The 57,215-nt window shown below is 60.2% G+C and carries 50 protein-coding genes and 4 pseudogenes (2 of these 54 cut by a window edge); 24 read left to right on the top strand and 30 right to left on the bottom strand.

Annotated features, from left to right (window positions below; translation table 11 throughout):
- The 4 genes in view from tssI to LRS56_15965 are tightly spaced (at most 15 nt apart) and all read left to right on the top strand, a layout consistent with a single transcriptional unit that may run on beyond the window.
- On the top strand, window positions 1-1,646 hold the 3' portion of the coding sequence (gene tssI, locus LRS56_15980) for a type VI secretion system tip protein TssI/VgrG (protein ID WDU60414.1). Its footprint begins 373 nt before the window's first position; 1,646 of the gene's 2,019 nt are visible here — the last part of the coding sequence; the start codon falls outside the window, past its left edge; the stop codon is at window positions 1,644-1,646.
- Complete coding sequence (locus LRS56_15975; GenBank protein ID WDU60413.1) at window positions 1,646-2,479, top strand: DUF4123 domain-containing protein; 834 nt, start codon at window positions 1,646-1,648, stop codon at window positions 2,477-2,479. Before tssI ends, LRS56_15975 begins: the two co-directional genes overlap by 1 nt.
- The gene (locus LRS56_15970; protein ID WDU60412.1) at window positions 2,476-3,246 is read left to right on the top strand and encodes a hypothetical protein; all 771 of its coding nucleotides are present in this window, start codon (window positions 2,476-2,478) and stop codon (window positions 3,244-3,246) included. The genes LRS56_15975 and LRS56_15970 overlap by 4 nt, the downstream gene beginning before the upstream one ends.
- Before the next feature lie 15 nt (window positions 3,247-3,261).
- Window positions 3,262-5,412 (top strand): lipase family protein, encoded by a 2,151-nt coding sequence (locus tag LRS56_15965; protein ID WDU60411.1) that lies wholly within the window; start codon window positions 3,262-3,264, stop codon window positions 5,410-5,412.
- A 9-nt stretch (window positions 5,413-5,421) separates the two neighbouring features.
- Here the strand turns inward: LRS56_15965 and codA are convergent, their stop codons facing one another.
- From codA to LRS56_15935, 6 genes are all read right to left on the bottom strand, one after another.
- Entirely contained in the window at window positions 5,422-6,657 is a 1,236-nt protein-coding gene (gene codA, locus LRS56_15960) for a cytosine deaminase (protein ID WDU60410.1), read from the bottom strand.
- A gap of 27 nt (window positions 6,658-6,684) precedes the next feature.
- Window positions 6,685-7,890, bottom strand: coding sequence for a PucR family transcriptional regulator ligand-binding domain-containing protein (locus tag LRS56_15955; GenBank protein ID WDU60409.1), 1,206 nt, complete (start codon window positions 7,888-7,890; stop codon window positions 6,685-6,687).
- A complete protein-coding gene (codB, locus tag LRS56_15950; protein ID WDU60408.1) occupies window positions 7,887-9,155 on the bottom strand; it encodes a cytosine permease in 1,269 nt (422 codons plus the stop codon). Before codB ends, LRS56_15955 begins: the two co-directional genes overlap by 4 nt.
- A 191-nt stretch (window positions 9,156-9,346) precedes the next feature.
- The gene (locus tag LRS56_15945; GenBank protein ID WDU60407.1) at window positions 9,347-9,970 is read right to left on the bottom strand and encodes an NUDIX hydrolase; all 624 of its coding nucleotides are present in this window, start codon (window positions 9,968-9,970) and stop codon (window positions 9,347-9,349) included.
- A 145-nt stretch (window positions 9,971-10,115) separates the two neighbouring features.
- A complete protein-coding gene (gene queD / locus LRS56_15940) occupies window positions 10,116-10,472 on the bottom strand; it encodes a 6-carboxytetrahydropterin synthase QueD (protein ID WDU60406.1) in 357 nt (118 codons plus the stop codon).
- Window positions 10,473-10,547: 75 nt separating this feature from the next.
- Complete coding sequence (locus tag LRS56_15935; protein ID WDU60405.1) at window positions 10,548-11,627, bottom strand: patatin-like phospholipase family protein; 1,080 nt, start codon at window positions 11,625-11,627, stop codon at window positions 10,548-10,550.
- A 159-nt stretch (window positions 11,628-11,786) separates the two neighbouring features.
- Between LRS56_15935 and LRS56_15930 the strand changes: the two genes are divergently transcribed.
- Genes LRS56_15930 through LRS56_15915 form a run of 4 tightly spaced genes read left to right on the top strand, consistent with a single transcriptional unit; the run spans window position 11,787 to window position 14,384 of the window.
- Complete coding sequence (locus LRS56_15930) at window positions 11,787-12,089, top strand: PepSY domain-containing protein (GenBank protein ID WDU60404.1); 303 nt, start codon at window positions 11,787-11,789, stop codon at window positions 12,087-12,089.
- Window positions 12,089-12,400 (top strand): PepSY domain-containing protein, encoded by a 312-nt coding sequence (locus LRS56_15925; protein WDU60403.1) that lies wholly within the window; start codon window positions 12,089-12,091, stop codon window positions 12,398-12,400. The genes LRS56_15930 and LRS56_15925 overlap by 1 nt, the downstream gene beginning before the upstream one ends.
- Window positions 12,400-13,068: a response regulator transcription factor gene (locus LRS56_15920; GenBank protein ID WDU60402.1), complete on the top strand. Its 669-nt coding sequence runs from the start codon at window positions 12,400-12,402 to the stop codon at window positions 13,066-13,068. The genes LRS56_15925 and LRS56_15920 overlap by 1 nt, the downstream gene beginning before the upstream one ends.
- Window positions 13,065-14,384 (top strand): sensor histidine kinase, encoded by a 1,320-nt coding sequence (locus tag LRS56_15915; protein WDU60401.1) that lies wholly within the window; start codon window positions 13,065-13,067, stop codon window positions 14,382-14,384. The genes LRS56_15920 and LRS56_15915 overlap by 4 nt, the downstream gene beginning before the upstream one ends.
- 125 nt (window positions 14,385-14,509) lie before the next feature.
- On the opposite strand, the pseudogene LRS56_15910 reads toward LRS56_15915, so the two are convergent.
- A pseudogene (locus tag LRS56_15910) lies at window positions 14,510-14,995 on the bottom strand (methyl-accepting chemotaxis protein).
- An 8-nt stretch (window positions 14,996-15,003) separates the two neighbouring features.
- Window positions 15,004-16,656 (bottom strand): methyl-accepting chemotaxis protein, encoded by a 1,653-nt coding sequence (locus tag LRS56_15905; GenBank protein WDU60400.1) that lies wholly within the window; start codon window positions 16,654-16,656, stop codon window positions 15,004-15,006.
- Window positions 16,657-16,899: 243 nt separating this feature from the next.
- Between LRS56_15905 and LRS56_15900 the strand changes: the two genes are divergently transcribed.
- From LRS56_15900 to LRS56_15890, 3 genes are all read left to right on the top strand, one after another.
- Window positions 16,900-18,219 carry a TRAP transporter large permease subunit gene (locus tag LRS56_15900; GenBank protein WDU65760.1) on the top strand — a complete coding sequence of 440 codons (1,320 nt, stop codon included), beginning with the start codon at window positions 16,900-16,902 and terminating at the stop codon, window positions 18,217-18,219.
- Between the two features lie 1,373 nt (window positions 18,220-19,592).
- Window positions 19,593-21,272, top strand: a complete 1,680-nt coding sequence (locus tag LRS56_15895; protein WDU60399.1) for a methyl-accepting chemotaxis protein — start codon at window positions 19,593-19,595, stop codon at window positions 21,270-21,272.
- Window positions 21,273-21,357: 85 nt separating this feature from the next.
- Window positions 21,358-21,810 (top strand): aminotransferase class I/II-fold pyridoxal phosphate-dependent enzyme, encoded by a 453-nt coding sequence (locus LRS56_15890; GenBank protein WDU60398.1) that lies wholly within the window; start codon window positions 21,358-21,360, stop codon window positions 21,808-21,810.
- Here LRS56_15890 and yegQ read toward each other — a convergent pair.
- A complete protein-coding gene (gene yegQ, locus LRS56_15885) occupies window positions 21,807-23,120 on the bottom strand; it encodes a tRNA 5-hydroxyuridine modification protein YegQ (GenBank protein ID WDU60397.1) in 1,314 nt (437 codons plus the stop codon). The genes LRS56_15890 and yegQ overlap by 4 nt on opposite strands.
- 161 nt (window positions 23,121-23,281) lie before the next feature.
- Here yegQ and LRS56_15880 point away from each other — a divergent pair, with 161 nt between their 5' ends.
- On the top strand, window positions 23,282-24,349 hold the full coding sequence (locus tag LRS56_15880) for an AI-2E family transporter (protein ID WDU60396.1): 1,068 nt from the start codon (window positions 23,282-23,284) through the stop codon (window positions 24,347-24,349).
- Window positions 24,350-24,352: 3 nt separating this feature from the next.
- On the opposite strand, the gene LRS56_15875 is transcribed toward LRS56_15880, so the two are convergent.
- The 3 genes from LRS56_15875 to LRS56_15865 all read right to left on the bottom strand — a co-directional run bounded on the left by LRS56_15875 (window position 24,353) and on the right by LRS56_15865 (window position 25,407).
- Window positions 24,353-24,535: a hypothetical protein gene (locus LRS56_15875; GenBank protein ID WDU60395.1), complete on the bottom strand. Its 183-nt coding sequence runs from the start codon at window positions 24,533-24,535 to the stop codon at window positions 24,353-24,355.
- Between the two features lie 91 nt (window positions 24,536-24,626).
- Window positions 24,627-24,821 carry a hypothetical protein gene (locus tag LRS56_15870; protein ID WDU60394.1) on the bottom strand — a complete coding sequence of 65 codons (195 nt, stop codon included), beginning with the start codon at window positions 24,819-24,821 and terminating at the stop codon, window positions 24,627-24,629.
- 232 nt (window positions 24,822-25,053) lie between these two features.
- Window positions 25,054-25,407, bottom strand: a complete 354-nt coding sequence (locus LRS56_15865) for a hypothetical protein (protein WDU60393.1) — start codon at window positions 25,405-25,407, stop codon at window positions 25,054-25,056.
- Window positions 25,408-25,563: 156 nt separating this feature from the next.
- Here LRS56_15865 and LRS56_15860 point away from each other — a divergent pair, with 156 nt between their 5' ends.
- Complete coding sequence (locus tag LRS56_15860; protein WDU60392.1) at window positions 25,564-26,382, top strand: shikimate 5-dehydrogenase; 819 nt, start codon at window positions 25,564-25,566, stop codon at window positions 26,380-26,382.
- 162 nt (window positions 26,383-26,544) lie between these two features.
- On the opposite strand, the gene LRS56_15855 is transcribed toward LRS56_15860, so the two are convergent.
- Both LRS56_15855 and LRS56_15850 read right to left on the bottom strand, forming a co-directional pair.
- Entirely contained in the window at window positions 26,545-27,057 is a 513-nt protein-coding gene (locus LRS56_15855) for a hypothetical protein (protein ID WDU60391.1), read from the bottom strand.
- A 298-nt stretch (window positions 27,058-27,355) separates the two neighbouring features.
- Entirely contained in the window at window positions 27,356-28,009 is a 654-nt protein-coding gene (locus LRS56_15850) for a DUF480 domain-containing protein (protein WDU60390.1), read from the bottom strand.
- Between the two features lie 116 nt (window positions 28,010-28,125).
- On the opposite strand from LRS56_15850, the gene LRS56_15845 reads away from it, so the two are divergent.
- Entirely contained in the window at window positions 28,126-28,635 is a 510-nt protein-coding gene (locus LRS56_15845; GenBank protein ID WDU60389.1) for a DUF1993 domain-containing protein, read from the top strand.
- 70 nt (window positions 28,636-28,705) lie between these two features.
- On the opposite strand, the gene sstT is transcribed toward LRS56_15845, so the two are convergent.
- A complete protein-coding gene (gene sstT, locus LRS56_15840; protein ID WDU60388.1) occupies window positions 28,706-29,926 on the bottom strand; it encodes a serine/threonine transporter SstT in 1,221 nt (406 codons plus the stop codon).
- 239 nt (window positions 29,927-30,165) lie between these two features.
- Here sstT and LRS56_15835 point away from each other — a divergent pair.
- Window positions 30,166-31,321 (top strand): annotated as a pseudogene (locus LRS56_15835) (MFS transporter).
- 94 nt (window positions 31,322-31,415) lie between these two features.
- On the opposite strand, the gene nhaR reads toward LRS56_15835, so the two are convergent.
- Entirely contained in the window at window positions 31,416-32,318 is a 903-nt protein-coding gene (gene nhaR / locus LRS56_15830; protein WDU60387.1) for a transcriptional activator NhaR, read from the bottom strand.
- A 134-nt stretch (window positions 32,319-32,452) separates the two neighbouring features.
- Between nhaR and LRS56_15825 the strand changes: the two genes are divergently transcribed.
- Entirely contained in the window at window positions 32,453-32,698 is a 246-nt protein-coding gene (locus LRS56_15825; protein WDU60386.1) for a hypothetical protein, read from the top strand.
- A 28-nt stretch (window positions 32,699-32,726) separates the two neighbouring features.
- Window positions 32,727-33,476 carry a TerC family protein gene (locus tag LRS56_15820; GenBank protein WDU60385.1) on the top strand — a complete coding sequence of 250 codons (750 nt, stop codon included), beginning with the start codon at window positions 32,727-32,729 and terminating at the stop codon, window positions 33,474-33,476.
- A 55-nt stretch (window positions 33,477-33,531) separates the two neighbouring features.
- On the opposite strand, the gene LRS56_15815 is transcribed toward LRS56_15820, so the two are convergent.
- Window positions 33,532-34,233, bottom strand: a complete 702-nt coding sequence (locus LRS56_15815; GenBank protein WDU60384.1) for a histidine phosphatase family protein — start codon at window positions 34,231-34,233, stop codon at window positions 33,532-33,534.
- Window positions 34,234-34,483: 250 nt separating this feature from the next.
- Between LRS56_15815 and LRS56_15810 the strand changes: the two genes are divergently transcribed.
- From LRS56_15810 to hemB, 3 genes are all read left to right on the top strand, one after another.
- Window positions 34,484-35,182 (top strand): glutathione S-transferase N-terminal domain-containing protein, encoded by a 699-nt coding sequence (locus tag LRS56_15810; protein WDU60383.1) that lies wholly within the window; start codon window positions 34,484-34,486, stop codon window positions 35,180-35,182.
- A gap of 3 nt (window positions 35,183-35,185) precedes the next feature.
- Window positions 35,186-36,028 (top strand): PhzF family phenazine biosynthesis protein, encoded by an 843-nt coding sequence (locus LRS56_15805; protein ID WDU60382.1) that lies wholly within the window; start codon window positions 35,186-35,188, stop codon window positions 36,026-36,028.
- A gap of 116 nt (window positions 36,029-36,144) precedes the next feature.
- On the top strand, window positions 36,145-37,119 hold the full coding sequence (gene hemB, locus LRS56_15800; protein ID WDU60381.1) for a porphobilinogen synthase: 975 nt from the start codon (window positions 36,145-36,147) through the stop codon (window positions 37,117-37,119).
- A gap of 41 nt (window positions 37,120-37,160) precedes the next feature.
- Here the strand turns inward: hemB and LRS56_15795 are convergent, their stop codons facing one another.
- The 3 genes from LRS56_15795 to LRS56_15785 all read right to left on the bottom strand — a co-directional run bounded on the left by LRS56_15795 (window position 37,161) and on the right by LRS56_15785 (window position 44,029).
- Window positions 37,161-38,690, bottom strand: a complete 1,530-nt coding sequence (locus tag LRS56_15795; protein WDU60380.1) for a hypothetical protein — start codon at window positions 38,688-38,690, stop codon at window positions 37,161-37,163.
- 171 nt (window positions 38,691-38,861) lie between these two features.
- Entirely contained in the window at window positions 38,862-39,293 is a 432-nt protein-coding gene (locus tag LRS56_15790) for a hypothetical protein (protein WDU60379.1), read from the bottom strand.
- Window positions 39,290-44,029: a DUF6531 domain-containing protein gene (locus tag LRS56_15785; protein ID WDU65759.1), complete on the bottom strand. Its 4,740-nt coding sequence runs from the start codon at window positions 44,027-44,029 to the stop codon at window positions 39,290-39,292. Before LRS56_15785 ends, LRS56_15790 begins: the two co-directional genes overlap by 4 nt.
- A gap of 276 nt (window positions 44,030-44,305) precedes the next feature.
- On the opposite strand from LRS56_15785, the gene LRS56_15780 reads away from it, so the two are divergent.
- The gene (locus LRS56_15780) at window positions 44,306-45,391 is read left to right on the top strand and encodes a DUF1615 domain-containing protein (protein ID WDU60378.1); all 1,086 of its coding nucleotides are present in this window, start codon (window positions 44,306-44,308) and stop codon (window positions 45,389-45,391) included.
- Window positions 45,392-45,469: 78 nt separating this feature from the next.
- Here LRS56_15780 and LRS56_15775 read toward each other — a convergent pair.
- Window positions 45,470-45,667 (bottom strand): annotated as a pseudogene (locus LRS56_15775) (hypothetical protein).
- A 165-nt stretch (window positions 45,668-45,832) separates the two neighbouring features.
- Here LRS56_15775 and LRS56_15770 point away from each other — a divergent pair.
- Window positions 45,833-46,249 (top strand): PaaI family thioesterase, encoded by a 417-nt coding sequence (locus LRS56_15770; GenBank protein WDU60377.1) that lies wholly within the window; start codon window positions 45,833-45,835, stop codon window positions 46,247-46,249.
- Between the two features lie 71 nt (window positions 46,250-46,320).
- Here LRS56_15770 and LRS56_15765 read toward each other — a convergent pair whose 3' ends face one another.
- The 3 genes from LRS56_15765 to LRS56_15755 are packed head-to-tail and all read right to left on the bottom strand — an operon-like array spanning window position 46,321 to window position 48,903.
- Window positions 46,321-47,502, bottom strand: a complete 1,182-nt coding sequence (locus LRS56_15765; protein WDU60376.1) for an acetyl-CoA C-acetyltransferase — start codon at window positions 47,500-47,502, stop codon at window positions 46,321-46,323.
- An 11-nt stretch (window positions 47,503-47,513) separates the two neighbouring features.
- Complete coding sequence (locus LRS56_15760) at window positions 47,514-48,173, bottom strand: CoA transferase subunit B (GenBank protein ID WDU60375.1); 660 nt, start codon at window positions 48,171-48,173, stop codon at window positions 47,514-47,516.
- Between the two features lie 31 nt (window positions 48,174-48,204).
- The gene (locus LRS56_15755) at window positions 48,205-48,903 is read right to left on the bottom strand and encodes a CoA transferase subunit A (GenBank protein ID WDU60374.1); all 699 of its coding nucleotides are present in this window, start codon (window positions 48,901-48,903) and stop codon (window positions 48,205-48,207) included.
- A 133-nt stretch (window positions 48,904-49,036) separates the two neighbouring features.
- On the opposite strand from LRS56_15755, the gene LRS56_15750 reads away from it, so the two are divergent.
- Window positions 49,037-49,939: a LysR substrate-binding domain-containing protein gene (locus LRS56_15750; protein ID WDU60373.1), complete on the top strand. Its 903-nt coding sequence runs from the start codon at window positions 49,037-49,039 to the stop codon at window positions 49,937-49,939.
- 120 nt (window positions 49,940-50,059) lie between these two features.
- Here LRS56_15750 and LRS56_15745 read toward each other — a convergent pair whose 3' ends face one another.
- The gene (locus tag LRS56_15745; GenBank protein ID WDU60372.1) at window positions 50,060-50,389 is read right to left on the bottom strand and encodes a hypothetical protein; all 330 of its coding nucleotides are present in this window, start codon (window positions 50,387-50,389) and stop codon (window positions 50,060-50,062) included.
- 335 nt (window positions 50,390-50,724) lie between these two features.
- Here LRS56_15745 and LRS56_15740 point away from each other — a divergent pair, with 335 nt between their 5' ends.
- Entirely contained in the window at window positions 50,725-51,039 is a 315-nt protein-coding gene (locus LRS56_15740; protein ID WDU60371.1) for a hypothetical protein, read from the top strand.
- A gap of 12 nt (window positions 51,040-51,051) precedes the next feature.
- Here LRS56_15740 and LRS56_15735 read toward each other — a convergent pair whose 3' ends face one another.
- The 5 genes and pseudogenes from LRS56_15735 to LRS56_15715 form a co-directional block, all read right to left on the bottom strand.
- A complete protein-coding gene (locus tag LRS56_15735) occupies window positions 51,052-51,897 on the bottom strand; it encodes an NAD-dependent protein deacetylase (GenBank protein ID WDU60370.1) in 846 nt (281 codons plus the stop codon).
- A gap of 8 nt (window positions 51,898-51,905) precedes the next feature.
- Window positions 51,906-52,346, bottom strand: a complete 441-nt coding sequence (locus LRS56_15730) for a CBS domain-containing protein (protein ID WDU60369.1) — start codon at window positions 52,344-52,346, stop codon at window positions 51,906-51,908.
- A 132-nt stretch (window positions 52,347-52,478) separates the two neighbouring features.
- Window positions 52,479-54,429 (bottom strand): annotated as a pseudogene (locus tag LRS56_15725) (DNA topoisomerase III).
- Window positions 54,430-54,608: 179 nt separating this feature from the next.
- The gene (locus LRS56_15720; GenBank protein WDU60368.1) at window positions 54,609-56,231 is read right to left on the bottom strand and encodes an MFS transporter; all 1,623 of its coding nucleotides are present in this window, start codon (window positions 56,229-56,231) and stop codon (window positions 54,609-54,611) included.
- A gap of 65 nt (window positions 56,232-56,296) precedes the next feature.
- Window positions 56,297-57,215 carry the 3' portion of a GMC family oxidoreductase N-terminal domain-containing protein gene (locus LRS56_15715; GenBank protein ID WDU60367.1) on the bottom strand. Its footprint extends 728 nt past the window's final position, so only the last 919 of its 1,647 coding nucleotides appear in the window; its start codon lies off the right edge, out of view; its stop codon occupies window positions 56,297-56,299.

Raw genomic sequence — 57,215 nt, 5'->3', positions numbered from 1 at the left:
ACGGTATTCTGGCCGATGCCTATGTGTTCGAACTGGGGCCGGTGGTGTATCCGCCGCGCAGGTTCTGCGTGCAGTACGCGGAAAGCGACCTGCAGTTCATTCAGCGGCTGTGCGAAGAGGAGGGCATTCACTATCACTTTCGCCACCGCGCAGACGCTCATCTGCTGGTATTCGGCGATGACCAGACCGTCTTTCATCGCTTGCCCGTGCAGCGTTACTGCCCAGCCGATGGACCACAGGCCGACACGCCGGTTATCCAGCGTTTCGATGTGCGACTGGCCACCCGCAGTCATAAAGTGGTGCACCGTGACCATGACTTCGAACACCCTTCGCTGCGCCTGCAAGCGAGCGCTGGCGCTGCCTCGGCGCAGCCCCTTGAGGACTATAGCTACCCCGGCGGGTTCAGCGGGCATGTCCAGGGCAAGCGTTTGGCGCAGCGTGGGTTGGAGCGCCATCAAAGCACCCAATACCGGGTAGTGGGCAAGAGTGATCAGCCGGCCCTGCGCAGTGGGCATTTTCTCGAGTTACGTGAGCATCCCGATCCGCCCTGCAACGACTTGTGGCTGATCAATTCGGTACGTCACGAGGGTTATCAGCCGCAGGTGCTGGAGGAGGCGACGCCTGAAGCTACGGTGTTCCAGGGGTATCGCAATCGCTTCACTGCAACCCCCTGGCGAGCGGTGTATCGACCGCCCCTCAAACATCCCAGACCGATTATCCATGGCAGCCAGACCGCAACAGTGACCGGGCCTGTCGGCGAGGAAGTCCACTGTGATGCGTATGGTCGGGTGAAGGTGCGTTTTCACTGGGACCGCCAGGACAAGGACGATGACAAAAGCAGTTGCTGGGTACGGGTAGCGTCCGGTTGGGCCGGCGACGGGTTTGGCGCGACGATGATCCCGCGGGTCGGCATGGAAGTGCTGGTGACCTTTCTGGAGGGCGACCCGGATCGGCCATTGATCAACGGTTGCCTGCCGAATGCGCAGCACCGGCCGCCCTATCCCTTGCCGCAGCACAAGACCCGGAGTGTGCTGCGCAGCCGCAGTTCCCTGGCGGGCGGCGGCGCCAACGAACTGCACCTGGAAGACCGTCGCGGCGAGGAGCTGATCTATCTGCGCGCCGAACGGGACCTGGAGCAGCAGGTTGGCCACGACAGCCGCCTGGAGGTGGCGGGGGAACGGCTTGAGATCATCCGGGGTTCAAGCACCGTTCACCTGGAAAGCGAGGAGCATCGCCACGTCACGGGTGATCGAAAAGTAGTGCTCAAGGCGAGCGACCACCTCGATGTGCAAGGCGATAGCCGAACTCACGTCGGCCGAACCCTGGTGCTGGAAGCAGGGCAGCAACTGCACGTCAAGGCCGGGGCCAGCCTGGTTATCGATGCGGGCACCCAGCTGAGCCTCAAGGCGGGCGGCGAGCATCTGGTGATCCAGGCCGGTGGGATCTTCAGCAGTCGCCCGATCATCCAGGGTGGCTCACCGTCCGTGACCCGGCTCGCCAGTGTCCTTGCGGGGGCCGGTTCGCCGAAAATCAGCGTAGTGCAAGGCGCGCTCCTGGACCTCGCCAGGCAACTGGGGGCGGATGTCTGCCCGGTGTGCGAACACTGTCGTGAAGGCTTATGCGATCTGCCAGGGAGGGCCGCTTGATGCCGAGCATGCCGGCCCAATGGATGGCCCGACAGCAACAGGCTGGACGCCGGCTGTGCTTGATCCTGGAGGGCTGCGACGACGCACGCCCGTTGCTGCTGGCGGTGCGCACCCTGGCGCAGTATCGCAACCTCTATGCCGAGGGCGTTCTGGCGCAATTGGCGACGGCAGGCCCGGTGGTCCTGCTGCTGGAGCAGGAGAGTGAACCGGCACTGCTCAACCTGCTGCAACGCCCGCAAACCAACTGGGGCTGGCTGGGCAGTTTGCCAGATGAGGACCTGGCGAACGTGACACGGCATTGGCGCGACCGGTTACTGGTAGGGCCGGAGGGTGATCACGTGCTCTACCGCTTCCACGACAACCGCACGCTGGCTCGCGCACTGGAGCATCTGGCTGTGGAGCACTGGCCGGTATTTCTCGGGCCCTTGATCAGTGTGTGCTACTGGCATGACGGCCGTTGGCAGTGCGGCGATAACCCTGCGCCCGGTGATTATCCGGTGCCCGATCCCGCCCCATGGCTGAACACGCCAAATCCAAATGCCACGGCCATTTTGCACGCCAATATCCTGCGCTACCTGTTGGCCGAACACAGTGAAGTACTGGCGGCATTGGTGGAATTCCATGAACCGAAAATCTGGCTGGCCCAAGTGCTGGAACAGGCGCGTGCCTGGCAGTGGAGCGGCTCTGAGCAGTTGGAGTTCCTCGTGGTACGACGTTTGGAAGAGGCCACGGGCAGCAGTGTGATTCGGTGGCCGCCGAGGGAGGGAGAAACACCGGGGGATCACTTTGAACGGGTGGTTGAGCAGTGGCGCGTGGAAGGGCAGAAACAATGAGCAGGATGAGGTGGGGCATATTGCTGGCGCTGGGTATGGCGGGGCTTTCGGGGTGTGTGGGGCAGCCGGTGGACAGTTTTACGTTGGAAGTGGATTTGCCTGCGCAATTCAAACTGAAAACGGCCGCCAATTACCGGCCGGCCACCGGGGAGACCTGCACGTTGCCGCCGCGGCGAGGCAAGAGGCCGGAGAGGAAGGTCTTTTTTACGGAATACAACCCAGTGGCCGGTCGGGTGAGTTATCAGCTGCCGCTCACTGAAACGGTGGAGGGCTGCCCATTGGTGTTGAGCGGCATTGAGTTTGATTTTTTTGGGAAGTGGGGAACGCGGAGTTGGGATGCCGGGGGAGATTTTGGCAGCATCGGTATCGCGGATCGTCTGGATACAGCCGCAATGCCCGCGTCGGGTGTTCTGGAGCTGTCTGGTCTTTGTCAGTGGTGGTTCCGGACGGCAGGTCCTCTTCATGCGATCAGGAAAATCCTGCAATGCCGTTCGTGGAACGCTACGCGCCAACTGGAAACGCTGGCAGGAGGCGCTGCACAACGCGATCAGTTGCCGGGGAAAACACTCAGGATGGTGCTGACGTTGAGTGACGAGGAACAACCCGCTTTTGACGATAACTGGATCGCTGTTCCCGGCGGCTGGAGGCGTTGTAGAGGGAGTAGTTTCGAAGATTTGTATGCTTACTGCGGCGGTAACACCACTGATTTTAAGCCTATAAAAATGCCTGATGGCCGCATCTGCGATATCTACCCATCGTGCAACTGACAAGGAGCAAGAGCCATGAGTCTGGACGCACGGAAGCAATCTTTTTTCAGTGACAGTAAACCTGCCTGCGCATTGCGCGGACATTGGGTGAGCTTTGGCCTGGTTGATGAGCTTGGGGCTGGAAAGCCCTATGGTGGTCTGCCCTACAGTATTTACGACAGTGCAGGGCAACAGTACAAAGGCCGATTGAATGGAGACGGTTTCGCCAAGTTGTCAGATATTTATTGCGGCCCTGTAGTACTTGTTTTTGAAGGCCTCTATTCAGGCCTGGAGCAGCCGTATCATCACTTGATGAAGCGCCGCACTTACAAGCTTCCTATCACCGAACTTCAATGTCGAGCCGAACAAACTCGGTTTGTAGCAGAGGATGGGCGCAGAATCGAGAATAACCCTGCTCAGCGGCAAGCCAATAGATTTTATCAAGTTGAAGTACGTGATTTGGTCCGGCAGACCGCCCACTTACCTCCGATGGCTCCTAGGGCTCATCAACCCAAACGTCATGCGTTAAAAATGATCGCCGATCTGGGATTCGGCCCGCCCCAACCAGCCTTGGCCGGGGTCGTGCTGTTCCCCAATAACCATACCGTTCTGGAGGTGCGGCCACTGCGAGCCTTGCGCCCCATGCTTTCTAATGAAGACAACTTTTGCGCCTTGAACCTCTATCAATTGGCATGGATGGCGGCGTTGAGCTATTGCGATTTTGGGCAGGAGCCGCGTAAGAAACCGGTGAGTGAAGTTTGCTTTCCGCTGAGTCCAAGTGTTGGCAATCTGTTTGCCGAACAGCTTTCCGGTTATCAGGAAGCCTGGCGAGTCGACCCCGCGCAAATACAGCGGTTTTATCCGGTTTATGAGGACGTACCTTACTCTCGCCGTTTTGAAATCCTGCCTTTCGATCCTGAGTCATACCCACAAAATCGCCCGGAACTGGAGGAGAAACAGGAGTACCCGGCGCGCTTGCATTTTTTTGATGACGAGCAGTTCGGCACTGACACCCAAGCCTTCATCACTCACCACGAAGAGATAATCTTGATCGCTGTGCGAGGTACATTCAGCAAAGCCGATGCACTACGGGATGCGAACGCCCACCAAGTGCCATTCGTTGACGGCGTTGGTAAGGCGCACGAGGGGTTCTATCAAGCCTATCGGGCGATGCGTGATTTTGTAATGCAATACCTTGATCAGTTTCACATCGGCCAGCGCATCGTAATATGTGGCCACAGCCTGGGTGGCGCCATCGCCTTGCTGCTGGCAGAAGGGCTGCGCCGTATCCCTGATCGCAACTACAACATCCTCCTCTACACCTACGGCGCGCCCCGCGCAGCCGACGCCGAGTTCACCACTGGCGCCGCCGCCCTAGTCCATCACCGTATCGTCAACCACAACGACCCGGTACCCAGTGTCCCGGCCCCGTGGATGAACACCACCGCCAAGCTCTGGATTCCAGGCGCGGTCACGCTATTTGCCGCTCCCGTACCGGGCGGACTGCTGTTCGCTGCAGGGCTGGTACGTATCGGCGCTAACCCCTACCAGCACCATGGTGAACAACAACACTTCATGCCGATCGTGCTGCCGGACGGCACGCACGCCTCAGTGTTGTGGAAACCGGGCTGCGAATCCATCGAGGAGGCCGGCTGTAATCGTGCCTTGCAACTCCACGGTGACATGCCCGAGCGTGACAATCTGCTGAAACAGCTGTTCCAGGCCAACCAGCACTTTATGACCGCCAGCTACATCCCGGCCGCCTGGGCGACGCTCCGGCGCTGGCAGCAAACCCTCGACAGTAATGGCCCGCTGGTGACGGACAGGGAGTTTGCATTGCTCGACCATGCCCTTGAGACCATGCGCCAACAGCTGCGAGACAAACGCCGTGAGCTGGCTCGTCGGCGCCCGGTCAATGACCGGGCCTATGAGTACCACGAGCCCTTGAACGTCGAGATCGACCGCTTGCATACCAGTCGTGAGCGGCTCGCCAGCCTGCGCTGGCGTCGGCTGGAGGCGCGTGAGGTGTATGGAAGCTACGCGCAAGTCGCGCACTTGCAGCCCAGCCTCAAGCGTTGGTTCAGCCACCGAGAAAACCGTGAGCCGGTGCAGGTCGCCAGCATCCCGGAACCCCTGCATACCGAGTGGGGAAGGGCGCAACCGCTGGATATTGACTCGATCGTCTGACCCAGCCTGTCACCTAAACTCCACGTGCGCAGGCTGACGTTTCATCAACACCTGGCCATTGCGGATCGAGTACAGCGCCGAGCCCTGGCTGCGCACTACCTCGTAGTCGCTGTCCGCCGAGAGGATCAGCAGGTTGGCCGGGCGCCCGGGCTCCAGGCCGTAACGCTCGCCCAGGGCCATGGCCTTGGCGCTGTTGTCGGTGACCAGGTCGAGGGCGCTTTGCAGGTTGCGGTAGCCGAGCATATGGCAGATGTGCAGCCCGGCTTCCAGTACGCGCAGGATGTTGCCGTTGCCCAGGGGGTACCAGGGATCGACGATGGAGTCCTGGCCGAAGCATACGTTCATGCCGGCTTCCAGCAATTCGTTGACGCGGGTGACGCCGCGGCGTTTCGGGAAGTTGTCGAAGCGGCCTTGCAGATGGATGCTTTCGGTGGGGCAGGAAACGAAGCTGATCCCGGAGTGCCCCAGCAGGCGGAAGAGTTTGGCGCAGTAGGCATTGTCGTAGGAGCCCATGGCCGTGGTGTGGCTGGCGGTGACACGGGCGCCCATGGCGCGGCTGCGGGCTTCTTCGGCCAGCACTTCAAGAAAGCGCGAGTGCGGGTCGTCGGTTTCGTCGCAGTGCACATCCACCAGGCAGCCGGTGCGTTCGGCCAGGTCCATCAGGAACTTCACCGAACTCACGCCTTGGTCGCGGGTGTATTCAAAGTGGGGGATGCCACCGATCACGTCGGCGCCCAGGCGGATGGCTTCTTCCATCAGCTCGCGGCCATTGCGGTAGGACTCAATGCCCTCCTGCGGAAAGGCGACGATTTGCAGGTCGATCAGGTGCGTGCTTTCTTCGCGCACTTCAAGCATCGCCTTGAGCGCCGTGAGGTCGGGGTCAGTGACGTCGACATGGGTGCGCACGTGCTGGATGCCATGGGCGGCGAGGGCCTGGATGGTCTTTTTGGCGCGGGTCTTGGTGTCTTCCTGAGTGATGGTGGCTTTGCGTTCGCCCCAGCATTCAATGCCTTCGAACAGGGTGCCGCTCATGTTCCAGCGCGGCTCGCCGGCGGTGAGCGTAGCGTCGAGGTGAATATGCGGTTCGACGAAGGGCGGGATCACCAGGTTGCCGGCGGCGTCGAGGTCGCCGGGAGCCAGCACGGGCGCTGTGGCTTGTGGGGTGATGCTGGCGATCCGGCCGTGTTCCAGGTGCAGATCATGCAGGCCTTCACGGTTGCGCAGGCGGGCGTTGATGATGTGCATGGGCAAGTTCCTCTTGGCTAAAAACAATCAGGCAGACAGCCGCCAGATCATCAGGGCAATACCAATGTCCAGGCGGTCATAAGCGTTATCCAGCGTCAGGCCGCACAAGGCTTCGATACGCTGGACGCGGTGCGTCAGGGTGTTGCGGTGTACGGCCAGGCGCTGGGCGGCGGCCACAAGGTTACCATTCTCGTGAAACCAGGCTTCCAGGGTAGGCATCAGGCTGGCCCCGTGGTGCAGGTCATGGCGCAGCAACGGGCCCAGGCGTTCGTTCAGAAACTGGTCAAGCAGCGCGCGATCACGCACACCGCTGAGCAGCTTGAGCACGCCCAGTTCGTCATACACGCACAGGCCGGCGCGCTCGCTGAAGCGACGTGCGGCGGTCAATGCCTGGCGGGCTTCATCCTGTGCCTGGGCCAGGCGCGCTGGCGGGTGCGCAGCGGCGCTCAGGCCGATAAATAGTTTAAGCGGCGCCAGGCGCAGGTTGAGCGGGTTCAACCAATTGACCAGTTGCTGGCGGTTGGCCAAGGCCGCGACCGCATCCGCAGCCGGCAGCAGCACACTCCATTGCCCGGCGCGTCCGAGTACCGGCAACACCGCCGACAGCTGGCGCAAGCGGCGACTGATACCATCGTGTTGCCGCGCCAGTTGGGCCTCCACTTGCGCCGCGTCGCCCTGGGCGAACAACACCTCGCTGCCTTCCAGCTGCAGTTGGGCCACCTGCCATTGCCCCGCCAGCGACATGCCCAATTGCATGGCGCGGTGCAGCAGCAAGTCCAGGGATTGGTAGTCGCCGCTCAGCAAGCGCTCCAGCACGTCGTGCCGCGAGCGCCCCAGTTGCTCGGACTGGATCAACGCCGAACCGATGGCCTGGGTCACCAGCACCATTTTCAGCGAGTAGGGCTGTTCGATCAGCGGCATGCCGGCGGCTTCTGCGGCGTCGAGCAAGCGCTGGGGAATCGCCTGGATATACGCCGGCCCTGTGAGGATCACCAACCCGGCCACTTGGCGCTGGCAGGCTTCGTCCAGCAGTTGCAGCAAATTGGCCTCGTCCCGTGGGTGGTTGATACCGGTGACGAACACCAGTTCACCGCCCAGCACCCATTCGGCTATCCCGCTGTTTTCCGCCACATAGGGCCAGCGCACGACGTTATCCAGGCCGGCCTCTGCGGTGCGCAGGCGCATGGATTCCAGGCCCGGCAAGGCCAGCACATCGGCGATGGTCAGGCTCATGCCCGGGCGTCAGCCAAGGGCGCACGCACGCGCAGGACGGCGCTGAGTGCGATGTAGGTCAGTGATGCGGCAACGATGCCCACCAGCGGCGCGACCCACGGTGAGTTGAATGCCAGCACGGTGCCCACCGCGTACGCCATCAGCCCCGGCCAGTTGAAGGCCGGCAGGCGCGCATCCGCCAGACGCGGGTACTGGCCGCGATAGCGATAGAAGAAGTCCGCCATAATCACCCCGCCAATCGGCGGGATCACGGTGCCCAGCAGAATCAGGTAGGGCACCAGCAGGTCGTACATGCCCAGCAGCGCCAGCAGGGTGCCGATCACCGCACCGGCCAGGGTCACGGTTTTGCGGCGTTTGGTGCGCAGCAGGTTGCAGCCGGCCACGGCAAAGTTGTAGATCGTATTGTCCTGGGTACTCCAGATATTGAGCAGCAACATGGCCATCGCCGCCATGGCGAAACCTTGCAGCAGCAATACTTCCACCACGTCGGGCTGCTGATAGACGATGGCGCCGTAGGCCCCGATCAACACCATCAAGCCATTGCCGATAAAGAAGCCGATCAGGCTGGCCAGCACGGCGACCTTGGCCGAGCGGGAAAACCGCGTCCAGTTGGTCGCCTGGGTAGCGCCGCTGACAAAGGTGCCAAACACCAGGGTGATCGCCGTTGAAAGGCTCAGCTCGCCAGTCGGCACCACCGCCAGCAGGCCGTCCAGCCCACCGACTTTCACGGTGGCCACCCACATCGACAGGAACAACAGGATGCCCATGGCGGGCACGGCGATGTAGGACAGGATCTCCAGCCCGCGATAGCCAATGTAGGCGGTGGCGCAAAACACCAGGCCGAACAGCACCATCAACGCCAGTACGCTGCCCTGGCTCAGTTCGAAATATTTGCCAAGCACCACGGCGGCGGTGGCGGTGCCCCAGGCGTACCAACCGATCTGGGTAAAACCGAGGATCAGGTCACTGAGCTTGCTGCCCACTTCGCCAAAACAGAAGCGCCCCATCAGCACCGAATTCAACCCGCTCTTGAAGGCGATGTAACCCAAGCCTGCGGCGTAGATACCCAGCAACAGGTTACCCAGGGCCACTACGCCGAGCATCTCGGTGAAGCTGAAGGCCACCCCCAGCTTGCCGCCGGCAAACATGGTCGCGGTAAAAAAGGTGAAGCCCAACAGCACCATGGCGGTGGACGCCAGGCCTTTGCGCGCATGCATGGGGACTTCGCTTAAGGGGTAGTCATTGCCCGGTTCTTGCTGCGTCATGTGCTTTGCTCCCTGAATGAGTGACGCAGGCGTATTGCACCGCCCGTGCCAGATCGGCGGCAGTGACGGGCGCACGGTGAGCGTTGTGCACTGTGCACAGTATTTATAGCCATACAGCAGAAAAACGCAGGCGGGAGTGTTCGCCGTGCCCAATCGGGCACGAAAGCGGTGCAGCGGTGATACAAATTGGATCAGTCGAACAGGGTCTGTGTGGTCTCGCCGCGATGAAAGGCAAACGCTGCCTCCAGATCACTTTCGATGGTGCGCCCACGGGACAGCGGCGGCAGCTCATCCAGCGCGAAAAAGCCTACGTCAGTGGTTTCGAACCCGGCGACCGGTGCCAGTTGATCCACCCGGTCACACAAGAAATACAGCTTGTAGAAGTCCCGCACATCTGGCCGGTACGCCCGCTTGGCCTTGTGAGTGACGCTATACAGCGCCCGTGCGGTAACGCTCAGCCCGGCTTCCTCGCGAATTTCCTTGATAATGTTTTCCGCCGCCGACAAACCGATATCGGCATAGCCCCCTGGCAGGGCCCAGCAGCCGTCGGTCAGTTCGCGCACCAGCAAAATTCGGTTGCCCTCGATGACTGCGCCGCGTACATCGATCATCGGCGTGGAATAGCGCTGGGCGAAATCCGTGACCAGCCCGGTAATGCGCTCCAGCGGCACATTGCCCAATTGCGCCAGCATGCTGTGGGCAATCTCGGCAATTTCTTCCAGGCGCTCGCGCTCGAAATCATCGGTGCAAAAGTGCAGCCCGGTGGAGGCCAACGCCTGCAGGCGTTTGGCTTGGGCCAGCCAGGTGTTTTCCATGACGTTCTCCTAGAGGTGCTTGCTCAGGTACAGGCGGAGGGCGGGGCGCAGCATGCTGGCGTGCTCCTTGTGGGCAGGAGCCACGACTGTAAGGGAGGCGGGCACAAAAAAACCACCGCAAGGGTGGTTTTTTCATCACGCGGGCTTACTCGCCGCGATAGATGCAGCCGCTGGTGCAGGTCTCATGGATGCGGATCGCACTGAGTTCCGGCAGCAGGGGCTTGAGTTCATTCCAGATCCATTTGGCGAGTACTTCGCTGGTCGGGTTTTCCAGGCCGGGGATGTCATTGAGGTAGTTGTGGTCGAGGCGTTCGTAGAGCGGCTTGAAAATCGCCTTGATCTCCGAGAAGTCGCGAATCCAGCCGGTATGAGGGTCCAGGTCGCCGCTCAGGTGGATCGCCACCTTGAACGAATGCCCGTGCAGCCGCCCGCATTTGTGGCCTTCCGGTACGTGCGGCAGGCGGTGGGCGGATTCGAATGTAAATTCCTTGAAGATTTCCACAGTGTTTTCAGCTCGGTCAGTATCTGGCAGGCGGCGAGTTTAACAGCTTGATCCCTCTGCGCGCATACCGCTGGGTCAGAGGGCCTGCAAGCGTTCGCCCAGTTGCCCGTTATCCGCCAATTCAAGAAACTCGTCGCCCAGCCGCCGGCTCTCGCTCATCGCGGTCTGCCAGTACTTGTTGCGGCTCGGGTCATCGCCCATAAAGCGCTTGAAGTCGCTGCGGTCCGGCAGTTTGCCGTGGGGCAGACGCGCCAGGTAATCCTTGGACGGGGCCAGCAGCAAAACGTCCTGCAGGCCTTCTTGACTGCTTCGTCGCCAAGGCAGGCCCTTGTCGAACCAGCCGGGGATGACCCGGTCGGTGAAGTGCGGGTACAACACGATGTCGCCGCCGTGGTAGGGCAGGTCGAGGTGGTAGTCCAGCAGGCCGCCGTCACGGTAGGTCCCAGCCCCGGCGCCGGGCAGGTCGCGCACGCCTTGCATCACCATGGGGATCGAGCCCGACGCCAACAGCGCCTGGCGCAGGTTGCCCAGTTCCAGGCTGAGGAAACGCGACGGGAAATCCGTCAACGCATGCAGTGGGGGTGGCTGGCGCGGATCATGGATGATCAGCCGCTCAAAATGCCGCGCCAGCCGCGCACGGCCGCGCAGGTTATCGGCGATCACCGACGACAGCCCCAGGCCCAGGCGCCCGCGATGGTCATCGGCGAGCAGGCCGTGGCTTTTGACCACCATGATGTTCAGCCGGTAGTCGGGGTTGTCGAGCACCCGCGCATCGCGGCCGGCCAGCAGGTCGTCGAGCATGCGCCGGCAGCTTTGGCTGACCTCGGCCATGCTCACGCCTTTTGCAAAGCTCTGTTCGTTGTACAGGCGGCCAAGGTCGAGCAGGCCCTGCACCGGGTCGGGCAGGCAGGCACTGGCAAAGCGCCAGGAGCCGATGGACGCGCCGATCAAGGCGCGCTCCCGTGGCGCACGCGGCAGCCAGTCGCCGAACAGCGCCAGGTCCAGGCCCTGGATGCCCAGTGCCTTGGGGCCGCCGGCTGCACCGGGGAGGATGCCGACATCCGCAGGCTTGAGGCCTTGTTCGCGAATACGGGCAAAGGCGCGTTTGCCGGCCTTGAGGGTCAGGGCGGGAAACTTGATGTGGGTGGCTGTCATACCAGTCTCTGTCGAAGCGAGCGGGGCAGTATAGAAAATCTCGCACGGGGTGGGAAAAAGGCTTACCCGAAATTGCCATGGTGGCAATTCAGTTTCAGTTAAGTTGCAGCGCGTAGCGTAGGGCGACGTAGGAAAAACATCATGTAACGGAGACTTATCATGAAGCGCCTCACCGCTCTGGTCGCCGCCGCTATTATCGTCTCCACGGCAACCCAGGCCGCAGCTGTGGACCCCGACAAGCCACTGAGCGTGCCTGCCACTGTTACTATTGTCGCGTTCGATCAACTCGAAGCCACGGCCCTGGCCCTGCACCCGGGTTCGACGCTGCTGGACACCGACCTGGACGAGGCTTACGGCAAGTACGTGTATGAAGTCGAACTGGAAGATGCCGACGGTATTGAATGGGATATTGAATTGGACGCGCTCTCCGGGCAGGTTCTCAAGAATCATCAGGATACGTAATGAAGGTAAATTTACGCACCGGCAGTCGAGCGGCGCTGGTGCTCATGGTTTTCTGCTCAAGCCTGGCGGCCCGCGACCTCAATCAGGATGAGGCCCTGGCGCTGCGCCAGCAGGGAGTGATCCTGCCGCTGGAGCAACTGTTGCAACAAGCCATGGCCCGCCATCCCGGCTCGCGGCTGCTGGAGGCTGAGCTGGAGAAAAAGCACGGCCAATACGCCTATGAGGTGGAGCTGGTGACCACCGACGGCGTGGTGCGCGAGATCAAGCTGGACGCCAGCACCGGTGTGCTGATCAAAGATGAGGAAGACTGATGCGCCTGCTCCTGGTGGAAGACAACGTACCCCTGGCCGATGAACTGCTGGCCGGCCTGCAGCGCCAGGGCTATGCCGTCGACTGGCTGGCCGATGGGCGCGACGCCGCGTATCAAGGCCGCAGCGAGCCCTATGACCTGATTATCCTGGACCTCGGCCTGCCCGGTTTGCCTGGGCTTGAGGTGTTGGCACAATGGCGTGCGGCCGCGCTGGCCACTCCGGTGCTGATCCTCACCGCCCGCGATTCCTGGGCCGAGCGCATCGAAGGGCTCAAGGCCGGTGCCGACGATTACCTGAGCAAACCCTTCCACCCCGAAGAGCTGCACCTGCGTATCCAGGCGCTGTTGCGCCGTTCCCATGGCCAGGCCAACCAGCCCACCTTGCAAGCCGCCGGCCTGCACCTGGATGAGGGCCGCCAGTGCGTGCTGCGCGATGGCGATGAGATCCAACTGACGGCCGCCGAGTTTCGCCTGTTGCGCTACTTCATGTTGCACCCGGAACAAATCCTTTCAAAAAGCCACCTGGCCGAGCACCTGTACGACGGTGAGACCGAGCGCGACTCCAATGTGCTCGAAGTGCACGTCAACCACTTGCGCCGCAAGCTGGGCCGCAGCGTGATCGAAACCCGGCGTGGCCAGGGTTACCGCTTTGGCGCCAGCCCTGCATGAAGTCAATTCAGCGGCGCCTGAGCCTGGGCCTGATCAGTGTGATGGTGATTGTCGGCGTGGTGCTGGCGCAAACCAGCCTGTGGTTGTTCGAGGCGGGTTTGCAGCGTTATCTGGAAGCCGGTCTGCGCAACGACGCCGAGAATCTGCTGGTGGCGCTGGTGCGTGGGCCCCATGGGGTGCAGCTGGATGAGCAGCGCCTGTCGCCGGCCTATCAGCGACCGTTTTCCGGGCATTATTTTCGCATCGACTTTGCCGATGTTCACTGGCGCTCCCGTTCGCTATGGGATCAGGAGCTGCCGCGGTTGCCCGAGGCTGGCCTCAAGGGCAACCTGCAACTGGGGCCTGAAGGTCAGCAACTGCTGGTACTGCGTTCGGACTACAAACGCTTTGGCCAGTCGATTTCCATCAGTGTGGCGCAGGACTACACCCCAGTGCGCGAAAGCTTTCGCCTGATGCGTCAGATTGGTCTGGTCATCGGGTTGGCCGCCCTGTTGCTGGTGTTGGTCCTGCAACGCGTCACCGTGCGCCGCGCCTTGCGCCCGCTGGAGACTGCTCGCGAGCAGATCGCCCAACTGCAACAGGGCCAGCGCTCGCAACTCGACACCCAAGTGCCGCTGGAGCTGGAGCCGCTGGTGGCGCAGATCAACCATCTGCTGGCCCACACCGAAGACAGCCTCAAGCGTTCGCGCAATGCCCTGGGCAACCTTGGGCACGCCCTGAAGACGCCGTTGGCCGTGCTGCTGAGCGCGGCCTCCAGCGAAGCGCTCAAAGACCACCCCGAATTGGGCAAACTGCTGCGCGACCAATTGGAACAGGTGCAACAGCGCCTCAACCGCGAACTCAATCGTGCCCGACTGGCTGGCGAAACATTGCCCGGCGCCTTGTTCGACTGTGAAAAAGAACTGCCCGGCCTGCTGGCCACGTTGAACATGATCCACGGCGACCACTTGGACCTCAGCTACCACGTCGCCCCGGGCCTGCAACTGCCGTGGGACCGTGAGGACCTGCTGGAGTTGCTGGGCAACCTGCTGGACAACGCCTGCAAATGGGCCGACGCCGAAGTGCGCCTGACGGTCAGTGAGTCAGAAAAAAGCTACCTGCTGGCCGTGGAAGACGACGGCCCCGGCATCCCGGAAACCCAGCGTGACCAGGTGTTCAGTCGTGGCGCGAGGCTGGATGAACAGATCGACGGCCATGGCCTGGGGCTGGGGATCGTGCGGGATATCGTCGAGGTGTGGGGTGGGGTGTTGCAGTTGCAGGAGAGCGAGTTGGGCGGGCTTAAAGCGCTGATTGAATTGCCCAAACGCCAAAGCTGAGACACCAGAGAACTAAATGTGGGAGCGGGCTTGCTCGCGAATGCGGTACATCAGTCGACATTTCCGGTGACTGGCAAACTGCATTCGCGAGCAAGCCCGCTCCCACATTGGATCTCCTTTAGCCTTCACACCCGGAACTGATCCATCAACCCCTGCTGCTGATTCGCCAGGCTGTTCAACGCCTGGCTCACCCGCGCCGATTCGTTCGCCTGCTCCGACAGCGACTCGGTCACATCCCGAATCGTCGCCACATTGCTGTTGATCTCCTCGGCCACCGCGCTTTGCTCTTCGGCGGCGCTGGCGATTTGCAGGTTCATGTCGCTGATCACCGTGACCGCAGCGCCGATCTGGCGCAGCGCGGTGACCGCCTCACCGACTTGTTCAACGCTGCCCTGGGCCTGGCGATAGCTGTTGCCCATGGAACCGACAACATCCGTGGTGCCGCTTTGCAATTGCTCGATCACCAGACGGGTTTCTTCCACCGACTCCTGAGTGCGTCGCGCCAGGTTGCGCACTTCATCGGCGACCACGGCAAACCCACGGCCGGCCTCACCGGCGCGGGCGGCTTCGATGGCGGCGTTGAGCGCCAGCAGATTAGTCTGCTCGGCAATCCCACGAATCACTTCCAGTACTGAACCGATTTTCTCGCTGTTGGCGGCCAGCCCTCGACCTGGGCCATGGCGGTGCTCATGTCGGCCGCCAGGTGCCCGATATTGGTGGTGGTGCGGTCGATCACCGTCAGGCCGTCGCGGGTGGCCTGGTCGGCATTCCTAGCGGCCTGGGCCGCCTGGGCGGCGCTGCGGGCCACGTCCTGGGCGGTGGCGCTCATTTCGTGGGATGCGGTGGCCACCTGGTCGACCTGGCGGTATTGCTGCTCCATGCCGGCGCTGGTTTCAGTGGCAATCGCCGCCGACTGGTCGGCGGTGCCACGGGCGTCCTGCACCGAGCGTTTGACCTCGGCAATGATCGGTTGCAGTTTGTCGAGGAAGCGATTGAACCAGCCGGCCAGTTGGCCCAGTTCATCCGGTTTGTCGTAGGCCAGGCGCCGGGTCAGGTCGCCTTCGCCACTGGCGATGTCTTCCAGCATATGCGCCACACCGAGAATCGGCCGGGTCACGCTGCGCGCCATCAACCACACCAGGATCAGGCCGACCACGGCGGCCAGCAGGCCCAGGCTCAGTTCGAGCAGGGTGCCGCGCGTGTTGTCCGCGTCCATCTGGGCTTTCAGCGCTTCGGCGGGGCCCACCAGGACTTTCTCCGGTACATCCAGCAACACGCCCCATGGCTTGCCGTCGGGAATCGGTGCGAACGGCGCCAATACCTTGAGCTGATGGTCGGTGCGCAGGCTGCGCACCTGTTTACCCTCGGCCAGGGCGCTGATCAGTTGCGCACCGCTGGCGGTGTCGACCTGGTCCAGGCGCTGGCTGAGCTTGGAGGCATCCGGGCTGTAGCCTGCGAGCAAGCCGGTGGGGCTGAGGATGCTGACCTGGGTCTGGCCGTCATACAGCTTGTGGCTGGCTTGTTGGCTCACGGCCTGCAGGCTGTTGAGGTTGATGTCCACCGACAGCGAGGCGATGACTTTGCCATTGACCATCAACGGGAAGACGATGCTGGTCATCAGCACGTTTTGCCCGTCGATCACATAAAAATAGGGTTCGATCACGCACGGCTTGAGGGTGGTGCGCGGGCAGGTAAACCAGGCGTTGGCCTTTTCGCCGCTGGGGCCGACGGAGGTGTCGGACATGTCGCTTTCAGGCAGTGGCATAGAGGTCAGCTTGCCGGGTGTCGGCTGCGACCAGTACAGCGCAAACCGGCCTTTGTCGTTACTGCCCAGTTCCGCCTGGTTGGCGAACAGCTCGTCCTTGCCGTCCAGGGCATTGGCTTCAAATACCAGCGACAGGCCGAGCAAGTCCGGGTTGGCCTGCAGCGCGGCCTTGACCTGGCGGGTCAGGTCTTCGCGGGTGTCGAAGGCATCGAGAAAGCGTTTTTCCGCCTGCTCGCGCAGGAACAGGACCTGGCGCGAAAAACCATGGCCGTACTGGTAGGCGTCCATGAATTGGCGGCGAATGCCCAGCGCCTGGGCTTCACCCTGGGCTTCGATGCGCGCCTGGGCGGCCTCATCGAGCATGTGCATGCTGGACGCCTTGACCTGCTCAGAGCTCTGTTCCATGCGATACAGCGACAGACCCACCAGCAGGGTCACGATCCCCAGCAGGCAAAGGCCGGCGAGCAGGGTGATTTTCCATTGAATGGACAGCTGTCTGAGGAACATCGAGGAGCATCCTTAACCTGAAACACAGAGAGCCTTTGTATCGGCCGCTGTTCTCGGTTCTTTATTATTTAAACGTTCAATTGAAATTTGAAAGCGACGCCGTTTTTTGACATGCGCGCCCGCCTGCTGCAAAGTGCGCGCCCTCTAATAAGACCTCCTTCAGCCCGCACGCCGGCCGCCAACCCCATGGCCGCCGGGGCGCAGGCATGCCTGTTTTTATGTTTTTTGCTTGAGGTAACCATGATTAACGCAGTCATCGCCGCGGTCGGCACCATGCTGGTGCTCAGCCTGTCCCGCGTGCATGTGGTCATCGCCATCATCGTCGGCGCCCTGGTGGGTGGCCTCACCGGTGGCCTGGGCATCGAGGCCACGCTCAACGCCTTCAATGGCGGGTTGGGCGGTGGCGCAACCGTGGCATTGTCCTACGCTTTGCTCGGCGCTTTCGCGGTGGCGATTGCCAAGTCCGGCCTGGCTCACGCTCTGGCGGACAAGGCGCTGCTGCTGGTGGACCGCCAGGAAGCCAGCGGCGGCAGCCACGTCAAATGGCTGCTGATCGGCCTGTTGTGGGTGGTGGCGATTGCCTCGCAGAACATCCTGCCGATCCACATTGCGTTTATCCCGCTGCTGGTGCCGCCGCTGCTTTACGTGCTGACCAAGCTGCAACTGGACCGTCGCCTGATCGCCTGTGTGATGACCTTCGGCTTGATCACGCCGTATATGTTTCTGCCGGTGGGCTTCGGCAATATCTTCCTCAACCAGATCCTGCTGGCCAACGTGGCCAAGAGCGGGGTGGATATCAGCCAGGTCAACGTCACCCATGCCATGAGCCTGCCTGCGCTGGGCATGGTGGTGGGGCTGTTGGTGGCGGTGTTTGTCAGCTATCGCAAAAAACGTGTGTATGACCTGGAGAAAATCGAGCGGGTCGAGCAGGTGGCGGTGCAATACAACCCACTGACGCTGCTGGTGGCCGGGCTGGCGATTGCTTCGGCGTTTATCATTCAGTTGTGGCTGGACTCGATGATCATCGGTGCGCTGGCTGGGTTTTTGATCTTTTCGGTATCGGGCATTGTGCGGTGGCGCGACACCGACGACCTGTTCACTGAAGGCATGAAAATGATGGCGATGATCGGCTTCATCATGATTGCCTCGTCGGGGTTTGCCGAGGTGCTCAAGGCTACCGGTGACGTGCGTTCGCTGGTGGAAACTTCGGCGGCCTTTATCGGGCATAGCCGGGGGGTGGGGGCGTTGTTGATGTTGCTGGTGGGGCTGCTGGTGACGATGGGGATTGGTTCGTCGTTTTCTACGGTGCCGATTCTGGCGGCGATTTTTGTGCCGTTGTGTGTGCAGTTGGGGTTTAGTCCGGTGGCCATTGTGTGCATTGTTGGGACTGCGGGGGCGTTGGGGGATGCGGGGTCGCCGGCTTCGGATTCCACGCTTGGGCCGACTTCGGGGTTGAATATTGACGGGCAGCATCATCATATCTGGGACACTGTGGTGCCTACTTTTCTGCACTACAATATTCCGTTGTTGGCGTTTGGGTGGTTGGCGGCTATGACGTTGTGAGGTAGGGCGGGGGTATATCCGTTTTTTTGGTAACGGCCGCGTATGGTTCCGCTCTTACAGCGGGTCACTTTTTGAAGAGCGCAAAAAGTAACCAAAAACGCTTTGCCCCATCACTCGGCACCTCGCCTCCGGCTCGGTGTGCCCTCACGCAGGCTTGAATCCGTGGGCCGCCGCGATGGGCCATCCATGGCCCAGCGCGGCTAACCCGGCGTCCTGCCGGGTTGCCCACGGATTCAAGCCTGCGTTCGGCCAGCGTGATTGACGGGGCGCCTCAGATCAAGATCACAGTCAAAAGCCCTAGATCAAAAGATCGCTGACTTCGTCAGCGGTAAGGATGTAAGGGCCAGATCAAAAACAAAGCAAAGCACGGCGGCCTGACAGCCGACCTCGGTCAAATGTGGGAGCTGGCTTGCCTGCGAAAGCATCAACTCGGTGTGCCTGATGTACCGAGGTGCCTGCATCGCAGCGATGCGGCGACCCGACAAGCCAGCTCCCACAGAAAAGCCAATCCACTGCGTACCCGCTCTTGATCCACACCACTCAGGTCGGCTACTAGGCCGCCGTGCTCTGCTTTTGACTTTGATCTGAGGCGCCCCATTAACCACGCTGGCCGCACGCAGGCTTGAATCCGTGGGTAACCCGGCAGGACGCCGGGTTAGCCGCGCTGGGCCAAGGATGGCCCATCGCGGCGGCCCACGGATTCAAGCCTGCGTGCGGCCAGCGTGATTGACGGGGCGCCTCAGATCAAGATCACAGTCAAAAGCCCTAGATCAAAAGATCGCTGACTTCGTCAGCGGTAAGGATGTAAGGGCCAGATCAAAAACAAAGCAAAGCACGGCGGCCTGACAGCCGACCTCGGTCAAATGTGGGAGCTGGCTTGCCTGCGAAAGCATCAACCCGGTGTGCCTGATGTACCGAGTTGCCTGTATCGCAGGCAAGCCAGCTCCCACAGAAAAGCCAATCCACTGTGTTCCCGCTCTTGATCCACACCACTCAGGCCGGCTGTCAGGCCGCCGTGCTCTGCTTTTGACTTTGATCTGAGGCGCCCCATTAACCACGCTGGCCGCACGCAGGCTTGAATCCGTGGGTAACCCGGCAGGACGCCGGGTTAGCCGCGCTGGGCCATGGATGGCCCATCGCGGCGGCCCACGGATTCAAGTCTGCGTGCGGGCACACCGAGCCTAAGCGAGGTGCCGAGTGGTGGGGCAAGAGCCTTTTGGTTACTTTTGGGCTCCTTTCAAAAGTGACCCGCCGTAAGGGCGGAACCAATCCCAGCCGTTACCCCAACAACCGATCCACCCCCAGCCCCCCACCTACAGATATCCCACAACCAGCCGTTAACCTCTCAAGCCGCCTAATAAGAGAGAAAAGCCATGCGTCTGAGTTTAAAGGCCAAAGTCCTGTCCCTAGCCATTGTCCCGGTGCTGCTGTTTGCCGTGGTCATCAGCCTGACCACCGTGTGGATCCTGCAAGGCCAGGCGCGCAACGAGGTGGATGAAACCCGCCAGCGCCTGCTCAACGACGCCAAGGCCACGCTGCAAAGTTATGTGGAAGTGGCCATGACCACCATCAAGCCCCTCTACGACGCAGCCGCCCCCGGCGATACGGCGGCGCGGGCGCAGGTGGTCAAGCTGCTGTCCAACACCAGCTACGGCAAGGACGGCTACTTCTTCGGCTACGACTCCGAGACCATCCGCCTGTTCAAGGGCAACAGCCCGGACGGCGTGGGCAAAAGCTTCAAGGACAACCGCGACCCGAATGGTGTCTACGTCAACCGCGACCTGGTCAAGGTCGGCAAGGACGGTACGCATTACCTGCAATACAGCTCGACCCAGCCTGGGCAAACCGAGCTGGTGCCCAAGATGGGCTATACCGAATACCTGCCCAAGTGGGACATGGTGATCGGCACCTCGGTCAACCTGGACGGCATTGAAGCCCAGGTGGCGGTGGTCGAGGCCAAGGTGAAAACACGCATGGAAGGCGTGCTGCTGAGCATCCTCGGCGTGGCGGTGGTGGTGCTGCTGGTGATCGCCGCCGTCGGCATGCTGCTGGCCAACACCATCTTGCGTCCGCTGCATTTGATGAAGGCCAACCTCGACGATATCGCCGCCGGCGAGGGTGATTTGACCCGGCGCTTGCCCATCACCAGCCAGGATGAGCTGGGCGATCTGGCCGGCGCGTTCAACCGGTTTGTCGACAAGATCCACGGCCTGGTGCGCCAGATCACCGAGATGACCACGCAACTCACCGGCCTGGTGAGCCAGGTGTCCGACCAGGCCCAGCGTTCCGAGCAGGCCATGGAGCGCCAACGTCACGAGACCGACCAGGTGGCCACGGCCATCAATGAGATGTCATCCGCTGCGCAAGAGGTGGCGCGCAGCGCTCAGGGCGCTTCGGTGGCCGCGCAGCAAACCGATGTGGAAGGCCAGGCCGCCAAGCGTGTGGTGGACGGCAGCATCGCGCAGATCCACGCATTGGTGAACGATATCCGCAGCAGCGGCGTGTCCCTCGATAGCTTGCAGCAGGATGTGTCGTCGATTGTCAGCGTGCTCGGCGTGATCCGCTCGATTGCCGAGCAAACCAACCTGCTGGCGCTCAACGCCGCGATCGAAGCCGCACGGGCCGGGGAGGCCGGGCGCGGGTTTGCGGTGGTTGCCGACGAAGTCCGTGCGTTGGCCAGCCGCACCCAAACCAGCACCCAGGAAATCCAGGGCATGATCGACCGTCTGCAAAAAGGCACCGAGGCTGCCGTGGATGCCATGCGCCGTTCCAGTGATGCTGGCGACGGCACCTCAGCCCAGGCCAACCAGGCCGGCGCGTCGCTGGACACCATGGCCCAGTTGATCGGCACCATTAACTCGATGAACGCGCAGATCGCCAGTGCCGCCGAAGAGCAGACGGCCGTGGCCGAAGAGATCAACCGCAGCGTGCATCAGATTGCCGGGGCGGTGGACAGCGTGGCCAATGAAACCCAGTTGGGCGCACAGACCTCGCGCAGCCTGGCCGACCTTGGGCAGCGCCTGGGGCAGTTGGTCGGTCAGTTCAGGATCTGATCAGCCATAGGTTTGTTAATACGAATATACCTATCATCGGCCCTCAGTGAGACTTGAGCCCCAACCACAACAGGGGCTCACTTCCATGCCGCATCCCAACCCGCTTCAGCGCCTGGCTGAACTCCATACCAACACGGTCTGCGACACACTCGATTTTCTGCAACTGCCCGGCGCGGTCGCGCGAAACCCTGGGTTATCACACGCGGCAAAGGAAGAACTCGTGAATGCGCTGAACAAGCGCCTGGCCCACGCCAAACCCTCCGCCACTTACCGCATCATCGACCGCGTGGCCGCACGCCGTGCCGAGGTGGCAGCGATAATTCGCCCTCAAACCCAACCGGCGCCGTGTACAGCCGGCAAGCGGCTGCACACCGACTCAGATGTGGCCCATGCCTTGCTCGACGAAGCCAATGTGGCTGTAGTGCACGGCAGTGCATTCGGGCTGGCGCCGTACCTGCGCATCGCCTACGCCCTGGACGACGACTCGTTGTTGCATGCCTGTGAAGCGATCCGCCGGTTCTGCCTCGCGACCCGCTAAACGTCGCGCATCAGCAAGCCGAACTGCAGGTCCATCTCGGCCGGGAGCGGCACATAGACGGTGTGCCCATCCCCCGGCGCTACCTCGATGGCCTCGCCCTTGGCGTTGTGCAAAGTGGCCAGGTCAAAGTGAAAGTTGCCGCTGGGCGTCATCAATTCCAGGTGGTTGCCCACGGCAAAGCGGTTCTTCACCTTGACCTCGGCCAGCTCTCCTTGGCGCTCGCCGGTCAGTTCCCCGACAAACTGCTGGCGCTCCGACACCGAGCTGCCGTTCTGGTAGTTCTGGTATTCGTCGTGTACGTGGCGGCGCAGGAAGCCTTCGGTGTAGCCGCGCTGGGCCAGGGATTCGAGGTTAGTCATCAGGTTGCGGTCGAAGGCGCGCCCGGCCACCGCATCATCGATGGCCTGGCGATACACCTGGGTGGTGCGCGCGCAGTAGAAATGCGATTTGGTGCGGCCTTCGATCTTCAGCGAGTGCACGCCCATATGGGTCAGGCGCTCCACGTGCTGCACGGCACGCAGGTCCTTGGCGTTCATGATGTAGGTGCCGTGTTCGTCTTCGAAGGCGGGCATCTGCTCATCGGGACGGTTGGCTTCCTGGAGCAGGAGCACCTGATCGGTGGGCGTGCCGAGCCCCAGCGTCGGCTGATACGGCTGGACGATATCGCCAGTGGCGTTTTCCACGGCAGGCGTGGCCTGGTACTTCCAGCGGCACGCATTGGTGCAGGTGCCTTGGTTGGCATCGCGTTTGTTCATATAACCCGAGAGCAGGCAGCGCCCGGAATAGGCCATGCACAGCGCGCCGTGCACAAACACCTCCAGCTCCATGGCGGGGACCTGCTGGCGGATTTCGCCGATCTCTTCCAGCGACAGTTCCCGCGACAGAATTACCCGGCAGATACCGTGCTGCTGCCAGAATTCCACACTGGCCCAGTTCACGGTGTTGGCCTGCACCGACAGGTGGATTGGCATCTGCGGAAAATGCCGGCGTACCAGCATGATCAACCCAGGGTCGGACATGATCAGCGCATCCGGGCCCATGGCGATCACCGGCGCCAGGTCCTTGAGGAAGGTCTTGAGCTTGGCGTTGTGCGGCGCGATGTTCACCACCACGTAGAAGCGCTTGCCCAGCGCGTGGGCCTCCTGGATGCCGAGAGCCAGGTTGGCGTGGTCGAACTCATTGTTGCGCACCCGCAGGCTGTAGCGCGGCTGGCCGGCGTACACCGCATCGGCACCGTAGGCGAAGGCGTAGCGCATGTTTTTCAGGGTGCCGGCGGGGGCCAGCAGTTCGGGGGCGAGAATAGGAGGCATGGTCGCTACTTGGGTCAAAAGTGCGGCAGGGTAGTGCAAGCCTGAACAGGCTTTATTGATCTGGGTCTACGCTAACAACAAAGATGGCACTCACAGGGCTTGCAGCGGACTAAGCACCAGGGCGCACACACGCGGCCTGCTTTTTTTGACATGGACCGGACATGAATCAAACCAACCTGCAATTCAAAACCCTGCTGTTGCTGCTGGCCCTGGTGACCATCGCGTTTATCTGGATATTGCTGCCGTTCTACGGGGCGGTGTTCTGGGCAGTGATCCTCGGCATCATCTTTGCCCCGATGCAGCGCCGCCTGCAGCAGCGGTTCGGCTGGAACCGTAACTTAACCTCGCTGACCACCTTGATGGTGTGCCTGGTGATCGCAATTCTGCCGGTGATCATTACCAGCGTCTTGCTGGTGCAAGAGGGTGCGACGCTCTACAAAAATATCGAAAGCGGCAAACTGGATGTGGCGGGGTATATCGAGCAGTTCAAAAACTTCCTGCCGCCGTACTTCCAGCATCTGTTGGACCGCTTCGGCATGGGCAACCTGGAAGGGCTGCGGGAAAATATCGTCAAGAGCGCGATGCAGGGCAGTCAGTTCTTTGCGACCCAGGCATTCAGCTTCGGCCAGGGCACGTTTGATTTCCTGGTGAGCTTTTTCATCATGCTGTACCTGCTGTTTTTCCTGCTGCGAGATGGCCCGGAGCTGGTACGTAAAGTGCGCACAGCGGTGCCGTTGGCCGAGCCGCAGAAGCGTCGCTTGCAGCTCAAGTTCAACCGGGTGGTGCGTGCCACGGTCAAGGGCAACGTGCTGGTGGCCGTGACCCAGGGTGCGCTGGGCGGTTTGATCTTCTGGTTCCTCGACATTCCCAGTGCGTTGCTCTGGGCGGTACTGATGGCGTTTCTGTCACTGTTGCCGGCGGTGGGCGCGGGCATTGTGTGGGGGCCGGTGGCCGCCTATTTCCTGTTGAGCGGTTCGATCTGGCAGGGCGTGGTGCTGGCCTTGTTCGGGGTGTTTGTGATCGGGTTGGTGGACAACGTGCTGCGCCCGATCCTGGTGGGCAAGGACACCAAGATGCCGGACTACCTGATTCTGATCTCGACCCTGGGCGGCCTGTCGGTGTTTGGCCTGAACGGGTTTGTGATCGGGCCGCTGGTGGCGGCGCTATTTATGTCCAGCTGGGCGCTGTTCGTCGAAAGCAAACCGCGGGTCAAGCTGCCATTACCGTAAACCTCAAGCGTGCAGCCTGAAATTCGAGGCCTGTTGCAGTTGTTGTTCGGCGGCGGACAACGACGTCAATGGGCCGCTGATGGCTTCGCCGTCGCGTACCAGGTACCAGCAGGCGAGCAAACCCAGTTCCCGCAGAGGGGCGGGGACGGCGCTGCCGATAACGGACATGATCTGAACAGTGGGCATAAGTACCTCCAATCGCTATGGAGGTCACATTACGGCGCCGGGCTGTGTAGGAAAAATCACCAATCTCGATAGTCGACATCGACGCGAGGCGTCAGTCCACCACCTGATCGAGCATATTCACTACCTCCTGCTCACTGAGCAAGCCTTTGCGCACCAGGTTTTCCGCCAGCAGCGCGAGGAATTTTGCGCTGCGATGGCCTTCCAGGTGCTTAAGCTCCGTCAGGGCGCTGTACACCTTGCTCGACGTACAGAGGCCAGCGGTGCGGTGTGGGTTTTGCGTGGGCATGGTCAGTCGTCCTTGTTGTTATTGGGTGGACAGGATCGAGAATGAGAGTATGTCGTGACGCAAACATGACAGCGCAAGCCCTGATCAAGCAAGTAGACATTGGCGTCAATCATGTGCGATTACGCCTCATCCATTGTCCTCAGAGCGACCTTGGCACGATAAATTCGGACTTTGCACGCAAAAAAAGGCCCCGCGTGTGGGCGAGGCCAGTGTCAGACGTGATGATTGCCGCTTACCAGCCGCGACCGTAATAGCCGTGGGGAGGGCCGTAGTAGCCACGCGGTGGGCCGTAATAGACCGGCGCCGGCCGGTAATAAACCTGCTGTTGCACATACACCGGTGGTGGCGGTGCGTAATAGACCGGCGGTGGAGCTGCATAGACCGGCTGTGGCTGCACATACACCGGCTGTTGCACATAGACCTCACGGGGTTGGCTGGCAACCACGGAGCCCACGACGGCTGCGCCGACTATCGCACCCAAGACGGCCGGGCCACCCCATCCGCCACCGTGGGCGGAGGCTTGGCCTGCCATAGCGAGTGCACCGATAAGCAAGGCGATCTTGGGGATTTTACGAATCATGGTCATTCCTCGGTTAGCCCCTGCGCTTGTGGTCTGCAATCAATAGACTCAAGTAATGTCGCGGGGATACTTTTAAGACAACGTATTTCTGAAAAACAGCACGGCCGATAGGTAAAGGTTGTGTAAGGTCTGTACCGATTTGCTTACTCAAAGGAGTTTTCCATGCAGATGCACCCCAACAAGGACACCCAACTGTGTATGTCACTGTCGGCGCGCCCCGGGAATTTTGGCCTGCGATTTCATAACCACCTGTACGAACAGCTGGGTCTGAACTTCTACTATAAAGCCTTCAGCAGCCAGGATTTGCCCGGCGCGATAGGTGGTATCCGCGCCTTGGGTGTGCGTGGCTGCGGGGTGTCCATGCCCTTCAAGGAAGCTGCCATCGCCTTAGTGGACGAACTCGACGATTCAGTTCAAGCCATCGACTCCCTGAACACCATCGTCAACACCAATGGGCACCTGAAGGCGTACAACACTGACTACATCGCCATCGAACAATTGCTTAAAAAGCACGCCGTGCCCAAGGATTCGACCTTTGCCCTGCATGGCAGCGGCGGCATGGCCAAAGCCGTGGCCAGCGCCTTGCGCGATGGCGGTTACGCCAATGGCCTGATTGTGGCGCGCAATGAAACGGCGGGCAGGGCACTGGCCCGCAACCTGGGGTATGAGTGGCAGGCGCAACTCGGGGATTTACGCCCGCAGATGCTGATCAACGTGACGCCTATCGGCATGACCGGAGGGGCCGAGGCGGATGCGCTGGCGTTTGCAGCGCAGGCTGTGGATGCAGCGGAGACTGTCTTCGATGTGGTGGCGATTCCCGCCGAAACACCATTGATCGTGCGTGGGCGTGCCCAGGGCAAACGGGTGATTACCGGGCTGGAAGTGATCGCGATCCAGGCGTTGGAGCAGTTTGTGCTTTATACCGGGGTGCGGCCGACACAAGAGCAGTTTGAGGCGGCAGTAGCCTTCGCCCGAAGCTGAAGAACCCTGCAGTGCCAGCGTGGGCGCTGGCTCTGACACCACCTGATCCATCTGGATCAGGTGGCGCTAGCGGGTGGCTGCTTGCGTTTGCCGGTATATTCGGCATCGGCGAAGGGAATCTGCTTCATCGGGGCGTAACGGTTCGATTCGCCTAGAGTGAAATCATTGCCTGGCTTGGCGAAGCACAAGCTCCGACAGACGGGTTTTAACTCGGAAGCAGAACTCACGAATTTGAAATTGGTAGGCCGGCAGAACCATATAGTTGATATCAGAACTAATGGAATCTTTAATTTGCATGTATTTACCAGTCTTGCTGGCAATAGCCTGGTATTCCGCCTCGTATTTAGTGTAGGAGGCTTTGTTGTAGATCTTTAATACATCGAGCTCTTTACGGCACTGCTCAGCGCGATTTTCGTTTACGTTTGTTTCTGACTCTGGCTGAGCGGCCTCCTGCGAAACAGGGTGTGTGGCCTCGGCACTGGCGTGCGCAGATGCTGCCTCATATCGCACAGTATAGGGCGCAGTCGGCTCTGCTGGTGTGGGAGCTGCGGCCTCAGGTGTTGCTTGCTGGGCGACGGCAGGAGGTGGAGTCACTTTGGGTTTTTCTGGAGTTTTCGTAGCGCATCCCGAGAGGGCAAGTCCTACCAATACAGCAATGCCACAAATTTTATACATCGGTTTCACCAAAGAGATAATTATGGACGGCTGAGTCGTTACGTTCTGGCTTAAAGGCAAAAACTCATTCACTGATTGAGTGTAAATTTTCTACCAGCCTCAAGGCGCTCAGCCTCTCTTCCTTGAGTGCGCAGATAATCGATAATAGTAAAAAAACACCGGGATGACGAGTAAAAGCTCGTCAGAAACACCACAAATTTAAGCGGCAGTTAGTGTGGGGCCACGCTGCGCATGACCCCTGAACGGTAACTGAAACACCGCTATCGCGGGCAAGCGCGCGCTCACCGGTTGATCGTGTTTAAGCCTGTTCTAACTGGGCCAAGCGCTCCTCTAACGCCGCAATTCGTGCTTCCAGTTCTTCAATGCGCTCTGCCGAAACACCGCTGGCTGCACCACGCTCCACCGGATTGCCCCGCGCCGCAATAATCGCTTCAATCTCCGCCGGGTCCCCCAGCGCGTGGGTATAACGGTCTTCCCGTTGCCCCGACTGGCGCGGCACCAGCAGTGCCAGCCCTCGCGCAATCAGGCGCTCCAGCTGGTGCACCACCTGCTCGGCGTCTTCAAAATCATGCATGCGCCCGCTGCGGGTCAACAGTTCGTTGACCGTCTGCGGCCCGCGCAGAAACAGCAATCCGGTCAGAATCACCTGGGCCGGCACCAGCTCCAATGCCTTGTCCACGCGATGCTCCCAGCGGTCGGCGCGGCTGCCCATCACCAGGCGTGTAAACCCTTGGCCTTCCAGCGCCCGCAGGCTTTGGCCGACCTGGCCCTGGCTGAGGTTCATCACCGGTTCGCGGCTGGTCTTCTGATTGCAGGCCAGTACCAGGGCATTGAGGGTCAGGGGGTAGGTTTCCGGGTTGGTCGCCTGTTTTTCGATAAGGCAGCCCAGGATGCGGATTTCCGTGCTGTTCAGGCGCGGCTCTGGGGTGTCGGTGGCGTGCTCGGCGGTCATCGCGCTTTCCCTATGCAGTGAGGCCCTTAGCGTAAGCCCGAAAAAATAAAAGACAAGCGGCTGGCATGTCTATAATCGCCGCTGGTTCAAACCGTGCCATTACCCATGAGACTGCCATGACTATTTCCCTGTACGCCGCCTCCATCCCTGTATTCAAGCAAATGCTCAACGCCTTGAGCGATGTGCTGAACAAAGCCGAAGCCCACGCCACCGCCAAGAACATCGACCCGAACGCGTTGCTGCAAGCGCGTCTGTTCCCGGACATGTTCCAATTGGTGCGCCAGGTACAGATCGCTGTCGACTTCGCCAAAGGTGTTTCCGCGCGCCTGGCCGAGATCGAAGTGCCGAAATACGAAGACACCGAAGTGACTTTCGCCGACCTGCAAGCGCTGATCGCCAAGGTCCTGGCCTTTGTCGACACCATCAAGCCTGAGCAAGTCGACGGCAAGGAAGGCATCGAGATCATCACCCGCCCTGGCACGCCTAAAGAGAAGCGCTTCAGCGGCCAGTCCTACCTGCTGACTTACGGCCTGCCGCAGTTCTTCTTCCACGTCACCACCGCTTACGCTTTGCTGCGTCACAACGGTGTGGAAGTGGGCAAGCGCGATTACATGGGCGCGTTCTAAGCATCCAGACACAAAAAAGCCCGGGGGCGTTGATTGAAAAAACGCCCCCGGGCTTTTTTACGCCTGCCGATTAAGCCGTCTGCTCTTCCTGGCCCAGGCAAGCCGCAGCCGTAAACAACACATCGGTGGACGAATTGAGCGCGGTTTCTGCCGAATCCTGCAGCACGCCGATGATGAAACCGACTGCCACCACCTGCATCGCGATTTCGCTGGGAATGCCAAACAGGCTGCACGCCAGCGGGATCAGCAGCAACGAGCCACCAGCCACCCCCGAAGCGCCACATGCACAGATGGCCGCGACCACGCTGAGCAGCACCGCGGTCGGTAGGTCTACGGCAATCCCGAGGGTGTGCACCGCCGCCAGCGTCAGCACGGTAATGGTGATCGCGGCACCGGCCATATTGATGGTGGCGCCCAGCGGGATCGACACCGAGTAAGTGTCTTCATGCAGGCCCAGGCGTTTGCTCAATGCCAGGTTCACCGGGATATTCGCCGCCGAACTGCGGGTGAAGAACGCGGTGATACCGCTTTCGCGCAGGCACATCAATACCAGTGGGTACGGGTTGCGGCGCAGCTTCCAGAACACGATGGCCGGGTTGACCACCAGCGCCACGAACAGCATGCAGCCAATCAGCACCAGCAGCAGGTGCGCGTAACCGAGCAGGGCGCCGAAACCGGAGGTGGCCAGGGTTGAGGCCACCAGCCCGAAAATACCCAGCGGCGCAAAACGAATCACCACGCGCACAATCAGCGTGACGCCGTTGGACAGGTCATCCAGCACCGTACGAGTGGTCTCGCCGGCATGGCGAATGGCAACGCCCATGCCGATGGCCCACGCCAGAATGCCAATGAAGTTGGCATTCATCAGCGCACTCACCGGGTTATCCACCACGCTCAGCAACAGGCTTTGCAGCACTTCACCAATGCCACCCGGTGCGCTGACGGTTGCATCGTGGGTCGCCAGCACCAGCGAGGAGGGAAACCACAGGCTGGCAACGACCGCGACCACGGCGGCGGCAAAGGTGCCCAGCAGGTAGAGGAACAGGATCGGTTTGATATGGGTTTCCTGTCCGTGTTTATGGTTGGCGATCGACGCCATCACCAGCACAAACACCAGGATCGGCGCCACGGCCTTGAGCGCAGCGACAAATACCTTGCCGATAAACCCGGTGGCCTTGGCCGCCTCAGGCAACAGCAAGGCCAGCAGAATGCCTGCGGCCAGGCCGATGATGATTTGTGTAACCAGGCTGATGCGCGCTAGTCGATGAAGGAGGGAAGGGGCAGCAGTCATAAACACTTGTCTCTGATTATTTGAAGGCACAGCGGTACACGCAGAAAGGGCTGTAGGACGCGGATCGCGAAGTCTAGCACGCTGTGAGATAAGTCCCTGGAGCTGCGGCATTGGGTCACCCAGGCACGCTGGCCTTGGCCAAATCCAGACATACTCTGTTAAGATTCTGCCCTCTCATCTTTCCTCTCCGTCAGCGGGCCCTCAGGGCTGTCGTTGATGTCGTCGTTTCTGGAGTTTTCATGCTGTTTCCCATCCTGCTGCTGTCGGCCGCCGGCTTTACCGTGCTGACCACAGAATTCATTATCGTCGGCCTGCTGCCGTCGATTGCCCGGGACCTGAATGTCAGCGTGTCCCAGGCAGGGCTGTTGGTGACGCTGTTTGCGTTCACTGTGGCGGCCTTTGGTCCGTTTCTTACGGCGTACTGCGCCCGTTTCCCACGCAAGCGGCTGTTTATCAGCATCCTGATCATGTTCGGCATCGCCAATACCGTGGCTGCCCTGGCGCCGAATATCTGGGTGATGGCGGTGGCGCGGCTGATCCCGGCCCTGGGCTTGCCGGTGTTCTGGGCCCTGGCCAGTGAAACTGCAGTGGACATCGTCGGCCCCGAGTACGCCGGGCGCGCCATCGAAAAAATCGGCTTCGGCATTGTGTGTGCCACGGTGTTCGGCATTCCGGTGGGCACACTGATTTCCGATATGTTCGGCTGGCGCAGTGCGTTTGCCATTCTTGCCGTGGTCGCGCTGGCCAAAGCCCTGCTGCTGTTTATCTACCTGCCGGTTACCCGGCCGAAAAACGACCAAGGTCACGTTGCGCTCGCAGTTCAAGATCCTGCGCAACCCGCTGATGCAGGGGCATATCCTGCTGTCGATCCTGGTGTTCAGCGGCATGTTCACCGCGTACACCTACCTGGCGGACATCCTTGAGCGTCTGGCCGGCTTCGATGGCACTCTGGTGGGCTGGTGCTTGATGGGCTTCGGCGCGGTCGGGTTGATCGGCAACTCCCTGGGCGGGCGTGCGGTGGATCGCCACCCGCTGATCGCTTCCATGGTGTTCTGCGGCTTTATGATCGCGGGCATGGTCGCGCTGGTGCCGGCGATTCACTCCACCATCGGCCTGGCGGCGGCGATGGCCGTGTGGGGTGTGACCCAGGCGGCGATGTTCCTGGTCAGCCATGTGCGTTTGATGAAGGCCGCCCCCCATGCACCGGCGTTCGCGGCGTCGCTGAATATCGCCGGGGCCAACCTGGGGATCGGCCTGGGCGCGTTGGTCGGTGGGCATGTGATCGACACCCTGGGCCTTGGCAGCCTGGGCTTTGCCGCATCCGGGTTTATCCTGGTGTCGATCCTGCTGGCGTTATGGTTGATGACGGCCAAACCGGCACCTACCTGCGCCTGATTCCTGTGGGAACGGGCTTGCTCGTGAATGCGCAGTGTCATTCACCAGATACATTGATTGATCCACTACGTTCGCGAGCAAGCCCACGTTGCCATCAGGGCAGCGCAGTAAATAATTCCCGTCGGGCACCTTCGGTAATCGCCACGATGCCGGGGTGCTTGACCTTGCGCTCCACAGAAATGGCGTAGAACGACTCGGTAACCGCATCGGTCTGGCCGATCAGCGCCACACCGTACTGGCGCACCACCTCATCGGCGATCACGCTGGGGGCGATGAAAATCCCGCTACCGGATTGCCCGAATGCCTGCATCAAGGCGCTATCGTCGAACTCACCGATAATTTTGGGCTGGATCTGCTGCTCGGCAAACCAGCGCTGCAAGCGGCTGCGCACCACGGTTTCGGCGCCCGGAATCAACAACGGCGCGCCGTGCAGGCACTGTGGGAAATCGCCGCCGTACCGGTCAGCCAATGCCTGGGTGGCGAAAAAACTGATGCCACATTCCCCCAGTCGCTGGCTGTAGCCTTTGATGTCCAAGTGCGTCGGCATGGGGCTGTCGGAGATCACCAGGTCCAGGCGCTGAATTGCCAGGTCAGCCAATAAACGCTCGAGTTTGTCTTCACGGCAGGTGATGCGGATCGGCTCGCTCAGCTCCATGGTCGGCGCGATCAGCCGGTACACGATGGACTTGGGCACCACATCCGCCACCCCGACCCTAAACAGGATCTGCTGTTCATCGGGCTGCGCGCGCAACATCGCCTCCAATTCATTGCCGGTCTGGAACATCTGCTCGGCATAGGGCAGGGCCTGGCGCCCGGCTTCAGTCAGTTCCAACTGGCGACCGACGCGCTGAAACAATGTGATGCCATAGGTTTGTTCCAGCAGGCTGATCTGCCCGCTGATGGTCTGGGGGGTGAGGTTCAGTTGCTCACAGGCGCGCACGATGCTGCCAGTCTTGGCTACCACCCAGAAGTAGTGCAGTTGTCGGTAATTGAGCATGGCAGCCTATACTTCGTAAAAATCGAAGTATACGTGAGAAAAATACGAATTTTACTGAACTGTTTGGCTGCATAGAATGCCTCGCTATCGAGGGGCCACTATTTGGACCCAAAGGTTCTAACGAGGAATACATCATGAAACTCAATTCCCTGGGCGCGGCTTCGGTACTTGCGCTTTCATTGGTGATGATCAGTGGTTGTGATCAAGTCGAAAAAAGCGCGCAGCAAGTACTGGGCAAAGCCACCGAGTCGGCCAAGCAGGCCATCGACGACACCCACAAGGCCGCCGAGCAGGCGTTGAGTGAAGCGACACAAGGCTTGATCAGTCCTGAAAAACAGGAAGACGAGCAAGAAAAATCCAACAGTAACAAAGAAGCTTAATTTCCCGGCACTATATCAGGACTGACCTATGGATTACCTTTTACAACTGGCCGCCAGCCCCACCGCCTGGGTGGCACTGGCCACCTTGATCGTCATGGAAATCGTGCTGGGCATCGATAACCTGATCTTCATCTCGATCCTCACTAACAAATTGCCGGAGAAGCATCGAGCCAAGGCACGGCGCATCGGCATCAGCATGGCGCTGGTGTTGCGCCTGGGCCTGTTGAGCACCATCGCGTTTATCGTGCAGTTGACTGCGCCGGTGTTCGAAGTGTTTGGCCAGGCGTTTTCGTGGAAGGACATGATCCTGATCGCCGGTGGCCTGTTCCTGGTATGGAAGGCAACCACCGAGATTCACCACAGCATGGATCCGGAGCCGGAAGAGAAAGCCAGTGTCGGCAACACCGTGACCATGGGCTTTGCGGCGGCTATCGGGCAGATTCTGTTGCTCGACCTGGTGTTCTCCATCGACAGCATCATTACCGCCGTGGGCATGACCGAGCACTTGCCGATCATGATCATTGCCGTAGTGACCTCGGTGATCGTGATGCTGGTAGCGGCCGAACCGCTGGCCAAGTTCATCAACGACAACCCGACGGTCGTGATGCTGGCCCTGGGCTTCCTGATCATGATCGGCATGACGCTGATCGCCGAAGGCTTCGGCGCCCATGTGCCTAAAGGCTACGTGTACGCAGCCATGGCCTTCTCGGCGGCGATTGAGTGCTTGAACATCGCCCGGCGCAACCGCCATAAGCGGTTGCTTGCCGCCCGCCAGTAACGGCTGAAACCAAAAGGCCGGCTGCGCTCCCTTGAGCCCAGCCGGCCTTTTTTCGTCAGGATTCGGCACTCACCTGGGTAGGTTCCGGGCAGGTTTCTTCGCCGTTGTTCAGGCCCTGCTTGTAGTTGCGGCTCAGCAGCGAGGCTTTGCCGTTGTGCCAGGTCAGCGTCAGCACATACAAGGTGTCGTAGTCGCTGCCAGACCAGTCGTCGGTGATGGTGTGTTTTTCGCCCGAGGCTTCGCTGGCCACCTTGTTGATCAATTCCGGCAAGTAGCCGTGGGACCAAGCGGTGTAGATGATGGCGTTGTGGTACTTGTCCTCGACCAGCTCGTCGGCGAGGGCGCTGGTGTCATTCGCCGAAAACTTGATATTCACCGGCAGGCCCAGCTTGATCGCGCTGGGGCTGATGGTCATTAGCGGGCGTATATAGCTGTAGGAATTGTCCAGCTCGCCTTCCTCGACATTGCGCGTCGGGTTGGCGGCGAACACGAAATCGGCCTTGCCGAATTTTTCCGGCAATACCGTGGCCAGGTTCATCGCCCGGTTCAAGCCCTGGCAATTGAGCTGGCCCAAGCCGCCGGCGGGTTTTTCACCGTGACGCAGGAATACCAGGGTTTGCACGCCGTCCACCGGTTCGGCACTGCTGATGCGTGACTCCAGGGTCAGGCCGATGGCGCCGCCAACCAGCAAGAGCGGCAACAGGATGTATGAATAGCGTTTCAGGCGCAGCGCAAGGCACAGAGGCTTGATTGTCATTAGGTTCGAGTCTTCGGTGCATCGGATTAAGGCGGACAAGCCCGGCCCCAGTGACGCATCCGGCGTCCTGCGGTGTTCCCTGTCGGTATAGCCAGATGCCTCCATTCACCTTGTGGGCGCACTTAAGAGTGCACCTGGGCCTATTGGTTCGCCCACGCGGCATAATAGCCAGCCGATGTTGCGCATTGATGACCCATGCAGGACGCGAGTCAGATGACTATGATGGGAGCTTTGCGCAGAGGATCTCCTGATGAACCCAATCGCTGCCTTCCCGATTAACAGTAAATGGCCCGCCCAGCATCCGGAGCGCTTGCAACTGTACTCGCTGCCGACGCCCAACGGGGTAAAAGTCTCGATCATGCTTGAGGAACTGGGCCTGCCGTATGAGGCGCACAAGGTCAGCTTCGAGACGCAGGACCAGTTATCCCCCGAGTTCCTGTCCCTGAACCCCAACAACAAGATCCCTGCGATCATTGACCCCAACGGCCCTAGCGGCCAACCGCTGGCGTTGTTCGAGTCCGGCGCGATCCTGATTTACCTGGCGGAAAAAACCAGTCAGTTGCTTTCCGAAGATCCGGCGACACGTTATGAAACCATTCAGTGGCTGATGTTTCAGATGGCCGGTATTGGCCCGATGTTCGGGCAGGTAGGGTTTTTCAACAAGTTCGCCGGTAAAGCCTACGAAGACAAGCGCCCCCGCGATCGCTATGCCGCTGAATCCCGGCGCTTGCTCGACGTGCTGGAAAAGCGCCTGCTGGGCCGTACCTGGATCATGGGTGACGAGTACAGCATCGCCGACATCGCCACCTTCCCGTGGATTCGCAACCTGATCGGCTTCTATGAATCGGGCGACCTGGTGGGCATCGCCGACTTCCCTAATGTACTGCGTGCGCTGGATGGCTTTGTCGCCCGGCCGGCGGTGATCCGTGGTCTCAACATACCGAGCTGAAGCATGCCGACTTTCGATTTCAAGCAACTGGATGTATTCAGCAGTGTGTCGCTCAAGGGCAACCCACTGGCGGTGGTGCTGGGTGCCGATGGGCTCAGTGACGAGCAGATGGCGGATTTCGCCCGTTGGACCAACCTCAGCGAAACCACGTTTTTACTGAGACCCCGCGATCCGCAGGCGGACTACCGGGTGAGAATTTTCACCACCCTCAAGGAACTGCCATTCGCCGGGCACCCCACGCTAGGCAGTTGCCATGCCTGGCTCAAGGCCGGAGGCGTCCCTAAAGGCGAGGAGATTATCCAGGAGTGTGAAATCGGCCTGGTGCGCATTCGTCGTCAAGGCGCTGAACTGGCGTTTATTGCGCCGCCGCTGCTACGTGCCGGTTTGGTCGATGCGCCGCTGCTGGAGCGCGTACGCCTGGGGTTGGGCCTGGAACGGGAAGCAATCGTGCGCAGCCAATGGGTGGACAATGGCGCGGGATGGCTTGCGGTGATGTTGGCCGACCGTGACCAGGTGTTGCGCCTGCAGCCGGACTATTCGCAACTGTTGGGGTTGGCCGTAGGTGTGATCGCCCCTTGCGACTCGCTACGTGACGAGGTTGACGCGCAGTTTGAAGTGCGCGCCTTTGTCGCCGGTGACGGCGCCCAGGAAGACCCGGCCACCGGCAGCTTGAACGCCGGAGTTGCCCAATGGCTGCTCGGCGAGGGCCTCGCGCCCGAGCGCTATGTGGTCAGCCAGGGCACGGCCATGGGCCGGGCAGGGCGTATTCACGTGGAGCGCCAGGGCGATGAAATCTGGATCGGCGGCGCCGTCGCAGTGTGCATCGAAGGGCGTCTACAGCTCTAGATCAATAAATTGTTACGAGCCGCGTAATACACTGTTGGCCCCTTTGCATTTGTGCCGCCGGGGCGTGAGGCATAAGCTTTCGCCCCAAAGTTTTCTGCCATTTTTTCAGGACCTCCATGACCAGCCAGTTCCCCCAAGCCCGCCCACGCCGCCTGCGCCGCTCCCCGGAGCTGCGTGGCTTGTTCCAGGAAACCGAGTTCACACTCAATGATCTGGTGCTGCCAATTTTCGTCGAAGAAGAAATCGACGACTTCGTGCCGATCACCAGCATGCCCGGCGTGCAGCGTATCCCTGAGAAGAAACTGGCCGGCGAGATCGAGCGTTACGCCCGTGCCGGCATCAAGTCGGTGATGACCTTTGGCGTGTCCCACCACCTGGACGCCAGCGGCAGCGACACGTGGAAGGAACGAGGCCTGGTGTCGCGCATGTCCTCGATCATCAAAGACGCGGTGCCGGAAATGGTCGTGATGTCCGACACCTGTTTCTGCGAATACACCGACCACGGCCACTGCGGCGTTATGCACGGTGCCCATGTCGACAACGATGCAACCCTGGTCAACCTGGGCAAGCAAGCCGTAGCCGCCGCCCGTGCCGGTGCCGATGTGATCGCCCCCTCGGCGGCGATGGATGGCCAGGTCCAGGCGATTCGCCGCGCTCTGGACGATGCCGGCTTCACCCATATCCCGATCATGGCCTACTCCACCAAATTCGCCTCAGCCCTCTACGGCCCATTCCGTGAGGCCGGTGGCAGCGCGCTCAAGGGCGACCGTAAAAGCTACCAGATGAACCCGATGAACCGCCGCGAAGCCGTGCGCGAATCGCTTCTCGACGAGCAGGAAGGCGCGGACGCTCTGATGGTCAAACCGGCCGGCGCCTACCTCGACATCATCCGCGACATCCGCGAAGCCTCACGGCTGCCGGTGGCGGCGTACCAGGTGAGTGGTGAGTACGCGATGATCAAGTTCGGCGCCCAGGCGGGTGCCATTGATGAAGCGCGGGTGGTGCGTGAAACCTTGGGGTCGATCAAGCGCGCGGGGGCGGATCTGATCTTCACCTACTTCGCGATGGACCTGGCATTGGCTGGTATCTGACCTGAATGGGCGTGCGTTTCGATTTGAAATGTGCGCCCGCTTCAGAAGTTGATACTGCGCGCTATGTCCTTGAGCTTTATAAAACGACGGCACGTCAGGGTCTCATCCACTCTCTGCAGGTCGTTCAGAAATTGGGTGTTCAACTGATCCAACTCCGGGTCGTTAAAGCCATACCAGGTGTCATATAAATGCCCGGGGCCTCGGGGCGGGCCAAAATACATTTCAAAACACAGGCGATTACGCAATGTATCGCCAAAGGTCACCAGCTTTCTTCGGTTGATGGGCGGCATCGTCTTGCTGGTCGGCGCAGGTACGCGAAGCCGCAAGGCAAAAGCATTCTGCTGGTAATGGCCCATGGCACCGTGATCGGCCGAGTGGGCAACGGTGACGTCCCAGATAAACGAGGCGATCACCCTGGCCAATGTATCTCCCTCGCGTATGCGTTGATGATCCGGAAAACCGCTGACCCAGGTCGCAATGGCATCGCTCCAGTACGTTATCACCGGATCGTCGACATCAATGTGCGCCACTACGGTGCTGACAAAATCAAGAATCACGTTGTAATAACCGCGCAGAAACTCATCGAAGTCCGACCAGACTTTTTCCGGCGCCAGCAGGTAGTTATACGGCGGGTAACAGTTGTTGCCCGCGATGCCGGAAAACGCATCGGTCATATGCCCGGTCCAGCCGCGCCCGTCTTCGATAATCGGGATGTTTCCCCAGCCCGGGTAGGGCGTGTATGGCAGGAATTGGTTGTTGTGCGCGACGGAGTAGGGCAGTAGCGAAACGGCCTGGTTGATCGCCAATTGAATCCGCGTGTGCGGCGCAATCAGTTTGAACAACAAATGTTGTTGAGGCAGTGCGGTCAAGCTGATTGCGCTGATGGCGTCCATCGGGAAATGCACCCGTGGGTGAGTCACCAGGGTGATCACACACAGGGCGCCTTGAAATACAAAATACTTGGCAAGCTCCCAGGCGTTTTTATCCTCAGGGGTTAAGACCAGGCCGTTTATCTTGATGGCCAGCGCTGTCCCCGAGTGATCGGTCTCACGCTTGAACAGGGTCAAGCTGGGCGCCGAGTAGATACCGTGCAGCGGATCGACGCGATTCATGCTCAGCGTGTCGATTTTCAAATACTTGGGTTGGCCCTCGCTATCAAACAGATCATCTGGGTTCAGTACCTCGGGAAACTCAGCAGCGTCCTCCAGCCCAACCGGGGTCAGCAATTTGCTGAACGTGCCATAAAACAGTTGTTCGACGAATAATCGGTCGGACACCGGCTGCAGTTTGTGATCACCCGCGAGCATCTTGAGGATTATCTTGAGACGACCGGACTTCAGGGTTTTGAGGTAGTGGGACACCACATTGAAACGGAAATCCTCCAATTGGGTCTTGGGGACTTTTTTAATCATGGCGGGCAGTTCGGGGACTAGCGTGTTGACCTTCGGCCAAGGGCCGTCTTTGGCGTACAAGTAGTCGTCGTCGGTGTATCCCGGAAGCGGGCCTGCCCATTCCTTGTAACATTCGACTGACATAGACAATTCCTTTCTGGCGAGAGTAAAAGCCTGCATACATTCACGCGTACAGATGTCAGTTAAACGGTAGAAAGAAAATGGAGCAACTGTCAGATTTGACAGGTTTTATTTTGGTTGGACTGTGATATGTGATTTCGGGTAGGTTTTTGTAAGGTTGTATCTTCTTGGTCGCAATAGAGTGGGCTTGCTTCAAATATCCTATTTAAATCAGATGCTGTGTGTGCTGGAATCTGGGGAGTCAGTTCGTTCAGCACCTATTGATTTTATCCACTTTTTGTAGAAGTCTTCCTGTTCTTTCGGGTCGTTCGTAAGATTTTGATCTTCATGGTCAAATATATGAACCAAGTCCTCTCTTGTTGTGCGCTTTCCGAGGGTTAATTCATATGCAACCATTCCGCCGCTCATTTGTGAGGCCATACTCGAAGGTCTGACATTTATTTTTGCACCTTTGCAAAGGAATTGTATGTGAGGGAAGTCAGATCTTACTTTTGCCAGACATAAGTACATGTCTTCTGCTGTGTAAATTTTTGCAAAGTTTTCGGCTTCTGAAAATTTTAATTTGATGTGGGCAGAGTCATACTTAAATGTAACGTATTTTTCTACGTTGTCTATTATGGCTTTAATTTTCTTTGTTTTCATTTTACTTTCCTGTTTGGGTTTGGAATTGAATATCCCATGTAACTGCCGTCTCGCTTCATGGGTGTTGCACCCAAGATATCTTCTGTGCTGATTTTACTTTGTATGGCAATTTCTGACTCATTATCAAAAGGAGCTAATTTTCCAAGTTCTTTGTTCACGTCTCGACCAGGGATTTTTTTCAGCGTGTAGAGAAAACCTTTCCGTGTTCCATATCTGGTTGCAAAATCAATTCCGGTAGCTTTTGATGGGGAAGTGCTTATAAAGTTGCTGGGGGGGTTGTTGCTATCGACTGCGTGCAAGTATAAGTCGTTGCTGGCGCCCTTGCTTTTAAAGCCATGTTGAAAAACATGGTCTGGGGTTTTGTCATCTCCGCGGTAAAGGTACTCGTTACCATTGTTAGCGGGCTGTTTAGGTTCCCCCTTAACCACGGTAGCCGCTTTTGTGAAATCTACTACTTCAGCTTTAGGCTTACAATCGCCCCCTTCCGGGCAGTTACTTAAACCCAACGGATCAACCCACCCCGTAGGATTAGGCACGTACTGGTACGCGTTAATCCCACCGGCCAGCTTTACCGGGTCCGGCGTCAGGTAGCGACCAATATCCGGATTGTAGTAGCGATGGCGGTTGTAGTGCAGCCCGCTTTCCGGGTCGAAGTACTGGCCCTGAAAGCGTAGCGGGTTGTCGACTTTGCCCACGTCGAGGCGGGTGATTTCGCCGTAGGCGCGGTAGTGCGCGGACCAGACGATTTCGCCGTCGGGAGTGGTGAGTTCCTGGGGCGTGCCGAGGTGGTCGAGTTGGTAGTGGTAGGGTTTGGTTTCCTTTGGGCCGTAGCCTTCTAGGAGTGCCAGTGGGCGGAAGCTATCCGGCTCGTAGATATAACTGCGATGGCTCTGCGCATGGTGCTCGGCAATCAGCTTGTCGCCTTGCCAGAAAAACTCGCTGGTTTTGCCATCCACGGTTTTGCTGATGCGCCGCCCAAACGGGTCATAGCGATAGCTGGCGGTTTGGCCATTGGGTTGGGTGACTCCGATCAGCCGGTGTTGGCTGTCGTAGCGATACTCGGTAACGAGTTGATGGCCCTTGCCACGTCGTTCGCGGATCAGGTTGCCGAAGGCGTCGTAGTCGTACTGCCGGTCGCCCTGGATCATCAGACGATTACCCGCGACGATGTCGGGGCCGGGTCGGTCTTGCATCAGCAGGTTGCCGGCCGGGTCGTGGGCGAAGCGTTCCTGGACGTCTTGCGAGTGGTCGGCGCGGGTCAGGCGGGCGAGGGGGTCGTAGTGGTAGTGGTGTTCGCCTTTGCGGGTGTCGAGCAGACGGGTGAGGTTGCCGGTGTTGTCGTAGTCGTATTGGCGTTGGTAGAGGGTGTGTTGCTGTTGGGTGACGGCGTGGGCGTGCAGGCGCTGCTGGTCGTCGTAGTGGTAGTGGCTGAGGAGCTGGCCTTGTTGGCGTTGGTGTTCCTGGCCGGCGTTGAACAGGTGCGAGGTCAGTACGGCGCCATTCAGTTCCACGGTCGATAGGTGCCCACCCTTACCGTGATTGAACACCAGGCGGTTGTTGTCAGGCAGGCGCAAGTTTTTCAGCTGGCCGCAGGCGTCGTAGCCGTAGCGCAGGGTGCCCCAGCCTTGATGCTCGGCGGTGAGGCGGTTTTGCGCGTCGTACTCGTAGGCCAGCGCCCAGTGGCCGTCGTCGACGCTGAGGAGATTGCCCTGGCGGTCGTAGGCATAGTCCACAAGACTGCCATCGGGCAGGGTTTTTCGTACGAGTCGGCCGGCAGGATCGCGCTCGTAACGGGTGACTAGCTGACTGCCATCGTCGCCAAATTCGGTCTTTTCCAGCAGGTTGCCGTTGAGGTCGTAGGCATACGCCGTACGCTGGCCGTCAAACCCGGTCTCCTGCTGGATCAGGCCATTGGGGTGGTACTGCAACCCATACGTTTCGCCGACTTCGTTTTCGATTTCAGTCAGCAATAACCGCACGTTGTCGTAACGGTATTGGACCTGGGTGCCGTCGGCATTGATGCGACGGCTGATCAGGTGCAGGCCGTCGGCATATTCGTAGCGAGTGGTCTGCCCCAGCTCGTCACGTTCGGCGGTGATTTTTCCGTAAGGGTTGTAGCTGTATTCCCGCGTTGCCCCACCGGGTAGCACCACGCGAGTCAGCCGGCCCACGCTGTCCCACTGATACTCGGTCAGCGCCCCATGCGCCTCCTCACGCGCTATCTGCCGCCCAAGATCGTCATAGCGATAACGCTTGATCCCGCCGTTCGGCAAGTGTTCCTCAAGCAGTTGCCCCCGCTCATTCCACACTAGCCGCAGACAGCTGTGATCCGGGTACCAAACCCCAATCAGTTGCCCATATTTGTCGTAGCTGTAATCGGTGACGTGGCCTTCAGGATCGGTCTTGCGGATGACGTCGCCTTGGTCGTTCCGCTCATACTTCCAAACCGCCTCACCGCGCCGCACCACCCGTACGAAACCATTGTCATGCTCGTAGGAAGTCGGCTCGTCATCCCCCGGAAACAACGCCACCAAGCGTCCGGCGTCGTCGTACTGATACGCCGTCACCGCCCCCAGAGGGTCCTGCTCGACCGTCAGCCGGCCTTTATCGTCGTAGGATTTGAAATGCTCGGCGCCGTCAGGATCAATGCGCTGCACCAGCCGCGCCCGATCATCGTGGACATACACTTCCTGGCTGCCATCGGCGTTAAAAACCGTGACGCGGCCGTTGTCGTCCCAGGCATAACGCGTGTCCATCTGCGAAAAGCTGGCCCAGTGCCGGACACAACGCGCCGCTTTGCCAGAGCGTTCCCACTCCCAGAAGAAGCTCGCGCCACCGGCCAGTCCACGTTCCAAAATGACGTGCTGCTCGTCGTACCGGTAAACCTCGCTTTCGCCGACGGCATTGGTCGCTGAGACCAGTCGGCCAAGTTCGTCATAGGCGTAGGAAACAATGCAAAACTCGGTCACCCATTCGAAAGGTTCGCGGCCCTTGGCGCGCTGGATCTGGTAGTCCACCGCCACGATGCGGCCAGACTCATAACGCAGGAACAGCGAGCGCCCCACGCCGTTATCCAGCCGCGAAATCCGCCCCGAATAATCTCGGGAAATTCGCAGCCGGTTGTCATACGCATCGCTGATCGAGACCAGCACGCCATCGCGAAAATGATAGAAACGTGAGGCCTGGGCCAGCACCAGCTCATCTGGCAACGAGCCCAGGTAAATCGCGGCTTCAGCCAAGCTATTGGTGATCGCCGGTCGGGAGGCAGTTGGTAGAGGAAACTGAGTACTACGGTTTTCGTGGTCGACCCACACCACCGAATCGCCCACGACAGAAAGCCGCTGCGCCAGCGAATGACTCCACCCAAACCCCAACCCACAATCCACGTCCACCGCACTGGTGCGATACAACCGTGTCCACTCAAACGGAAAAATCCCGTCCAGCGTCCCATCGGTCAGGGTCAGCAATTCTTCGCCGGTGACCATCGACACCGGGCAGCCGTTGGTGGCCGTCTTATCCGCCGCCGCCGCCGCATCCCCGTTGAGGTTTTTACCCGAAGCCGGCACATCGTCGACCAGCTCCTGGCGAACCAGCACTGTCTGCTGCGTCTTGCTGCGAACCGCCGGCACCGGGTTCGAAACCAACTGCTCCCCAGCCTTCAACGGCGTCATCGACACTGCTTTGATCGGTGTGGCCGCACTGCCGAGCAGTAAGGGTTTAACCGCCGTCACATGCGGCTCCAACCCAGGCCCTGCAAGCTGTTTGGCCAGCATCTCGAGCAGGTCCCGCGCACGTCCGGATTTGTTATGGTCCAGCACCTGAGTACCCAGGCGCACCGCCACCCCCATACCTGCCGTCGCCCAAATCAGCAGCAGATTGATCAATACTTCGCCGGTGATTTCCCCCATCAGCTCATTCATCTGTGGCGGCGGCAGCAACCGTATCCAGCTGACCACCGCCGACACATAGATAAACAACAACGGTTCATCGCTGAGCATCAGCAAGCCGTGAGCTATCTTGTCGTTGCCCAGCTTCAGCAGCTCATCAAGTTCGGTTTGGGAGATGTATTGCAGCAACTTCTCGCTGTTGGGCTTGATGTCCGCCAGCAGCTCATACAGCTGCGCAAGGTTGTCCCACAGGTTGTAAAGCGCCTTGCCCATGCCGCTGAGAAACGCCGTTTCCAGCACTCTGCGACGATCAAGCGGGGTAGCGTCGGTGTAGTCTTTCCACTGGTCTTTGAAGCTATTGGTCCACTCCTGGCGCAGGCGCGCTTCCACGTCAGAAATCACTGACTGATAAGACGCGTACAGCGCCTTGACGTGATCCTTGGAAACAGTGGGATAGAAGGTGACTTGGTACTGCTGGTCGCGGGTGCATTCCGTGACTTCAAGAATGCCGCTGGGGCCGATGGTGTGATGGATCGGCGCACCCTGTGGGCTGCCATCCGCTGCAATGGCTTGCAACATCACCGGCGTGTTGCCGATCGGCACGAACTGCGTGCTTTCGAACATATGCACCAGGGTCAGCGAGCCCTGGGCTTTGCACACCGCCACGGTGCTACTGGGCTTTTTGGCAGAGACAGGCGCGACCAGCGCCACCTCATCCCCCACCTTGAACACCTGCTCAACCTCCAGCGCCGAAAAGCGCCAGAAGCTTTCTGCCCACGCGTCAAAGGTGTTCAGGCACTCTCGGAAATCACGGAAGACGCCTTCAACGTCGACCGTCTTTACATCCATTGGGGTCAGGGCCAGCCTGCCAATGGCCGGGTTCAAGACTTGGCCCCTACAAATAACGCCATCTGCAATCCCTCGCACTGTGTGATCAGGCGAGGACTTTGCAGAGGTTTTCAGGAGGGGTCTGTAGTGCTTATCCGGCAGTTGAGTGGGACTTTTCGATGAGTTTTGTCTTCTTAATCCCAAGCAATAGGCTGAGTGCGGCCGTTCGGCGAACGCCGGTTAGACTTACCTGTCGATATCAGCAATGCCCGGCCCGTCATCATCCAAGGAAGCCCCATGTACTCAAGCCGTCTGATCCTGTGCCTGACCACCTTGCTGGTACTGGCCGGCTGCTCTACAACGCGCAACCCACAGCAACCGGAGCGCAGCGAAGCCGAGGTGAAGGCGCAGATTGTGCGCCTGTTGCCGACGACGGTAGCGGACCGCAACGGCTGGGCCCAGGACATCTATACCGCCTTCGACACCCAGAAAATCTACCCCAGCAGCGAAAATATCTGCGCCGTACTGGCGGTCACCGAACAAGAGTCCACTTACCAGGTCGACCCACCGGTGCCGAATATGGGCAAGATTGCCCAGGATGAAATCCTGCGCCGTGCCGGCAAGGTGCATGTGCCGGCCTTTGTGGTGCGCAGCGCCTTGCAACTGCGTTCGCCCACCGGCAAGTCCTACGCCGATCGCCTGAATGCCGCACGCACGGAGAGAGACCTCAGCGGTATCTTCGATGACTTCATCAGCGTGGTGCCCCTGGGCAATACCTTGTTTGGCGGCTTCAACCCGGTGCACACCGCAGGCCCGATGCAGGTCAGCATCGACTTTGCGCAGAAACAGGCGCGGGGTTATCCCTACACGGTGGATGGCACAATTCGTCGCGAAGTGTTTACCCGGCGTGGCGGCATGTACTTCGGTATCGCCCATTTGCTCGGCTACCCGGTGAACTATGACCAGCCGCTGTATCGCTTTGCCGACTTCAATGCCGGTTGGTACGCCAGCCGCAACGCTGCGTTCCAGGCTGCCGTCAGCCGTGCGACTGGGACTGAATTGGCGCTGGATGGGGACCTGATTCGCTACGGCTCACTGCTGCCGGGCACCACCGAGCTGGCGGTGCGCTCCCTCGGTTCGAAGCTGGATATGCGCAACCCCAGCATCCGCAGCCAGTTGGAGCAGGGCGAGCAGCTGGATTTTGAGGACACCACCCTCTACAAGCGCGTGTTTGCCTTGGCCGACAAGGCCGCCGGCAAGCCGATGCCGCGGGCGATCCTGCCGGGAATCGTGCTCAAAAGCCCGAAGATCACGCGCAATCTGACCACGGCCTGGTTTGCCAAGCGGGTAGATGAGCGGTACCAGCGCTGCATGCAACGCTGATCATTGTGGCGAGCGCGCTTGTTGTGGCGAGCGGGCTTGCCCGCGTTGGGCTGCGCAGCAGCCCCCAATAAAGCAGAATCAGACCTGGCCTGAGGTATCACTTCTCCCCCCAACGCGGGCAAGCCTGCCAGCCACAACAAACCGGCGCCACAGCCATACCCACAACCACACCACCGGAAACGCCAGGATCACAAACGGCAACACATAGCTGGCGCGCTCCAGGGCATCTGCCGTGCCGCTCACCAGGTTGTCGCCCAGGTTGCTGAACATCCGGCTGGCGCATTGCAGTTCCTTCAGGTGTGCGGGGGAGAGTGTCGGCGATTAAAGCGGGTCTGGCGGATTAACGCAAAGCATCGTGGGGGATTTGTGTGGCTGATGGTGATAGTTGCTGCGGGGGGCCTTGGGGTACACCTCAAGCCTTACGCCAAGGAAGAACTCGCCATGATTGCTCACACAGTGCCGGAAGGTTTTGTTTCGTTGCCCCGCAGCAGTCCGTTGCTTGATCTGCTGGGGCCGGCGTACTGCCGGGGTGAGGGGCTGCAACTGGAAATCGGCCTGCGTGCCGATAATCGCCATGCCAACGGGCGCGGTACCGTGCATGGTGGTGTACTCGCGACCCTGGCGGATGTCGGCATGGGGTATGCGATGGCGTTCTCCAGCGAACCGCCGCTGCCGCTGATTACGGCGAGCATGACCTTGGATTACCTGGGGGCGGTGCAAGTGGGCGAGTGGGTTGTGGTGCGCCTGGAGCATCACAAGCGCGGGCGGCAGATGGCGTTTGCCACGGTGAGTTTGCAGGTGGGGGAGAAGGTGGTGGCGCGGGCGAATGCAGTGTTTGCGGTGCCGCGCAGTGACTAGTCACGCAGCTCCCACAAAAAGAAAAGGCCCGGTTTTCGTGGAACCGGGCCTCTTCCATGTTGCTCTTTGAATCAGCTGCGTTCGAGCGCCAGGGCCACGCCTTGGCCGCCACCGATGCACAGCGTCGCCAAGCCTTTCTTGGCGTCGCGCTTGATCATTTCATGCAGCAGGGTTACCAGCACGCGGCAGCCTGAGGCGCCGATCGGGTGGCCGATGGCGATGGCGCCGCCATTGACGTTGACCTTCTCCGCATCCCATTCCAGCTCTTTGCCTACCGCCAGCGATTGCGCGGCGAAGGCTTCGTTGGCTTCGATCAGGTCCAGGTCGCCCAGGCTCCAGCCGGCTTTGTCCAGGCAGCGGCGGGTGGCCGAGACCGGGCCGATGCCCATGATCGCCGGGTCGACGCCGGCATTGGCGTAGCTGGCAATACGCGCCAGCACAGGCAGGCCGAGGGCTTTGGCCTTGTCGGCACTCATCAGCAGCACCGCAGCTGCGCCGTCGTTGAGGCTGGAGGCGTTGCCGGCGGTGACGCTGCCGTCTTTCTTGAACGCAGGCTTGAGCTTGGCCAGGGACTCGGCGGTGGTGCCGGCCCGTGGTTGCTCATCTATGGCGAAGGCTACCGGGTCGCCTTTGCGCTGGGGAATCAGGATCGGCGTGATCTCATCGACAAACCGCCCGGCTTCGATCGCTGCAGTGGCTTTTTGTTGCGAGGCGGCGGCGAAGGCGTCCTGGGCTTCGCGGCTGATGCCGTACTTGTCCACCAGGTTCTCGGCGGTGATGCCCATGTGGTAGTCGTTGAACGCATCCCACAGACCGTCGGTGATCATGCTGTCGATCATCTTGGCGTGGCCCATGCGCAAACCGGTGCGCGCAGCAGGCAATACGTAGGGCGCCAGGCTCATGTTTTCCATGCCGCCGGCGATGATCACCTCGGCGTCGCCACAACGGATGGCCTGGGCGCCCAGGTGCAGGGCCTTGAGGCCCGAGCCGCAGACTTTGTTCAGGGTAAGGCTCGGCACGGCGTGGGGCAGGCCGGCGAGGATCGACGCCTGGCGCGCCGGGTTCTGGCCGCTGCCTGCGGTGAGTACCTGACCAAGGATCACTTCGTCCACAAGGGCCGGGTCCAGGCCGGTCTGCTCCAGCAGGCGACGGATCACGGCCGCGCCCAGCTCCGGTGCCGGGATACTGGCCAGCGATCCTTGAAAGCTGCCCACGGCGGTGCGGGTGGCAGCAACAATCACGACGTCTTGCATGGAATCTGTCCTCACTGGAAGTGCATTTCTGGAACGTGGTCCGGGACAATCAGTTTACCGGCGGTCTTGCTCACAATCTCTTCAACGCTGACGCCAGGTGCGCGTTCCTTGAGGACAAAAGCGCCATTTTCGATTTCCAGGTAGGCCAGGTCCGTCAGCACGCGCTTGATGCAGTTGGCGCCGGTCAGTGGCAGGTTGCATTGGCTGAGCAACTTGGACTCACCGTCCTTGGATGCGTGGGTCATGATCACGATGATGTTTTCCGCACCGGCCACCAAGTCCATGGCGCCGCCCATGCCTTTGACCAGTTTGCCGGGGATCATCCACGAGGCGATGTTGCCGTGGACGTCGACTTCAAAGGCGCCAAGTACGGTGAGGTCGACATGGCCGCCGCGAATCATCGCGAAGGATTCGGCGGAGGAGAAGATCGACGCACCGATACGTGCGGTCACGGTTTGTTTACCGGCGTTGATCATGTCGGCATCGATGGTTTCTTCGGTAGGAAACGGGCCCATGCCGAGCAGGCCGTTTTCCGATTGCAGCATTACTTCCATGCCCTCGGGGATGTAGTTGGCCACCAGGGTCGGGATGCCGATGCCCAGATTGACGTAAAAACCGTCCTGCATTTCGCGGGCGACGCGTTGAGCCATTTGTTCGCGGGTGAGAGCCATTATTTGTCTCCTTATTATTTGGGCTGGCGGATTATTTGCGGACGGTGCGCTGTTCGATGCGCTTCTCGAAGGTGCCGCAGATGATCCGGTCGACGTAGATGCCAGGGGTGTGGATCTGCGCCGGGTCCAGCTCGCCCGGTTCGACGATTTCCTCGACTTCGACCACCGTGATCTTGCCGGCGGTGGCGGCCAGCGGGTTGAAGTTCTGGGCGGTGTGGCGATAAATGACGTTGCCGAAGTGGTCGGCTTTCCAGCCTTTGACGATGGCGAAGTCGCCGGTGATGGACTCTTCCATCAGGTACGGGCGGCCGTTGAACTCGCGGGTTTCCTTGCCTTCGGCGACCGGGGTGCCGACGCCGGTGGCGGTGAAGAAGGCCGGAATGCCGGCACCGCCTGCGCGCATTTTTTCGGCCAGGGTGCCTTGGGGGGTCAGCACCACCTCGATTTCGCCACTGAGCAATTGCTTCTCGAACAGGGCGTTTTCACCGACGTAGGAGGCGATCACTTTGCGGATCTGCTTTTCTTCCAGCAACACGCCCAGGCCGAAACCGTCGACGCCGCAGTTATTGGATACCACGGTCAGCTCGCGGGTGCCTTTGCGCTTGATCTCGGCAATGAGGTTTTCCGGGATGCCGCACAGGCCAAAGCCACCGGCGAGCACGGTCATGCCGTCTTCCAGGCCTGCCAGTGCTTCCTCGTAGGACGCCACGCGTTTATCGAAACCTGCCATATGCACCTCTTTTATTGTTTGTGGGCCAGCCAATGACCTGAGTGTTGCGCCGACGGATTGATTTGTTAAGTTGTTTTTTAAGGTTGATTGATTTAGAAAACAGCATAGTCGACCCGCCGTCCGGAGCAGTCTCATGACAGTTAAACAGATGCGTGCCTTTCTCGCCGTGGCCCAGAGCCTGAGTTTTGCTGCTGCCTGTGAGCGGTTGCACCTCTCACAATCGGCACTGAGCCTGACTATCAAGGGGTTGGAAGAAGGGCTGGGCGGGCGCTTGTTCAGCCGTAATACACGCAACGTCGCGCTAACGCCGGAAGGTGAATCGCTGTTGCCGCTGGCGCGCCGGCTGATCGCGGATTGGGACAACGCCGAAGATGAACTGCGCCAGCGTTTCACCCTGCAGCGTGGCCGAGTCACGGTGGCTGCGATGCCGTCGTTTGCGGGCAACTTGTTGCCGCCGATCCTGAAGATATTCCGCGCACGTTACCCCCAAGTGAATGTGACGGTGCATGACTTGATCAATGAGCAGGTACTGGAAATGGTGCGCGACCGGCAGGTGGAACTGGGCGTTGCGTTCGAGCCGTCTGAAGGTTCATCGCTGGCCTTTACGCCGCTGTATCTGGACCGGTTTATTGCTGTCGTGCCGGGTGATTCACCGTTAGCGCAATGTACCGAGATCGATTGGAAAACCCTGCTGGAGCAGCCGTTCATCACCTTGCAACGGCCGTCCACGGTACGGGTGATGCTGGAAGAGCACCTGGGGACCTTGCAGATGAAGTTGCCGGTAGCGCTGGAGAGCCATCAACTGGCGACGGTGGGCAAGATGGTCGCCAGTGGCTTGGGCGTCAGCGCCGTACCTGCGTTGTGCGCACGGCAGATGATCGAGGCGGGCGCCCATTGCATCACCTTGAATGATCCGGTGATTGAACGGCCGATTGGGGTTCTGACAAAACCCGGGCATGAACTCTCGGCGGCGGCGCAGGTGTTGTTTGATATTTTTTGCGATGAAGCGGCGAAGGGGCGCTTTCCAACTTTTTAAACGCACCCAAATAAGTGTGGGAGCTGGCTTGCCTGCGATAGCTATTTAACCTTCAACCTAAGTGTTGAATATTAAACGGTCATCGCTGGCAAGCCAGCTCCCACAGTGAACGAGGGGTTCTTAGTAGTAGCGATCGATCACTTTAACTTGCGAGCTGTCTTTGAAAGAGGCCCAAGCATTATTAAGTGTATCGAAGACCTGCTCGATAAAGTTGCGATCGGCGGCCGCCTTCTTGCCGACATAGCCCTGGCCGCGGCGGTACACCTTCAGGCGCGCTGCCAGCTCACGGTGGTTGCGATCGAACTCAGCCTCTTCGGTATTGGGCTCCAGGCAGTCAAGTTGCACTTCGCCCGATTTACCAATCCACAGGATATGGTCGTCGAGTGTGTCTTTCTGCGCTGCGAACATCTCAGCCAATTCATCGATAGTTGGTTGGTTGTTCAGATTCATGTGTAAGCCCCTTGACCAGTTGGCGATCTATCAGTTGATTCCGTTAAAACTGCTTAGTTGTCTCCGGTTTGGAAAACCGGGCGTCAGTGACTGTCTGCCGAATACGGGCAGGGTCTTGAACCTGATGCATGTAGTTTTGCTGATGAACTGCTACGCAATGGTTTCATAACGAAGACAAGCAGCGTTTGAGCTCCTTGTACCGATCCTTGCGGGCCGGTCAGCTTCATCAATCTGCCTTGTGGGCAGTGCACATCCGGAAAAAACAGCTCGGCGGTCAGACGAGCTTGTTCAAAACACGTGTTACCAACGCTCCCGATCCGGGAGACGTCTCGATAATGCAAGGACAAAAAGGATACGTCAACGATTATGTAGTGATTTTTTTAAAGCACTACATAAATCCTAGTGGGGGCGGGGAAATGCCGGAAAACGTGACTTGGGCGTCATTTTTTGAAGGTTTGGTTCGAGTTGAAATCTGCACTTTTGGCAAACGGGCTAGTGATGTTGATCGGGCTTTTGTGGCGAGCGGGCTTGCCCGCGCGGGCGCGCGCAGCGGCCCCAAACCAGGCGCCGCGTTATGTCTGACACTCCGCGTTCTGCCTTATTGGGGCTGCTTCGCAACCCAACGCGGGCAAGCCCGCTCGCCACAATAGAGGCGGTGTTCTTTATCCTAATCGTGCGACTAGCAGTGGCAACAACGTCTCACACGATGCCTCGATCTTCACCTGCAGCAGCTCATCCCCGCGGGTCTTGCCGAGATTGATGGCGATCACCGGCTTACCCTGTTCGACCATCGCTTTGCAAAGGCGAAATGCCGAATAAGCCATCAGTGATGAACCCACTACCAGCAGGCCCTCTGCGTGCTCTACAGCGGTCATCGCCCTGGCCGCAGTCGCCGGTGCGACGTTCTCGCCAAAAAACACCACATCCGGTTTCAGCCGCTCACCCGCGCAATGGGGGCAGTGGGGGACCTGGAAGTGTTCTTCAAACGTCGGGTCGAGCAAGGTGTCGCCGTCGGGCGCCTGTACCGCATGAACCTGTGCCAGGTAAGGGTTGTCGACCTCCATCTGGCGCTGAATCACGTCGCGGGTACTGCGCAGCTGGCAATCCAGGCACAGCACGCGATGCAGGCTGCCGTGCAGCTCGATCACATCATGGCTGCCCGCCTGGTCATGCAGTGTGTCGACGTTTTGCGTGATCAACCCGCTGATACGCCCGCGTTGCTGCAGCGTCGCCAGCGCCAGATGGGCCTTGTTCGGCTGTGCAATGCGCACCCGTGGCCACCCCAGCATGGCCCGCGCCCAGTAACGGCGTCGTGCTTGCGGGGTGGCCAGGAACTCCTGGTACATCATCGGCGCCTTGCCCCGGCGCACGCCTTCGCTGTCGCGATAATCGGGGATGCCCGATGACGTGCTGATCCCCGCACCGGTCAACACCAGAAAGCGCCGTTCAGCCATGGCCCGGTGCAGGGTGTCGAGGTGGTCCTCTTGATGTTCCAGCGTATCGAGCATGGGTTCCCCTATTCGCCGCGGATGTACTGCTCCAGTTGCTTGATCAGGTCAGCCTGTTCGGCAATGGCTTCCTTCACCAGGTCGCCAATGGACAGCAGGCCCAGCAGTTGACCATTTTCGACCACGGGCAAGTGGCGCAGGTGACTGTCGGTCATGATGTTCATGCACTCTTCGACAGACTTATGAGTATCGACGGTGATCACAGGGGAGCTCATCACCTCATCGACCCGTGTGGTGACCGACGACAGGCCCTTGAGGATGAGTTTGCGTGCGTAATCACGTTCGCTGATGATCCCGACAACTGTGCCTTCCTTGACGACCGGCAAGGCGCCGACGTTTTTCTCGGACATCCGCACCAGCGCTTCAAACACGGTGTGATCCCATTGAATGGTGTGGACGTCCTGGTTCTTCTGGTCCTTGGCTTTGAGCACTTGTGCGACGGTTTTCATGGCGGCCACTCCGGTGTTGTTGTTAGGAAGTCAGCGAGTCCCCTACAGAATCCTAGACGCGCTACGGCGCGGCAAGGTCCAAAGCGGCGTTAAACCCGTCGAAAAACGTCATTCGCCGGATTTTTTTGACGTTTACCCCACCTTTGTCGGTTTTTTGGCCCGCTTGGGGCTGGCGGCTGCTTTGCGGGGTGCGGCCTTGCGTTTGTTTTTCCATGGCGTAGCACCTCGGCCGGCGGGGCTGGCCGGCCCGGTGATGGTCATGCGCATGCCATTGCAGCGCGCCACTTGCTTGCTCATCCAGGCCGCCTGTTTGGCGACAAACTCTTCCAGGCTCATTTCACCGCTTTGCACCATGTCCAGTGCCTGCTCCCAGATTGCGGTGGTGCCGGGGTCGGCAATCGCCCGTGGCACGGCGTCGATCAGGCTGAACGCTGCGGGGGTGGCCGACAGGGCTTTGCCGTTTTTCACCAGGTAACCCCGGTCCAGCAACCCCTGGATAATGCCGGCGCGGGTGGCTTCAGTGCCGATGCCGGTGGTGTCCTTGAGCTTTTGCTTGAGTAGCGGGTCTTCCACCAGTTTGGCGACGTTTTTCATCGCCTTGATCAGGTCCCCCTCGGTGAAGGGCTTGGGCGGCTGGGTCCACAGGTCTTTGAGATTGACCTTGGCCACCGCGTAATCCTGGCCCTGCACCAGCGTCGGCAAAGCCTGCGGGGCTGGTGCTTCTCGACCTTTGGCGGGGGCCAGCGCCTCGGGCAAGGCGCGTTTCCAGCCCGGCTCAATCACCACTTTGCCCACCGCCCGCAAGGCTTGGCCCGCGCAGTCGAAATCCGCCTGGGTGCGATCGTATTCATGGTTGGGCAGGAACTGCGCCAGGTAACGTGCGCGAATCAGGGTGTAGACCGCACGGTGTTTGCCCGTGAGTTGCCCGACATCCTTGCCCGCGCCCGTAGGGATGATGCCGTGGTGCGCGCTGACCTTGGCATCGTTCCAGGCCCGCGAGCGGCGCAGAGGGTCGATATGCGGCATCAGCTCGTGCACGGCCGCATCCGCACGGCCGAGTGCGGCCAGAATCTTCGGCGCATCACTGTGCTGGCTTAGCGGCAGGTAGCCGCAATCGCTGCGTGGGTAGGTGATGACCTTGTGGGTCTCGTAGAGTGATTGGGCGATGTCCAGGGTTTCCTGGGCGCCGAGCCCCAGCTTCTTGGAGCAGATTTCCTGCAGCGTGCCGAGGTCGAAGGGCAGGGGCGCCACCTCGCGCATGCGCTCGGTGCGCAGCTTGACCAGCCGCGCACTGGCGACATTGCTCATGGCGTCGGCCGCCTCCCGGGCCAGTTGCGGGTTAAGGCAGCGGCCCTGGTCGTCACAGGCATCTTCGGCCGCACGCCACTGGGCGGTGAAGGTCATGCGCTCGTGGCGCAGGTCGACATCGATGGCCCAGTACGCCACCGGCACAAAGTCGGCGATGCTGCGGTCGCGGTCGACCACCAGCCGCAGGGTCGGGGTTTGCACCCGGCCCACCGGCAACACGCCCCGAGTAGCCGGATTGGCGCCCCAGCAGGGTAAACAGGCGGCTCATGTTCATGCCGATCAGCCAGTCGGCGCGCGAGCGACCCAGGGCCGAGTGATACAGGCTGAAGGTTTCGGCCCCCGGCTTGAGTGCGGCCAGCGCCTTGCGAATGGAGGCGTCATCCAGTGCCGACAGCCACAAACGCTGGATCGGCCCGCGATAACGACAATGCTCGACCAGCTCACGCGCAATCATTTCACCTTCACGGTCGGCATCGGTGGCGATCACCAGCTCCTGGGCTTCCCCCAGCAAACGCTTGACCGCCTTGAACTGGCTGGCGGTCTTGGGCTTGACCCGCATCTTCCATTTGTCCGGGACAATCGGCAGGTCGGCCAGCACCCAGCGTTTGTACTTGGCGTCGTAGGCGTCGGGCGGGGCAGTTTCCAGCAGGTGGCCGATGCACCAGGTGACCGTGACCCCATTGCCCAGCCAGCAACCGTCGCCGCGCCGGCCGGCGCCGAGCACGGCCGCGATATCCTTGGCCTGGGAGGGTTTTTCACAGAGGTACAGTCGCATGGTCATCACATCAGATCGGGTTGATGCCTTGCAGGATGCGCAGTGAGAAGGATTTGAGCAACCATTATCTGTATGGATGTACAGCTTAAAGTTACAAGCTACACGCTACAAGTAGAAGGCAATCTGCTCTTACTTGCAGCTTGCAGCTTGCAGCTTGTAGCTTGCAGCTTTTAGCTGCTTCAGTTGCTATTGATATCCACATGCCGGGTTTCTTTGAGGCAGAACAACCCGACAATCAGGCTCACGCCGGTCACTACCACCGGGTACCACAAGCCATAGAAGATATCGCCGGTGTACACCACCAAGGCAAACGACACGGTGGGCAGGAACCCGCCGAACCAGCCGTTACCGATGTGGTAGGGCAGCGACATCGAGGTGTAGCGAATACGTGTCGGGAACAGCTCCACCATCAACGCCGCGAGCGGGCCGTAGCACATGGCGGCGATCAGGATCAGCACCACGATCAGCACCACCACCATCACTTTGTTGACCTGGGCCACATCCGCCGAACTCGGGTAACCGGCCAGGGTCACCGCGCCGCGCAGGGCTTTCTCATCAAAGCCGTCGATGCGTACGTCACCTACGCTCACCTGCACCGGGCTGCCCGCAGGGGCGGCGGCGCTGCTGTAGGGCAGGCCCTGCTTGACCAGGAAGGTTTTGACCTTGTCGCACGGGCTGTCAAATTTCGCCTTGCCCACCGGGTCGAACTGGAAGGTGCAGGTGGCCGGATCGGCCAGCACCGTGATCGGTGCCTGGCGGCTGGCCTGGTCCATCGCCGGGTTGGTGTAGTGCGCCAGGCCCTTGAAGATCGGGAAGTACAGCGCAGTGGCCAGCAGCAAGCCCAGCATCAGCACCGGCTTGCGGCCGACCTTGTCCGACAGCCAGCCGAACAGGATAAAGAACGGCGCGCCGATCACCACGCTGATGATCAACAGCATATTGGCCAGTGCCGGGTCCATCTTGAGGAACTGCGTGAGGAAGAACAGCACATAAAACTGCGCCGCATAAAACGTTACTGCTTGCCCGCCATTGATGCTGAACAGCGCAATCAGCACCACCTTGAGGTTTTCCCATTTGCCGAAGGACTCGCGGATCGGCGCCTTGCTGGTCTTGCCTTCCTCTTTCATTTTCAGGAAGGCCGGCGACTCATGCAGGCTCATGCGAATCCAGGTGGAAATACCCAGCAGCACAATCGAAAACAGGAACGGAATCCGCCAGCCCCAGACCTCGAACTGGTCACCGGTGAAGTAACGGCAGGCCAGCACCACCAGCAACGACAGCAGCAGGCCGAGGGTGGCGGTGGATTGAATCCAGCTGGTGTGCAGGCCGCGTTTGCCCGTCGGCGCGTGCTCGGCCACGTAGGTGGCTGCGCCGCCGTACTCACCGCCCAACGCCAGACCTTGCAGCATGCGCAGCACGATCAGGATGACCGGCGCTGCGATGCCGATGCTGGCGTAGGTCGGCAACAGCCCGACGCAGAATGTGGCCACGCCCATCAGGATGATAGTGACCAGAAAGGTGTACTTGCGCCCGATCATGTCGCCCAGGCGGCCGAACACCAGCGCGCCGAACGGGCGCACCACAAAGCCTGCGGCAAAGGCCATCAAGGCAAAGATAAACGCCGTGGTGTCATTGACCCCGGCAAAGAACTGTTTGCTGATCACCGCCGCCAGGGCGCCGTAGAGGAAAAAGTCATACCACTCGAACACCGTCCCCAGGGAGGAGGCGAAGATGACCTTTCTTGATTCGTTGCCGGTACTCGCGATAACCGCCGAGCCCAGGGGTTGAGCATGTTCTGACATCGGGTAGCCCTCACAGTGATTATTTATTGTTGTTCCACTGTCGGCGCCAGGTGCGGCGCCGCTATTCAGATTGCATGAACCAGTTCTTTCTCCGGGGCGAGACTCCTTGTGGTCGGCGAAAGGATCATCTGCGCGGCTTTTTCCGCGATCATCAACGTGGGTGAACAGGTATTGCCGGAGGTGATGCGCGGCATGACCGAGGCATCGGCGATGCGCAGCCCCGGTACGCCATGCACGCGCAGTTGCGCGTCGACCACCGCGTCCTTGTCGCTGCCCATGCGGCAGGTGCCCACCGGATGGAAGATTGTAGTCCCGATCCGTGCGGCGGCTTCGTGCAACTGCTCTTCGGTCTGCAGCGCATCCCCCGGCAGGTATTCCACCGGCTTGAACTGACTGAGGGCCGGCGCAGCCACGATCCGCCGTGTCAGGCGAATGGCATCGGCGGCCACTCGCAAGTCTTCCGGATGGCTTAAGTAGTTGGGCCGGATCAACGGTGCATCCGCCGGGTTGGCCGAGCGAATATCAATGCGCCCACGGCTTTGTGGGCGCAGGTCGCAGACCGACGCGGTGAACGCCGGGAACGCGTGCAGCGGTTCGCCAAAGCGCTCCAGGGACAGCGGCTGTACATGGTATTCAAGGTTGGCCGAGGTCTGTTCCGGGCCGGAGCGGGCAAACGCGCCAAGCTGGCTGGGCGCCATCGACAGCGGGCCGCTGCGGTCATACAGGTAGCGCAGGCCCATGCCCATCTTGCCCCACACGGTGCCGGCGATCTGGTTCAGGGTGCGGGCGTTTTCCAGCTTGTAGATCAGCCGCAGTTGCAGGTGGTCCTGCAGGTTGCCGCCGACGCCGGGCAGTTCATGCAGCACTTCGATGCCCAACGGCTTGAGCACGCTGGAAGGGCCGATCCCCGAACGTTGCAGGATCCCCGGCGAACCCACGGAGCCTGCGCACAAGATGATTTCCTTGCGCGCCTTCCAGCTGACT

The organism is Pseudomonas poae (assembly GCA_028869255.1).
Taxonomy (GTDB): domain Bacteria; phylum Pseudomonadota; class Gammaproteobacteria; order Pseudomonadales; family Pseudomonadaceae; genus Aquipseudomonas; species Aquipseudomonas poae_C.
Note: the sequence above shows the minus strand (reverse complement) of the source record. Positions and strands in the feature narration are given on the sequence as shown.

Coding starts and splice junctions, on each gene's coding strand:
- LRS56_15730 (WDU60369.1), bottom strand. CDS start 52,346: ATGAAAACCGTCGCACAAGTGCTCAAAGCCAAGGACCAGAAGAACCAG.
- LRS56_15750 (WDU60373.1), top strand. CDS start 49,037: ATGACAGTTAAACAGATGCGTGCCTTTCTCGCCGTGGCCCAGAGCCTG.
- LRS56_15930 (WDU60404.1), top strand. CDS start 11,787: ATGAAGCGCCTCACCGCTCTGGTCGCCGCCGCTATTATCGTCTCCACG.
- LRS56_15755 (WDU60374.1), bottom strand. CDS start 48,903: ATGGCAGGTTTCGATAAACGCGTGGCGTCCTACGAGGAAGCACTGGCA.
- LRS56_15825 (WDU60386.1), top strand. CDS start 32,453: ATGAAACTCAATTCCCTGGGCGCGGCTTCGGTACTTGCGCTTTCATTG.
- LRS56_15905 (WDU60400.1), bottom strand. CDS start 16,656: ATGTTCCTCAGACAGCTGTCCATTCAATGGAAAATCACCCTGCTCGCC.
- LRS56_15860 (WDU60392.1), top strand. CDS start 25,564: ATGCAGATGCACCCCAACAAGGACACCCAACTGTGTATGTCACTGTCG.
- LRS56_15965 (WDU60411.1), top strand. CDS start 3,262: ATGAGTCTGGACGCACGGAAGCAATCTTTTTTCAGTGACAGTAAACCT.
- LRS56_15935 (WDU60405.1), bottom strand. CDS start 11,627: ATGACAGCCACCCACATCAAGTTTCCCGCCCTGACCCTCAAGGCCGGC.
- LRS56_15810 (WDU60383.1), top strand. CDS start 34,484: ATGAACCCAATCGCTGCCTTCCCGATTAACAGTAAATGGCCCGCCCAG.
- LRS56_15845 (WDU60389.1), top strand. CDS start 28,126: ATGACTATTTCCCTGTACGCCGCCTCCATCCCTGTATTCAAGCAAATG.
- sstT (WDU60388.1), bottom strand. CDS start 29,926: ATGACTGCTGCCCCTTCCCTCCTTCATCGACTAGCGCGCATCAGCCTG.
- LRS56_15740 (WDU60371.1), top strand. CDS start 50,725: ATGCAAGGACAAAAAGGATACGTCAACGATTATGTAGTGATTTTTTTA.
- LRS56_15785 (WDU65759.1), bottom strand. CDS start 44,029: ATGGATGTAAAGACGGTCGACGTTGAAGGCGTCTTCCGTGATTTCCGA.
- LRS56_15790 (WDU60379.1), bottom strand. CDS start 39,293: ATGAAAACAAAGAAAATTAAAGCCATAATAGACAACGTAGAAAAATAC.
- LRS56_15780 (WDU60378.1), top strand. CDS start 44,306: ATGTACTCAAGCCGTCTGATCCTGTGCCTGACCACCTTGCTGGTACTG.
- LRS56_15880 (WDU60396.1), top strand. CDS start 23,282: ATGAATCAAACCAACCTGCAATTCAAAACCCTGCTGTTGCTGCTGGCC.
- LRS56_15720 (WDU60368.1), bottom strand. CDS start 56,231: ATGTCAGAACATGCTCAACCCCTGGGCTCGGCGGTTATCGCGAGTACC.
- LRS56_15795 (WDU60380.1), bottom strand. CDS start 38,690: ATGCAGGCTTTTACTCTCGCCAGAAAGGAATTGTCTATGTCAGTCGAA.
- LRS56_15815 (WDU60384.1), bottom strand. CDS start 34,233: ATGACAATCAAGCCTCTGTGCCTTGCGCTGCGCCTGAAACGCTATTCA.
- LRS56_15765 (WDU60376.1), bottom strand. CDS start 47,502: ATGCAAGACGTCGTGATTGTTGCTGCCACCCGCACCGCCGTGGGCAGC.
- LRS56_15760 (WDU60375.1), bottom strand. CDS start 48,173: ATGGCTCTCACCCGCGAACAAATGGCTCAACGCGTCGCCCGCGAAATG.
- hemB (WDU60381.1), top strand. CDS start 36,145: ATGACCAGCCAGTTCCCCCAAGCCCGCCCACGCCGCCTGCGCCGCTCC.
- yegQ (WDU60397.1), bottom strand. CDS start 23,120: ATGCCTCCTATTCTCGCCCCCGAACTGCTGGCCCCCGCCGGCACCCTG.
- LRS56_15850 (WDU60390.1), bottom strand. CDS start 28,009: ATGACCGCCGAGCACGCCACCGACACCCCAGAGCCGCGCCTGAACAGC.
- LRS56_15970 (WDU60412.1), top strand. CDS start 2,476: ATGAGCAGGATGAGGTGGGGCATATTGCTGGCGCTGGGTATGGCGGGG.
- codB (WDU60408.1), bottom strand. CDS start 9,155: ATGACGCAGCAAGAACCGGGCAATGACTACCCCTTAAGCGAAGTCCCC.
- codA (WDU60410.1), bottom strand. CDS start 6,657: ATGCACATCATCAACGCCCGCCTGCGCAACCGTGAAGGCCTGCATGAT.
- LRS56_15915 (WDU60401.1), top strand. CDS start 13,065: ATGAAGTCAATTCAGCGGCGCCTGAGCCTGGGCCTGATCAGTGTGATG.
- LRS56_15975 (WDU60413.1), top strand. CDS start 1,646: ATGCCGAGCATGCCGGCCCAATGGATGGCCCGACAGCAACAGGCTGGA.
- LRS56_15920 (WDU60402.1), top strand. CDS start 12,400: ATGCGCCTGCTCCTGGTGGAAGACAACGTACCCCTGGCCGATGAACTG.
- LRS56_15955 (WDU60409.1), bottom strand. CDS start 7,890: ATGAGCCTGACCATCGCCGATGTGCTGGCCTTGCCGGGCCTGGAATCC.
- LRS56_15925 (WDU60403.1), top strand. CDS start 12,089: ATGAAGGTAAATTTACGCACCGGCAGTCGAGCGGCGCTGGTGCTCATG.
- LRS56_15870 (WDU60394.1), bottom strand. CDS start 24,821: ATGCCCACGCAAAACCCACACCGCACCGCTGGCCTCTGTACGTCGAGC.
- LRS56_15820 (WDU60385.1), top strand. CDS start 32,727: ATGGATTACCTTTTACAACTGGCCGCCAGCCCCACCGCCTGGGTGGCA.
- nhaR (WDU60387.1), bottom strand. CDS start 32,318: ATGCTCAATTACCGACAACTGCACTACTTCTGGGTGGTAGCCAAGACT.
- LRS56_15745 (WDU60372.1), bottom strand. CDS start 50,389: ATGAATCTGAACAACCAACCAACTATCGATGAATTGGCTGAGATGTTC.
- LRS56_15945 (WDU60407.1), bottom strand. CDS start 9,970: ATGGAAAACACCTGGCTGGCCCAAGCCAAACGCCTGCAGGCGTTGGCC.
- LRS56_15895 (WDU60399.1), top strand. CDS start 19,593: ATGCGTCTGAGTTTAAAGGCCAAAGTCCTGTCCCTAGCCATTGTCCCG.
- LRS56_15735 (WDU60370.1), bottom strand. CDS start 51,897: ATGCTCGATACGCTGGAACATCAAGAGGACCACCTCGACACCCTGCAC.
- LRS56_15770 (WDU60377.1), top strand. CDS start 45,833: ATGATTGCTCACACAGTGCCGGAAGGTTTTGTTTCGTTGCCCCGCAGC.
- LRS56_15865 (WDU60393.1), bottom strand. CDS start 25,407: ATGACCATGATTCGTAAAATCCCCAAGATCGCCTTGCTTATCGGTGCA.
- LRS56_15805 (WDU60382.1), top strand. CDS start 35,186: ATGCCGACTTTCGATTTCAAGCAACTGGATGTATTCAGCAGTGTGTCG.
- LRS56_15875 (WDU60395.1), bottom strand. CDS start 24,535: ATGCCCACTGTTCAGATCATGTCCGTTATCGGCAGCGCCGTCCCCGCC.
- LRS56_15890 (WDU60398.1), top strand. CDS start 21,358: ATGCCGCATCCCAACCCGCTTCAGCGCCTGGCTGAACTCCATACCAAC.
- LRS56_15855 (WDU60391.1), bottom strand. CDS start 27,057: ATGTATAAAATTTGTGGCATTGCTGTATTGGTAGGACTTGCCCTCTCG.